Annotated in this window: 42 protein-coding genes and 1 pseudogene; 21 read left to right on the forward strand and 22 right to left on the reverse strand. The window is 75.3% G+C overall.

Annotated features, from left to right (window positions below; translation table 11 throughout):
* From F593_RS26930 to F593_RS0119740, 5 genes and pseudogenes are all read right to left on the reverse strand, one after another.
* Positions 1-228 (reverse strand): annotated as a pseudogene (locus F593_RS26930) (hypothetical protein); the annotation flags it as partial.
* A 138-nt stretch (positions 229-366) separates the two neighbouring features.
* Entirely contained in the window at positions 367-1,023 is a 657-nt protein-coding gene (locus F593_RS0119725; protein WP_028721828.1) for a GntR family transcriptional regulator, read from the reverse strand.
* A gap of 41 nt (positions 1,024-1,064) precedes the next feature.
* The gene (locus F593_RS0119730) at positions 1,065-1,946 is read right to left on the reverse strand and encodes a 3-hydroxybutyryl-CoA dehydrogenase (protein WP_022930468.1); all 882 of its coding nucleotides are present in this window, start codon (positions 1,944-1,946) and stop codon (positions 1,065-1,067) included.
* Between the two features lie 76 nt (positions 1,947-2,022).
* Entirely contained in the window at positions 2,023-3,216 is a 1,194-nt protein-coding gene (locus tag F593_RS0119735) for an acyl-CoA dehydrogenase family protein (RefSeq protein ID WP_022930469.1), read from the reverse strand.
* A gap of 118 nt (positions 3,217-3,334) precedes the next feature.
* Positions 3,335-4,795 carry an aldehyde dehydrogenase family protein gene (locus F593_RS0119740; protein WP_022930470.1) on the reverse strand — a complete coding sequence of 487 codons (1,461 nt, stop codon included), beginning with the start codon at positions 4,793-4,795 and terminating at the stop codon, positions 3,335-3,337.
* A gap of 123 nt (positions 4,796-4,918) precedes the next feature.
* Between F593_RS0119740 and F593_RS26935 the strand changes: the two genes are divergently transcribed.
* Positions 4,919-6,088 (forward strand): CaiB/BaiF CoA transferase family protein, encoded by a 1,170-nt coding sequence (locus tag F593_RS26935; RefSeq protein ID WP_022930471.1) that lies wholly within the window; start codon positions 4,919-4,921, stop codon positions 6,086-6,088.
* A 31-nt stretch (positions 6,089-6,119) separates the two neighbouring features.
* On the opposite strand, the gene F593_RS0119750 is transcribed toward F593_RS26935, so the two are convergent.
* Positions 6,120-6,788 carry a response regulator gene (locus tag F593_RS0119750; RefSeq protein ID WP_022930472.1) on the reverse strand — a complete coding sequence of 223 codons (669 nt, stop codon included), beginning with the start codon at positions 6,786-6,788 and terminating at the stop codon, positions 6,120-6,122.
* A complete protein-coding gene (locus F593_RS28900) occupies positions 6,785-7,945 on the reverse strand; it encodes a sensor histidine kinase (protein ID WP_022930473.1) in 1,161 nt (386 codons plus the stop codon). The genes F593_RS0119750 and F593_RS28900 overlap by 4 nt, the downstream gene beginning before the upstream one ends.
* A gap of 160 nt (positions 7,946-8,105) precedes the next feature.
* Between F593_RS28900 and F593_RS26945 the strand changes: the two genes are divergently transcribed.
* A complete protein-coding gene (locus F593_RS26945; RefSeq protein ID WP_022930474.1) occupies positions 8,106-10,376 on the forward strand; it encodes an MMPL family transporter in 2,271 nt (756 codons plus the stop codon).
* Positions 10,377-10,405: 29 nt separating this feature from the next.
* On the opposite strand, the gene F593_RS0119765 is transcribed toward F593_RS26945, so the two are convergent.
* Complete coding sequence (locus tag F593_RS0119765) at positions 10,406-11,692, reverse strand: aminotransferase family protein (protein ID WP_022930475.1); 1,287 nt, start codon at positions 11,690-11,692, stop codon at positions 10,406-10,408.
* A gap of 110 nt (positions 11,693-11,802) precedes the next feature.
* Here F593_RS0119765 and F593_RS28905 point away from each other — a divergent pair, with 110 nt between their 5' ends.
* The 4 genes from F593_RS28905 to F593_RS0119785 all read left to right on the forward strand — a co-directional run bounded on the left by F593_RS28905 (position 11,803) and on the right by F593_RS0119785 (position 16,970).
* On the forward strand, positions 11,803-12,246 hold the full coding sequence (locus F593_RS28905) for a response regulator (RefSeq protein ID WP_211216191.1): 444 nt from the start codon (positions 11,803-11,805) through the stop codon (positions 12,244-12,246).
* A gap of 163 nt (positions 12,247-12,409) precedes the next feature.
* Positions 12,410-13,909, forward strand: coding sequence for a DUF7933 domain-containing protein (locus F593_RS28910; protein WP_169449230.1), 1,500 nt, complete (start codon positions 12,410-12,412; stop codon positions 13,907-13,909).
* Positions 13,906-15,570, forward strand: coding sequence for a hypothetical protein (locus F593_RS28915; RefSeq protein ID WP_022930478.1), 1,665 nt, complete (start codon positions 13,906-13,908; stop codon positions 15,568-15,570). Before F593_RS28910 ends, F593_RS28915 begins: the two co-directional genes overlap by 4 nt.
* A complete protein-coding gene (locus F593_RS0119785) occupies positions 15,567-16,970 on the forward strand; it encodes a sigma-70 family RNA polymerase sigma factor (protein WP_022930479.1) in 1,404 nt (467 codons plus the stop codon). Before F593_RS28915 ends, F593_RS0119785 begins: the two co-directional genes overlap by 4 nt.
* Here F593_RS0119785 and F593_RS0119790 read toward each other — a convergent pair.
* On the reverse strand, positions 16,967-17,590 hold the full coding sequence (locus tag F593_RS0119790; RefSeq protein ID WP_022930480.1) for a hypothetical protein: 624 nt from the start codon (positions 17,588-17,590) through the stop codon (positions 16,967-16,969). The genes F593_RS0119785 and F593_RS0119790 overlap by 4 nt on opposite strands.
* 225 nt (positions 17,591-17,815) lie before the next feature.
* On the opposite strand from F593_RS0119790, the gene F593_RS30470 reads away from it, so the two are divergent.
* The 4 genes from F593_RS30470 (at position 17,816) to F593_RS0119810 (ending at position 21,133) form a co-directional block, all read left to right on the forward strand.
* A complete protein-coding gene (locus tag F593_RS30470) occupies positions 17,816-18,016 on the forward strand; it encodes a hypothetical protein (protein ID WP_022930481.1) in 201 nt (66 codons plus the stop codon).
* Positions 18,016-18,396 carry a LysR family transcriptional regulator gene (locus F593_RS31265; RefSeq protein ID WP_022930482.1) on the forward strand — a complete coding sequence of 127 codons (381 nt, stop codon included), beginning with the start codon at positions 18,016-18,018 and terminating at the stop codon, positions 18,394-18,396. Before F593_RS30470 ends, F593_RS31265 begins: the two co-directional genes overlap by 1 nt.
* Before the next feature lie 66 nt (positions 18,397-18,462).
* Positions 18,463-18,885, forward strand: a complete 423-nt coding sequence (locus F593_RS31145) for a LysR family transcriptional regulator (protein ID WP_022930483.1) — start codon at positions 18,463-18,465, stop codon at positions 18,883-18,885.
* A 433-nt stretch (positions 18,886-19,318) separates the two neighbouring features.
* Positions 19,319-21,133: a hypothetical protein gene (locus F593_RS0119810; protein ID WP_022930484.1), complete on the forward strand. Its 1,815-nt coding sequence runs from the start codon at positions 19,319-19,321 to the stop codon at positions 21,131-21,133.
* Positions 21,134-21,304: 171 nt separating this feature from the next.
* On the opposite strand, the gene F593_RS0119815 is transcribed toward F593_RS0119810, so the two are convergent.
* Both F593_RS0119815 and F593_RS0119820 read right to left on the reverse strand, forming a co-directional pair.
* Complete coding sequence (locus tag F593_RS0119815) at positions 21,305-22,474, reverse strand: site-2 protease family protein (RefSeq protein WP_022930485.1); 1,170 nt, start codon at positions 22,472-22,474, stop codon at positions 21,305-21,307.
* A gap of 2 nt (positions 22,475-22,476) precedes the next feature.
* Entirely contained in the window at positions 22,477-23,562 is a 1,086-nt protein-coding gene (locus F593_RS0119820; RefSeq protein ID WP_033208593.1) for a citrate synthase 2, read from the reverse strand.
* A gap of 197 nt (positions 23,563-23,759) precedes the next feature.
* Here F593_RS0119820 and F593_RS0119825 point away from each other — a divergent pair, with 197 nt between their 5' ends.
* Positions 23,760-24,986, forward strand: coding sequence for a D-alanyl-D-alanine carboxypeptidase (locus tag F593_RS0119825; RefSeq protein ID WP_022930487.1), 1,227 nt, complete (start codon positions 23,760-23,762; stop codon positions 24,984-24,986).
* A gap of 43 nt (positions 24,987-25,029) precedes the next feature.
* Here the strand turns inward: F593_RS0119825 and F593_RS0119830 are convergent, their stop codons facing one another.
* Positions 25,030-25,569: a GNAT family N-acetyltransferase gene (locus tag F593_RS0119830; RefSeq protein ID WP_022930488.1), complete on the reverse strand. Its 540-nt coding sequence runs from the start codon at positions 25,567-25,569 to the stop codon at positions 25,030-25,032.
* 42 nt (positions 25,570-25,611) lie between these two features.
* Between F593_RS0119830 and F593_RS0119835 the strand changes: the two genes are divergently transcribed.
* Together F593_RS0119835 and F593_RS0119840 are read left to right on the forward strand one after the other, a co-directional pair.
* Complete coding sequence (locus F593_RS0119835) at positions 25,612-26,175, forward strand: helix-turn-helix domain-containing protein (protein ID WP_022930489.1); 564 nt, start codon at positions 25,612-25,614, stop codon at positions 26,173-26,175.
* An 89-nt stretch (positions 26,176-26,264) separates the two neighbouring features.
* Positions 26,265-27,731 carry an amidase gene (locus F593_RS0119840; RefSeq protein ID WP_022930490.1) on the forward strand — a complete coding sequence of 489 codons (1,467 nt, stop codon included), beginning with the start codon at positions 26,265-26,267 and terminating at the stop codon, positions 27,729-27,731.
* Between the two features lie 106 nt (positions 27,732-27,837).
* On the opposite strand, the gene F593_RS0119845 is transcribed toward F593_RS0119840, so the two are convergent.
* Entirely contained in the window at positions 27,838-28,725 is an 888-nt protein-coding gene (locus tag F593_RS0119845; RefSeq protein WP_022930491.1) for an NAD(P)H-binding protein, read from the reverse strand.
* Between the two features lie 146 nt (positions 28,726-28,871).
* Between F593_RS0119845 and F593_RS0119850 the strand changes: the two genes are divergently transcribed.
* Positions 28,872-29,135, forward strand: a complete 264-nt coding sequence (locus F593_RS0119850; RefSeq protein WP_022930492.1) for a 4Fe-4S dicluster domain-containing protein — start codon at positions 28,872-28,874, stop codon at positions 29,133-29,135.
* A 110-nt stretch (positions 29,136-29,245) separates the two neighbouring features.
* On the opposite strand, the gene F593_RS0119855 is transcribed toward F593_RS0119850, so the two are convergent.
* Together F593_RS0119855 and F593_RS31150 are read right to left on the reverse strand one after the other, a co-directional pair.
* Entirely contained in the window at positions 29,246-29,761 is a 516-nt protein-coding gene (locus F593_RS0119855) for a beta-class carbonic anhydrase (protein WP_022930493.1), read from the reverse strand.
* Positions 29,762-29,958: 197 nt separating this feature from the next.
* Positions 29,959-31,359 (reverse strand): hypothetical protein, encoded by a 1,401-nt coding sequence (locus F593_RS31150; protein ID WP_022930494.1) that lies wholly within the window; start codon positions 31,357-31,359, stop codon positions 29,959-29,961.
* 389 nt (positions 31,360-31,748) lie between these two features.
* On the opposite strand from F593_RS31150, the gene F593_RS26975 reads away from it, so the two are divergent.
* Complete coding sequence (locus tag F593_RS26975) at positions 31,749-32,666, forward strand: PadR family transcriptional regulator (RefSeq protein WP_022930495.1); 918 nt, start codon at positions 31,749-31,751, stop codon at positions 32,664-32,666.
* Between the two features lie 95 nt (positions 32,667-32,761).
* On the opposite strand, the gene F593_RS0119870 is transcribed toward F593_RS26975, so the two are convergent.
* Positions 32,762-33,907, reverse strand: a complete 1,146-nt coding sequence (locus F593_RS0119870; protein WP_022930496.1) for an Mrp/NBP35 family ATP-binding protein — start codon at positions 33,905-33,907, stop codon at positions 32,762-32,764.
* Positions 33,908-34,102: 195 nt separating this feature from the next.
* On the opposite strand from F593_RS0119870, the gene F593_RS0119880 reads away from it, so the two are divergent.
* Entirely contained in the window at positions 34,103-35,005 is a 903-nt protein-coding gene (locus F593_RS0119880) for an EamA family transporter (protein WP_022930497.1), read from the forward strand.
* A gap of 86 nt (positions 35,006-35,091) precedes the next feature.
* Here F593_RS0119880 and F593_RS26985 read toward each other — a convergent pair whose 3' ends face one another.
* From F593_RS26985 to F593_RS0119895, 3 genes are all read right to left on the reverse strand, one after another.
* On the reverse strand, positions 35,092-36,591 hold the full coding sequence (locus F593_RS26985; protein WP_051160614.1) for an MFS transporter: 1,500 nt from the start codon (positions 36,589-36,591) through the stop codon (positions 35,092-35,094).
* A gap of 300 nt (positions 36,592-36,891) precedes the next feature.
* On the reverse strand, positions 36,892-38,169 hold the full coding sequence (locus F593_RS28920; protein WP_051160615.1) for a hypothetical protein: 1,278 nt from the start codon (positions 38,167-38,169) through the stop codon (positions 36,892-36,894).
* A gap of 141 nt (positions 38,170-38,310) precedes the next feature.
* Complete coding sequence (locus F593_RS0119895; RefSeq protein ID WP_022930500.1) at positions 38,311-39,006, reverse strand: SDR family NAD(P)-dependent oxidoreductase; 696 nt, start codon at positions 39,004-39,006, stop codon at positions 38,311-38,313.
* Between the two features lie 103 nt (positions 39,007-39,109).
* Between F593_RS0119895 and F593_RS0119900 the strand changes: the two genes are divergently transcribed.
* Positions 39,110-39,970 (forward strand): helix-turn-helix transcriptional regulator, encoded by an 861-nt coding sequence (locus F593_RS0119900; protein ID WP_022930501.1) that lies wholly within the window; start codon positions 39,110-39,112, stop codon positions 39,968-39,970.
* A gap of 17 nt (positions 39,971-39,987) precedes the next feature.
* Here the strand turns inward: F593_RS0119900 and F593_RS0119910 are convergent, their stop codons facing one another.
* Positions 39,988-40,854, reverse strand: a complete 867-nt coding sequence (locus F593_RS0119910; protein WP_022930502.1) for an inositol monophosphatase family protein — start codon at positions 40,852-40,854, stop codon at positions 39,988-39,990.
* A 25-nt stretch (positions 40,855-40,879) separates the two neighbouring features.
* Here F593_RS0119910 and F593_RS0119915 point away from each other — a divergent pair, with 25 nt between their 5' ends.
* Entirely contained in the window at positions 40,880-44,167 is a 3,288-nt protein-coding gene (locus F593_RS0119915; protein WP_022930503.1) for an ATP-dependent helicase, read from the forward strand.
* Between the two features lie 191 nt (positions 44,168-44,358).
* On the opposite strand, the gene F593_RS0119920 is transcribed toward F593_RS0119915, so the two are convergent.
* Positions 44,359-45,306 (reverse strand): PAC2 family protein, encoded by a 948-nt coding sequence (locus F593_RS0119920; RefSeq protein ID WP_022930504.1) that lies wholly within the window; start codon positions 45,304-45,306, stop codon positions 44,359-44,361.
* A 17-nt stretch (positions 45,307-45,323) separates the two neighbouring features.
* On the opposite strand from F593_RS0119920, the gene F593_RS0119925 reads away from it, so the two are divergent.
* Both F593_RS0119925 and F593_RS0119930 read left to right on the forward strand, forming a co-directional pair.
* Positions 45,324-46,214 carry an HD domain-containing protein gene (locus F593_RS0119925; RefSeq protein WP_245540834.1) on the forward strand — a complete coding sequence of 297 codons (891 nt, stop codon included), beginning with the start codon at positions 45,324-45,326 and terminating at the stop codon, positions 46,212-46,214.
* A gap of 191 nt (positions 46,215-46,405) precedes the next feature.
* Positions 46,406-46,999 (forward strand): hypothetical protein, encoded by a 594-nt coding sequence (locus tag F593_RS0119930; protein ID WP_022930506.1) that lies wholly within the window; start codon positions 46,406-46,408, stop codon positions 46,997-46,999.
* Positions 47,000-47,168: 169 nt separating this feature from the next.
* On the opposite strand, the gene F593_RS0119935 is transcribed toward F593_RS0119930, so the two are convergent.
* Positions 47,169-49,844, reverse strand: coding sequence for an Ig-like domain-containing protein (locus F593_RS0119935; RefSeq protein ID WP_033208638.1), 2,676 nt, complete (start codon positions 49,842-49,844; stop codon positions 47,169-47,171).
* 333 nt (positions 49,845-50,177) lie between these two features.
* Here F593_RS0119935 and F593_RS26995 point away from each other — a divergent pair, with 333 nt between their 5' ends.
* Positions 50,178-52,172 carry an Ig-like domain-containing protein gene (locus tag F593_RS26995; protein WP_022930508.1) on the forward strand — a complete coding sequence of 665 codons (1,995 nt, stop codon included), beginning with the start codon at positions 50,178-50,180 and terminating at the stop codon, positions 52,170-52,172.
* Positions 52,173-52,940: the final 768 nt, after the last annotated feature.

Below are 52,940 nucleotides of genomic sequence, written 5' to 3' on the forward strand. Positions count from 1 at the left end.
GGCGACGATGGACACGTAGAGCCAGGCCTGGCGGGCGACGAACTCGTCCGTGCCCTCGGTGTCGCCGCCCTTGATGAGCGCGGCGCTCACCAGGATGCCGACGATCACGGCGATCATCGCGAAGAACTCGGTGGTCTTCGTGGCGTGCTTCGTCTCGGTCGTAAGGCGCTGCGTGCGGCCGCGGGCGACGTCGGTGCTGCGGGTGGTGTCGGTGGCGTTGGTGGCCATGATGGGTCTCTCCTCGGGACGTTCCGGGGTGCGGATGTGCTTCCCCGTTCACCGACACCCGTGCCCCCGGATCCACCGGCCATACGCCTGATTTCGAGGGCGCCCGAACGGGTATGAACCCCGGTTCGGCGCCGGTGTTCAGCCCTCGACGAGGATGCCGCGGAGCACCTCGAGCGCCCGCTCGCGGTGGGCGTCGAGCTCGGCCACGAGGCGGTCGGCGTCGCGGGCCTCGACCGCTGCGACGATGCGGTCGTGGGCGTCCGTCGCCTGCTGCCGCTCGCCCGGGTCGTTGTAGTAGAGGGCCCGGTAGGCCTCGGTCGAGTCCCACAGGAGCTGGATGTGGCGCAGCGCGTGGGGATGGTCGGGCGAGGCGAGGATCGCGAAGTGGAAGCGGCGGTTGGCCTCGAGCTCGCCGGCGATGTCGTCCGTGGTGGCGGCGTCGACGCAGTCCTTCGCCGCCTCCTCGATCCGGCGCAGGTCGTCGTCCGTCAGGCCCGGGAGGGCGTCGCGGGCCACGCGGTCCTCGAGCAGGGCGCGCAGCGCGTAGATCTCCTCGAGGTCGGCCATGTGCAGCTCGGTGACGAAGTAGCCCCGCCGCGGCCGGTAGGTCACCTGGCCCTCCTGCTCCAGCACCCGCAGCGCCTCGCGCACGGGGGCGACGCTCACGCCGATCTCCTCCGCCACGGACTCCTGGTTGACGCGCGCCCCCGGGCGCAGCGCGCCGGTGACGATGGCGCGGCGCAGCCACCCGACCGCGTGCTGTCCCGTGGTGCCCGGGAGGGGGGTGGCCAGCATGGCGCCCACCCTAGAGCGCGGCGGGTCCGTGACCGCGGCCCTCACGCATAGTCGTAGAGCCCGCGGCCGGTCTTGCGGCCGAGGCGGCCGGCGGCGACGAGCCGCTGCAGCAGCGCGGGCGGGGCGAAGAGCTGCTCGCGCTGCTCGGCGTAGAGCGTCTCCGCCACGCCGAGCACGGTGTCCAGGCCGATCAGGTCGGTCAGGGCGAGCGGGCCCATCGGGTGCGCGCAGCCCTTGACCATGCCGTCGTCGATGTCCTTCGCCGAGGCCAGGCCCTGCTCCAGCATGCGGATCGCGGAGAGCAGGTAGGGGATGAGCAGCGCGTTGACGGTGAAGCCCGCGCGGTCGGGGGCGCGGATCGGGTCCTTGCCCAGGACGTCGACGACGAAGTGCCGGGCGCGCTCCGTCACGTCCTCGTGGGTCAGCAGCGAGGGGATGATCTCGACGAGGCTGAGGACCGGCACGGGGTTGAAGAAGTGCAGGCCGAGCACGTGGTCGGCCCGGTCGCCGATCGCGGCGCCGAGCTCGACGATGGGGATGGAGGAGGTGTTCGACGCGAGGATGGCGTCGGGGTCTTCCACGACCTCGGCCAGCCGCCGGACCACGTCGAGCTTCGCCTGCTTCTGCTCCACGACGGCCTCGACGACGAGGTCGCGGTCGCGCAGCTCGGTGATGTCGGCCGTGGTGCGCAGGCGCGCCCGGGTGGCGTCGGCGGCGTCCTGGTCGAGCTTGCCGCGCTGCACGCCGCGGTCGAGCGACTTGACGATGCGCTGCATCGCGGCGTCGGCGCGCTCCTGCGTGGCCTCGACGACGATCACGTCGCAGCCGGCGCGGGCGGAGACCTCGGCGATGCCGCCCCCCATCTGCCCGCCGCCGACGACGCCGACGCGCTGGATGGGTGCGGGGGACTCGGTGGTGCTCATGGTTCGATCGTCGCTCATGGGGTCGTGCGGCCCGGCACGTACGGCGGTTGCGTCCGGCCGTCCGGGTGGGGGTGGGTCACCGGAAGGCCGAGATCCCGGTCAACGCCTGGCCGATCACCAGCGCGTGGACGTCTGCCGTGCCTTCGTATGTCACGACCGACTCGAGATTGTTCATGTGGCGGATCACGGGGTACTCCAGCGTGATGCCGTTGCCGCCGAGGACCTGGCGAGCGGTGCGGGCGACGTCGAGCGCGGCGTTGACGTTGCCGAGCTTGCCCATCGACACCTGCTCGGGGTGCAGCAGGCCCTGGTCCTTCAGGCGGCCGAGCTGCAGGGCCAGGAGCGTGCCGCGGTTGACCTCGAGCGCCATCGTGGCCAGCTTCTGCTGCTGGATCTGGAAGGAGGCGATCGGCTTGCCGAACTGGATCCGGGTGCCGGCGTAGTCCAGGGCGGACTCGAAGCACGCGCGGGCCGCGCCGATCGCGCCCCAGACGATGCCGTAGCGCGCCTCGTTCAGGCAGGAGAGGGGGCCCTTGAGCGACTGGACCTCGGGCAGGGCGGCGGACTCCGGCAGGCGGACGTCGTCCAGGACGAGCTCGCTCGTGACGGACGCGCGCAGCGACATCTTCTTGTGGATCTCCGGGGCGGAGAAGCCGGGCGTGGCGGTCGGCACGACGAAGCCGCGGACGCGCTCGTCGTCGGTGCAGCGCGCCCAGACGACGGCCACGTCGGCGATGGAGCCGTTCGTGATCCACATCTTCTGGCCGTTGAGGACCCAGTCGCCGCCGTCGCGGCGAGCGGTGGTCCGCATCGAGCTGGGGTCGGAGCCGGAGTCGGGCTCGGTCAGGCCGAAGCAGCCGATCGCCTCGCCGGCGGCCATCCGCGGCAGCCATTCCTGCTTCTGCTCCTCCGAGCCCCAGCGCCAGATCGCGAACATCGCGAGCGAGCCCTGCACGGAGACCATGGAGCGCACGCCGGAGTCCCCCGCCTCGAGCTCGAGGCACGCCAGGCCGTAGGCCGTGGCGGACGCGCCGGCGCAGCCGTAGCCCTCGAGGTGCATCCCCAGCACGCCCAGGCGACCGAGCTCGGGGAAGAGCTCCTTCGGGGCGGTGGCCTGCTCGAACCAGTCGCCGACGTCGGGCAGCACGCGGTCCCGCACGAAGGAGCGGACGGCGTCGCGCATGGCCCGCTCCTCGTCCGAGAGGAGCGCGTCGACGTTCATGAGGTCGAGCGGCTTGAGCGGCGGGCGGGTGGCGGTGGGGCTGGACATGGGGATCCTCGGGTCGGGCGGGCGTGGCGGGTGCGGTGGTGCGGTGCCGAAGGGGTGCGGGGCGGCGGTGGCGCCGGGGTGGGCGGCGTGCGCCGGGGTGCGGGTTCAGGGGCGCGGCTCAGCGGGGGCGGACGTACACGGTCTTCGTGTGGGTCACGAAGTCGCGTGCGGCCATCCCCTGCTCGCGGTCGGTGGAGCTCGAGTCCTTCAGGCCGCCGAAGGGCAGGTGCGGCTCGACGCCGGCGGTCTCGCGGTTGACGTGCACGAGGCCCGAGCGGGTCCCGGTCGCGAACCGCATCGCCGTGGCGAGGTCGCGGGTGAAGACGGCGGAGGAGAGGCCGAAGGGCGTGTCGTTCGCGCGGCGCAGGGCCTCGTCGAAGCCGGAGACGCGGGCGACGCAGAGCACCGGCCCGAAGATCTCCTTGCGCACGAGTGGGCTGTCGTCGGGCACGTCGGTGAGGACCGTCGGCTCCACCCAGAAGCCGGTGGCGCCGTCCGAGATGCCGCCGCCACAGGCGACGGTGGCGTCGCCGTCCCGGGCGAGGGCCAGGTAGCCGCCGACGGTGTCGCGCTGCTCGGCCGACGCCAGCGGTCCGATGTCGGTGGCCGGGTCGCGGGGGTCGCCGACGGTGAAGGCGCGGACCCGCTCGACCAGCAGCTCCAGGAACTGGTCGTGGACCTCGTCCTGCACGTACACGCGGCTCGTGGCGGTGCAGCGCTGGCCGGCCTGGAGCATCGCGCCGCGGGCGATCTGCTCCGCCGCGTCGGGCAGGTCGGCGTCGGCGAGGACGACGGCGGGGTTCTTGCCGCCGAGCTCCAGACCGAGCTTGGCGGGGTGCTCGCGGCCGGCGACCGCCAAGCGCAGCCGCTGCCCGACGCCGACGGAGCCCGTGAAGGTCAGCGCGTCCAGCTCCGGGGCCTGGGTCAGCGCCTCCGACAGCGCGCGACCCGACCCCGTCACGAGGTTGAGCACGCCGGCGGGCAGGCCCGCGTCGGCGAGCAGGCGCGCGACGAGGACGGCGGAGCCCGACGCGGCCTCGGCCGGCTTCCACACGACCGCGTTGCCGTAGACGAGCGCGGGGGCGATCTTCCACAGCGGGATCGCGACGGGGAAGTTCCACGGGGTGATCGCGCCGACGACGCCGACGGGCTCGGTGATCGACATGAGGAGCGTGGACGGGTCGGCGCCGGAGAACGTGCCGCCGGAGGCCTGCAAGACCGCACCCGCGTGGAAGCGCAGGATCGCCGCGCCGCGCAGCACCTCGCCGCGGGCGTCGCGGTGGGCCTTGCCGACGTCGGCGATCAGGGCCTCCGTCGCCTCGTCGGCCCGCGCCTCGAGCAGGTCGGCCGCCCAGCGAAGCAGCTCGCCGCGCTCCGTGGCGGCCGTCCCGGCCCAGGCGGGCTGGGCGCGGGCGGCGGCGGCGTAGGCGTCGGCCACGTCGGCGGGGGTGGCCGACGCGTAGCGGCCCGTCTCGCGCTCCGGGGCCGTCGGGTCGGTGCGGCGGTAGCTCTCGGCCGCGGCGCGCCAGGTGCCGTCGACGAGGAGGGTCGCGGGGGCGGTGGTCGCGGGCGGGGTCATCGGGCTCCTGGGCGGGTGGCGGCCGGCCCGACCGGGCGGTCGGCGTGGCCTGGCGGGGCGCCGGGGGGGCGGCGTCGCGAGGAACCCTAACCTAAACCTTCGAAGATCGATAGTGTCGGCGCCATGGCCGCTGCGCTCGACGACCTCGTGATCGTGGACTTCTCCCGCGTGCTCGCCGGACCGCTGGCCACGATGGTCCTCGCCGACCTGGGGGCGACCGTCGTAAAGGTCGAGCGGCCGGGCACCGGCGACGACACCCGCGCGTGGGGGCCGCCGCTGGACGACCGCGGCGTCGCGACGTACTTCCTGGGCGTCAACCGCAACAAGCACAGCGTCGTGCTCGACCTGGCCGCGGACGAGGGACGGGCGCAGGCCCGCGCGCTCGCCGCCACGGCCGACGTCGTCGTGGAGAACTTCCGCCCCGGCGTGATGGAGCGGCTCGGCCTGGGCCACGAGGCGCTGGCGGCGGAGAACCCCGGCCTCGTGTCGTGCTCCGTCACGGGCTTCGGGCGCGAGGGCGGGGCGGCGCTGCCCGGCTACGACCTGCTGGTGCAGGCCGTCGGCGGCCTCATGAGCGTCACGGGCCGTCCCGACGGCGAGCCGCAGAAGGTCGGGGTGGCCCTCGTCGACGTCGTCTGCGGCCTGCACGCCGCGGTCGGGATCCTCGCCGCGCTGCGCCACCGCGAGCGCACGGGGGAGGGCCAGCGAGTCGAGGTCGACCTGCTCTCCTCGCTCCTGGCCGGGATGGTCAACCAGTCCTCGGCCTACGTGGCCGGCGGCGTCGTGCCCGGGCGGATGGGCAACGCGCACCCGTCGATCGCCCCGTACGAGCTGTTGCCCGCCGCCGACGGCGAGCTCGTCCTGGCCTGCGGCAACGACCGGCAGTTCCGCGCGCTGTGCGACGAGCTGGGGCGGCCGGAGCTCGCGGACGATCCGCGCTTCGTCACGAACGACGCGCGGGTGGCCCACCGGGAGGCGCTGCGCGCGCTCCTCTGCGCGCGGCTGGCGGACGACGGCGCCGAGGCGTGGGCGACCCGCCTGCTCGCCCGCGGCGTTCCTGCGGGCCGGGTGAACGACCTCGCGGGTGCCGTCGCCCTGGCGGAGCGGCTGGGCCTGCGGCCGACGGTCGACGTGCCCGACGCCGAGGGGCGCCCGGTGCGCACGATCCGCAACCCGATCGGGCTCTCGCGCACGCCGCCGCGCTACGTGTCGGCGCCGCCGGCGCTCGGGGCCACCTCCTTCGCGGACGCGCTGGAGCTCGCCCGGCAGGCCCGGGGCGCCGTCGCGGGCTAGGACGCCGCGAGGTCTCGGGCGGCGTCGTCCGTCAGCCCGCCCGCGGCCCGTCGCCCGGCGCGACGAGCCCGGTCTCGTAGGCGAAGATCACGGCCTGCACGCGGCTGGCGAGCCCGAGCTTGGCCAGCATCCGCACGACGTACTTCTTGACGGTGCTCTCCTCGAGGTCGAGGGTGGCGGCGATCGCGGCGTTGCTGCGGCCGGCGGCGATGCCGAGCAGCACGTCGCGCTCGCGGGGCGTGAGCTCGTCCAGGGCCGGATCGCCCGCGCGGGCGGGCGCGGCGGCCGTGAACTGCGCGAGCAGCCGCCGCGTGACCTCCGGGGCGATGAGCGCGTCGCCGCGGTGCACCACCCGCACGGCGTCGATGATCAGCTCGGGCGTCGAGTCCTTCACGAGGAACCCGACGGCCCCGGCCCGCAGGGCCTCCAGCACGTACTCGTCGAGGTCGAACGTCGTGATGACGATGACCTGTACGGCGGGATCGTCGCGCAGCCGTCGGGTCGCCTCGAGCCCGTCCATCCGCGGCATCCGGATGTCCATGAGGACCACGTCGGGCCGCTTGCGCTCGACCTGCCCGAGCGCGTCGAGGCCGTCGATCGCCTCGCCGATCACCTCGATGTCGGGCTGACTGCCCAGGATCATCCGCAGGCCCTGACGGGAGACCGCCTGGTCGTCGGCGATGAGGACGCGGATGCTCATGCGCGCAGTGTGGCCGGGAGGCGGGCGGTCACGGTCCATCCGCCGCCGGGTGCCGGGCCCGCGGAGAGGGTGCCGCCGAGCAGGCCGACGCGCTCCCGCATCCCCTCGAGGCCCACGCCGTCGGGGCTCGGCTCCACCCCGGCGCCGCGTCCATCGTCGGTCACCCGCAGCTCCAGCTCCTGGGGCCCATGGGTCAGGACGACCTCGACCCGCGACGCCGCCGCGTGCCGGACGACGTTGGTCAGCGACTCCTGCAGCACCCGGTAGGCGCACACCTCGACCTCGTCCGGGAGCTCCCGCGGGTCCCCCTGGACGCGCAGGTCGACCGCCAGGCCGCTCTCGCGGGCCGGGCCGAGCAGGCCCGCCACGTCGGCGAGCCGCGGTGCGGGCACGCGCTCGGCGTCGTCGGCACGCAGCACGCCCAGCGCCCGCCGCGTCTGCCCGAGCGCCGCGGTGGCGATCCCGTGGATCCGCTGCAGCGCCGCCTTCGTCTCCGGCTCGGCGGTCGTCAGGCTCAGGCCCGCCGCCTGCAGGGCCAGCGCGCTGAGGTGGTGGCCGGTGATGTCGTGCATGTCGCGCGCGATCCGCAGGCGCTCCTCGGCGACGGCCCGCCCGACGTCGCGGTCCCGCAGCTGCTCGATCCGCCGGGCCGACTCGCGCGCGTCGGCGGCCTCGCGGCGGGCGCTGCCGACGACGTCGCCGAACAGCACGGGCACCACGCCGAAGGCGAACGCGCCGACCATGGGCGCGAACACCGGGTCGTCGAGCGAGTCGGCGACGAGCAACGCGACGGCCGTGCCCGCCACGGCACCGACCACCGCCGTGGTCCGGCGGGGCCCCCGGACCCCGGCGTAGCCCGCGAGCAGCAGCGCGACGAGCATCGGCAGCGCGAGGGAGTAGCCGACGCCGAGGCCGAGCGACGTCACGACGACCGCGGCGCACGCCGCGGGCGCGGGCCACCGCCGGGCGACGAGGACCGGCAGGCACGAGAGCGTGGCGAACGCGATCCCGAGGGCGTCGGGGTCGCGGGCGTCGGCGCGGATCGTCCGGTCGATGTCGGCCAGCACCAGCACGATCGAGGCCGCGACGAGCACCACGACGACGGCGACGTCCCGGGCGGCCGGGGCACGACGGCCGCTGAGGACGCGCAGGGTCACCCCTGCACTGTGGCGTGCCCGGGCCTGCGGCGATGCCACCGAAAGGACCACGGCCACGCCCTCCGAGGGCGCCTCGAGGGTGGTCCCCGCGGGGGGCGACGGGACGGGCCCGGCCGCCGAGCATGGAGGAGCACCCGATCCACGACCTTCCGGAACCCGCATGTCACGACTTCTCCAGCGCCTCGGGCGCTTCTCCTTCCGCCGACGGCGCGCCGTCCTGGCGGTCTGGGTCGCCCTCCTCCTCGCCGGTGGCGCCGCCGCCGCGCTGGCCGGGGGATCGTTCTCCGGCAGCTTCTCCATCCCGGGCACCGAGTCGCAGAAGGCCAACGAGCTGCTGGGCGCCCGCGCACCGGCGACGAAGGGGGCGAGCGGCCGGATCGTCTTCGGGGCCCCGGCCGGCGAGCGCCTGACGGGCGAGGCGCGGGCCGCGGTCCGCGACGCGCTGGACGAGATCGACGAGGCGCCCGGGATCGCGTCCGTCAGCGACCCGTTCGCGACCGGCACGGTCTCGGAGGACGGCCGCGTGGCCTACGCCGAGATCCGCTTCGACCGCGAGAAGGCGGCGTTGACCGACGGCGACCTGGCCGCCGTCTCGACGGCCGCCGACGGCGCGGAGTCGCGGGGGTTGCAGATCGGGCTCACCGGCGACGCGGCCCCGGAGACGGCGGGCGGCGGGGCCACCGAGGGCATCGGCATCGTGGTCGCCTTCGTCGTCCTGCTGATCACGTTCGGGTCGATCGTCGCCGCCGGCATGCCGCTCCTCACCGCGGTGATCGGGGTGGGCATCGGCCTGACGGGGATCATGGCCGCGAGCGCGGTCTTCGACCTCAGCTCGGCCGTGATCAGCCTCGCGGCGATGCTCGGGCTGGCGGTCGGCATCGACTACGCCCTCCTCATCACCTCCCGCTACCGGGCGCTCGCGCAGGGCGGCCTGCCCCTCGAGGTCGCCGCCGGGCAGGCGGTCGGCACCGCCGGCACCGCCGTGGTCTTCGCCGGCTCGACCGTCGTCGTCGCCCTCGTCGCCCTCGTGGTGAGCGGCGTCCCGTTCATGGCGGCGATGGGCATCGCGGCCGCGGCGACCGTCGCGCTCGCCGTCGTCATCGCCGTCACGCTCGTCCCCGCGCTGCTCGGGTTCGCCGGCGCCCGGGTGCTGCGCGGCAAGCGTGCGGACCAGGGTGCCGCCGGCACCTCCACCCTCGGTCTGCGCTGGGTGGACGCCGTGGTGCGCCACCGCGGCATCGCCATCGGCCTGGTCGTCGTCGTGACGCTCGCGCTGGCCGCGCCGCTCACGCACCTGCGCCTGGGGCTGCCGGACGACGCGTCCAAGCCGGTCGGCACCCCGCAGCGCACCGCCGGCGACCTCACCACGAAGGCCTTCGGCGCGGGGTTCAACGGCCCGCTGACGATCGTCGCCGAGGTGCCGCGGGGCACGGACGCGAAGGCCGCCGCGACCACGGTCGGGGAGCGGATGGCGCAGCTCGACGACGTGGCGAGCGTGTCGCCCCCGCAGGTCGCGGACGCCGGCCTGGCGATCCTCCAGGTGACCCCGGAGAGCGGGCCGTCGAGCGTGGCGACCAAGGACCTCGTGCGCGAGATCCGCGACGGCCAGGCGGCGCTCACGGCCGGCACGCGCGCCGACCTGTCCGTGACCGGGTCGACCGCCGTGAACATCGACGTCGCCGACAGGATGGGCAGCGCGCTGATCCCGTACCTCGCGGTGATCATCGTGCTGGCGTTCGTCCTGTTGACGATCGCGTTCCGCTCGATCCTCGTGCCGCTCACCGCCGTCGGCGGGTTCCTGCTTTCGATCGGGGCGGCGCTCGGCGCGATGGTCGGCGTGTTCCAGGACGGCTTCGGGGCCGAGCTGATCGGCGTGGGCGAGACCGCCCCGATCGTCAGCCTGATCCCGATCCTGACCGTCGGCATCCTGTTCGGCCTGGCGATGGACTACCAGGTGTTCCTGGTCTCCGGCATGCGCGAGGCCCACGTCCACGGCGCCGGGCCGCAGGACGCCGTGCGCGAGGGCTTCCGGCGCTCGGCGCGGGTCGTGACGGCCGCCGGGCTCATCATGGTCAGCGTCTTCGCCGGCTTCATCCTGCCCGACGACGCGATCATCAAGTCCATCGGGTTCGCGCTCACCGTCGGGGTGCTGATCGACACGTTCCTGGTGCGGATGACGCTGATCCCGGCGCTCATGAGCCTCCTCGGCGAGCGCGCGTGGTGGCTGCCGCGCTGGCTGGACCGGCTGCTCCCCGACGTCGACATCGAGGGCGCGAACCTCGAGCGGGCCGAGGAGGGCGACGGCCCCGTGGCGATGGGCAACGGCGCGGGCGCGCGGGCCGACGCGGACGGTGGGCAGGGCGGGCCCGATCCGGCCGCGGAACGGACGGCGGGGCCGGGACCGCGTACCGCGGGACACTCCTCGGCCTGATCCGTGCGCGTCCCGGGCCCCGCGATCCCTCAGGCCGTGGCCTGCGCCGCCCGGTCGACGGCCTGCAGGCCCTCGGCCAGCGCGGCGCCGATGCGCTCCACGTCGGACTCGTCCACGATCAGCGGCGGCGAGACCGCCAGGCCGCGGCCGAGCGGACGCGCGAGGACGCCGACCTCGCGGACGGCGAGCTGCCACGTCGCCACGGCGCCCGGCACCCGCTGCAGGACGTCGTCGGCGAGCTCGACGCCGGCCAGGAAGCCGGTGCCCGAGCGCACCTCGGCGATCAGCGGGCTGTCGGCCAGGGGTGCGAGGGCGCGGGTCAGCGGCACCTCGAGCAGCCGGCCGCGGCCGAGGGTGTCGTCCTGCTCGTAGAGGTCGAGCGCGGCGAGCGCCGCGGCGGCGGCCGCGGGGTGGCCCGCGTACGTCGCGCCGTGGCGCAGGACCGGGGCACCCGGCTCGCCCGTGAAGAACGGCGCGGCGACCCCCTCGCGGACGAAGAGCGCGCCGAGCGGCTGCACGCCGCCCGTGATGCCCTTCGCCGTCGTGACCATGTCGGGGACGACGTCCCAGCGGTCGATGCCCAGCCAGGTGCCGAGCCGCCCGAAGCCGCTGATCACGGAGTCGGCGACGAACAGCACGCCGTGGCGGCGGCAGATCGCCACGGCCTCCTCGATGTAGCCCGCCGGCGGCGGGTAGACGCCGCCCGCGCCGATCACGGGCTCGCAGAAGAACGCGGCGACCCGCTCCGGGCCGACCCGCAGGATCTCCGCCTCGAGCGCCGCGGCGTCGTCGTAGGGGACGACGGACGTGTCGCGCGCCTCGACGGCGAAGTGCGTCGTGTTCGCCGGGATGCCCGCGATCGCGGTGCCGAAGCCGTGGGTGCCGTGGTAGCCGTGGTTGCGGCTGATGAGGTGCACCCGCTCGGGCTGCCCCTGCAGCGCGAACGAGGCGCGGGCGATCTTCGCCGCCGAGTCGATCATGTCGCCGCCGCCGGACCCGAAGAAGATCTTCGCCCCCGGCTCGGGGAAGAGGGCGGCGAGGCGTTCCGCCAGGTCCATCGCCGGCCGGTTGGAGTAGTCCCCGAAGGTGGAGTAGGCGTCGAGCTTGCGCAGCTGCGCCGTGATCGCGTCGACGATCTCGTGCCGGCCGTGGCCGAGGTTGGCGTACCAGAGCGCGGCGGTGCCGTCGAGGTAGGCGCGCCCGTCCTCGTCCCAGACCGTGGCCCCCTCGGCGCGGTCGATGACGAACGGCGCGCCGGCGACGGCGCCCATGTCGGCGAAGGGGTGCCAGAAGGCGGAGGCGCGGGGGTCGCTCATGGACGGAGCATCGCGGACGCGCAACGGGAGGGGGGGGGGGAAGGCGGGCTCCGGCCACGACATCCGGGTGTCACCCCTGCGACCCCGAGTCCCGCATGCCTGCCGCCGTCATGACCCGTCCCCGTCCGCGCCCCTCCGTCCCCTGCCCGCCCAACGAGGTGCAGACCCCGACCGGGCCGGTGCGCGTGGTGCTCGCGGACGACAGCCCGTTCTACTCCGCGCCCCTCGTCCGGCGCATGGCAGCCGACCCGTGCTGGACCGTGCTGCGCGTCGTCGAGAACGGCGGAGATGCGGTCCTCGCCGCCCGGGAGCTGCGTCCCGATCTCGTCGTCCTCGACGTTCGCATGCCGGGCATGGGCGGCATCGAGGCGGCGCGGGTGCTGCGCGAGGACGAAGCCCTCGAGGGCGTGCGGATCGCCCTGATGACCGGCGACCCGGGGCGGGATGGCGTCGGTTCGGCGAGCGGCGTCGACGGGGTTGTGGACAAGGCCGCGTCGCGTCGGGAGATCCTGCGCCGCCTGCGGGAGATCGGCCGCCGCCGACGGCCCGCATGACACGCCGTCAGGAAAACACCAGCACATACCCTTCGCGGGCGGACGGGAAACAACCGTCAGCCGATTGGCGTAGCGAATGACGTCCGGACCTGCCATCGTTTCGGGCTCGGCTGGCCCGTGCCGTCCCGCACGAGCGTCCCTCGTCGTCCCTTCGTCCCGGCGCATGAGCTCTTGTTCGATCCTCCTTCGTCGCGTGTCGGCCGCCGTGGCGGTCGCCGCCGTAGGCGGGATGGGCATGGCCCCCGCGGCGGCCGGGATGACCGGGACGAACCTCGTCGTCCACGGCGACGGCGAGGCCGCGCCGGGTCCGGAGTGGGTCGTCAGCGGTGGGCCGCTGCTCGCCCAGCGCTACGGCACCGCGCACTTCCCGGCGGCCGTGCTCGTCGGCGGCGACCCGTTCGACGGAGGGACCTCGCTGCTGCAGGGGTCGGGCGCCACGACCGAGGCCATCCAGGCCCTCGAGCTGACCCCCGCCGACCGGGCCGTGATCGCCACCGGCACGGTGCGCGCGCGGCTGTCGGCGCACGTCGGCGGCTACATCTCCCAGGCCGACCAGGTCGGCGTCACCGCCGTGTGGCGCGACGCCCAGGGAGCGACGGTGCTCGAGCAGACCCTCGCGCCGGTGACCCCGGCGGAGCGCGGCAACGTCTCGTCGTTCCTGGCGCGAGAGGACGTCGACGCGGTGCCCGCCGAAGCGGTCTCCGCCGACGTCGTGCTCTCCGGCCGGCGGTTCGACGGCACCTCCCAGGACGGCTTCGTGGACAACGTCGCCGTGCACCTCGTCGGCATCCCGGGCGTCTCTGTCTCGTTCCCGGGCGAGCCGGTCGTCGCCGGGCGACCCACGCCGGTCACCTGGACGATCGCGAACTCCGAGGACCTCCAGGGCAAGCCGCCGTGGCGGTTCGTCGCGACCCTCCCCGACGGGGTCGCCCTCGGGTCGTCCCGGCCCGTCGCCACGACGTGCGACACCGTGCGAGTGTCCGCCGACCGCACGGCCCTGCGGGTCGAGGGGGCCCTGCCCGCCGGCGCCCCCGCGTGCACGGTGACCGCGGACGTCGTCGCCCCGCAGGGGCGGCACGTGTTCGCTCCGGCGGACGTCCGCCAGGCCGAGGGGCTGCGGCGCCCCGCCGAGGCCGCGGTGCTGCTCGTCCGAGCCGCCGCCGACGATGCCGGGGCCGGTCCCGGCATCGTCGGGCCCGTCCCGCCGCCTGCCCCCACGGTCCTGCCGGCTGCCCCCCGCCCCGCTGCGCCGCCAGTGGCCGTCCCGGTCCCCGCAGCGCCCCCGTCACGGCCCGCCGCACTGCCCCGTGCCGCCGACGCCTTGACCGTCACGACGGCGGCCCCGGCAGCGCACCTGCGCGTCGGTCGCCGGACGTCCGTGCGGGTGCGGGTGCGCAATCGCTCCTCGCGGCCCGTCACCGACGTCGACGTCTGCGTCCGCCTCCCGCGGCTGCTCCTCTACCTGCCCACGCGGTCCGGCGCCCAGCCCGTCGAGGGCCGCCGCTGTTGGGCCGTCGAACGTCTGCCGGCCGGGGCGTTCCGCACGCTGCGCCTCGACGCCAAGGCCGCCCGCCGCGGGCGCGCCACCGTGCGCGTGACGGCCGAGGCCGCCGAGCTCGCCGGCATCGCGACCACCGACCGCCCGACCCGAGTGACCCGATGACCCCCGCCCGCCCGGCCGCCCCGCACCCCGCACGTCCCGCCCGCCGCCGGATCCTTCGCCGCAGCGCCCGGGGTGCGCTGCTCCTGGCGGTCGTGACGCTGGCCGTCGGCGGCGTCGTCCCGGCACCGTCCGCCGAGGCGGCGGGGTACACCGTGTGGTCCTGTCGCGGGCCCGAGGGCGAGCCGCGGTCGACGGCCGGATGGGCCGGCGGCGGCGCCGGAACCCGTTCCGACGACTGCGCCACGGGGGGCAGCCTGCGGGTCCGGCTCGCGGCCTCCGACACCGCCGCGGACGTGACGGGCGGCTACCGGTTCGTGCTGCCGCCCGGGGTCGTCATGGGCGGCTGGCGGGTCTGGATGTCCGCGTCCGTCACGCGGACGACGACGAACTCCCGGTACGACGCCGGGGTCGCCGAGACCGACGGCATCGCCGTCCAGGGCTTCACCGCCGGTTGCGTCGCCGCGCCGGAGGGATGCGCCTGGGGGGATCCCCGGGACCCGCTTGCCGCGGGCAACCTCGTCGAGGCCTCCGGCCCGGCCGGCGGGCTCGCCGTCGCCGCGCGCTGCGACGGCGAGGCGGACTGCGTCCCCGTGGACGATCCCGCGGCGGAGGTCCAGCTCCACCGCAGCGCGGTGGACATCGTCGACGATGCCGCCCCGACCGTCGGCCCGCTCGGCGGCGACCTCGTGAGCGGTGCCCCCGTCGACCGCCCGGCGACCGTGGTCGCCCCGGTCGCCGACGCCGGGGGCGGGGTCGCACGCGTCGAGCTGCTCGTGGACGGGGCCGTCGCCCAGGTCGCGGTGAGCGGTGGCGGGTGCCGGGTGCCGTACGAGACGGCCTTCCCGTGCCCGTCCGCCACGGATCGCGCCTTCACGGTGGACCCGGCGGGCCTCGCCGCCGGACCGCACGCCCTCGCCGTGCGCGTGACGGACGCGGCGGGCAACGTCGCCGAGGGCGGCGCGGCCACGTTCGTCGTCGGCGAAAGGCCCACGCAGGCGGGGCCCCCGGGGTCGCCGTCCGCGCCGGGGACCACGCCGTCGACGGGCGGTTCCGGCACGTCGCGCGCACTCGTCCTCGACCTGCCCGACCGCGTGTCGCTGCCGGAGCGGCGCCGGACGACCGGCCGCGCGCGCTGGGCCGGCGGGGCGTCGGCCGCCGGGGTGCGGCTCGACGTCCTGGCGGGAGCCGTCGGCGGCTCCGTGGCCCGGATGCACCGCATCGGCCGCGTCACCGTGCGGGCCGACGGCACCTTCAAGCTTCCGCGCACGACGGAGTCGCGCACGCTCCGCGTCGTGCCCACCCAGGACGACCTCGTGGCCCGTCCGGGCGACGTCGACCTCGTGGCGCCGCTGCGCGTCGCGCTGCGTGTGCCCTCCGGGGTCGTCCGCAACGGCCGGACCGCCACGCTGCGCGGCACCGTCGCCGGGGCGGGCGACGCGGCACCCGATCTGCAGGTGCTGATCCAGACGATCGTGCGCGGCCGCTGGGCGACGGTCGACGCGGTCGAGCCCGGTCGGACCGGCAACGTGGTCTGGCGCTACCGCTTCCAGCGCACCGTGAATCGCTCCGCGTACCGGTTCCGTCTCGTCGTGCCGCCCACGAAGGGCCGGCCGTGGAAGCGCACGGTGAGCGCCAAGCGGGTCGTGCGGGTGGACCCGTGAGCCCCGTCTCCGCCCCGCCCTCGGCCCGCACGGGCCGGATCGCCGCCCTGCGGGCCCGCCGCGCCCTCGAGCGCGACTACGCCGCCCTGCGGACCACGACGCTCCAGGCGTTGGCCGCGAAGCTCCGCCGCACCAGCATCCAGATGGATCCCTCGGATCTCGAGGCGGCCTACAACCTGGCCTGGCACGCGCTCTACTCCAAGCTCTCCGCGGGGGAGCACGTCGAGAACCCCGGCGGGTTCCTCGTGCAGGCGGCGTACTTCCGCGTGGTCGACGAGTACCGCGCGCGGCACCCCGACCGCCACCAGGACACGGATCCCGACCGCGTCGGCGCGACGGAGGGCGACCTCGACGCGCGCCTGGACGACGCGCAGCTCCTGCGCGTGTTCTCCCAGGGGCTCAAGGCGCGCCTGAACGAGCGCGAGTGCCGCGCCGCGGTCCTCTGCTACCTCCACGGCTACTCCCGGGGCGAGGCGGCGCAGGCGCTCGACATCGCGCCGGCGCGTATGGAGAAGATCATGGACCGCGTGTCCAAGGTCGTACGCGGACTCGTCGACGACCTGCGCGACGGCTCCTGGTGCGAGGACCAGAAGTCGATGATGACCGCCTACGCGCTCGGGGTGCTCGAGCTCGACGGTCCCCGCCACCGCCTCGCGTCGGAGCATCTGGAGACCTGCTCGGGCTGCCGGGCGTACGTGCGCCGGCTCCGGGGGATCGGCGCGATCGTGCCCCCGATCGCCCTGCCCTGGGGCGCCGTCGGCCTGGGGCCGTTCGACGTGCCCGGCATCGTCGGCCACGGCACCACGGCCCCGCCCGCGGGCTCGACCGGTCCACGGAGCCGCCGACCGAAGCGCTCTCAGCTGGTGGCAGGTGGATCGGCGGCGGTCGTCGCCCTGGTCGTCGCGGCGCTGGCCGCGGGCGGCGATGACGGTGCCCGGCGGGCCGGCGGGACGTCCGCCCCGTCCGCGGCCGCGGGCGACGCGGCGGGCGGGACGGAGGCCGCGGGTGGCGGCGCTTCGGCGTCCGCGGACGCCGCGGCCCGGGCGCGCGCCGAGGCGGCCGCATCCCGGGCTGCGGCCCGCAGGGAGCGCGTTGCGGCGGAGCGCGCCGCGACCCGCGAGCGCGCCCGTGACCGACGGCGCGCCCGCGCCGCGGCCCGGCGGCGGGCCGAGCGCGCCGCCGCGGCCACCGCGCGCGCCGTCCCGGCGGCGACGCCCGCCCCGAGCACGGCGCCGCCGGCGCCCGTGACACCTGCCCCCGCCACCCCAGCCGCGCCGGCCCCGCAGGCGACCCCGCCCGCGCCCCCGCCGGCTGCGAGCCCGTCCCCGGCGCCGGAGCGCGAGCGCGAGCCGGAGCCGCTCGTCACCGACGCCGAGCAGGAGTTCGGCGTCGAGCCCTAGCCCGGCGGTCCTTCCGGCACACCGGCGACGGGGCCGTCCGCGACGGCGCCACCCGTGACGGGGGCGTCCGCGCCGTCGACCAGGACGAACAGCCCCAGGGCGTAGCCCAGCCCGCGGGCCACGTCGGGGACGGCGTCGCGCGGCCGTCCCCCCTGGTGGGCGAGCGCGGCGGCGACCCGCTCCGCCACGAGCCGTGGCAGGGCCTCGAGCGGTCGCGCTCCGCGGGCGGCGCCGCGGCCCGTCGCGTCGGCCGCCGCCAGGAGCGCCTCGGGGCGCCAGTCGTCGGGGTCGGCCCCGGCCGCCCGCAGCACGGTGGCGTGCCGCACCACCACGGCGGCGGCCGCGGTGCGGGCGCGCACCCGCGAGCCGGGAAGCCCCCCGAGCCCGACACCGACGGAGAGCCGGGCGTGGATCCCGAGCACGTGCGTGGCGGCCGTGAGCTCCACGAGGTCCACGACGGAGTCCCGCAGCGCGGGCCATGGGTCGGCGGGACCGTCGTCGGGCGCCCGCGCGCGGGCGACGAGCGGGAGCAGCTCGCCGAGCGCGGAGGTGAGGTGGACGGCGTCCGGGGGCGCCGGGGCGCGCCGGAGCGCGGCGGGAGGGGAGAGCGGATCAGGCATGTGCTGCCCCCTTGTCGGCCGCGCGGGGGCGCGGCCCCTCCATGAGTTGCAGGGGGGGGGGGTGATTCGGCGGTCTGGCCGACAGGGGGATGGTGCCGCTCCTCCGCGGCCCCCGCCCCATCACGTCCAGGAGCCACCCGTGCCGCACCCCGCAGTCCGCAGTCGCGACCTCGTCCGTCGCCCGTCCTCCGTCGTCGCCCGGCCGCGGACCGGGACGCCGTCGTGGTGACGTGGGCGGTCGTCGGCGTCGCCGGGTGGCTGCTGGCCAACGTCGCCTTCGTCCTCGGGAGGGTGCGCTGCCGCGACCGCGCCCGGCGCGCTGCGGGCGACCGGGTGGCGCCCGCGGAGGACCCGGCGATGCGGACGGACGACGCCGGGGGACGACCGTCGCTGCGCCTCGCCGCGCACGGACGGGGCGGCCGCTGATGGTGCGCGGCACCGCGGACCTGCGCCGCCTGCGGTTCTTCGTCGAGCTCGCCCGTGACCTGCACTTCGGCCGCTCGGCCGAGCGGCAGCACGTCTCCCAGCCGACGTTGAGCCAGCAGATCAAGCGGCTGGAGGACGAGCTCGGCGTGGCGCTGTTCGTCCGCCCGGGGGGGACCGTCACGCTCACCCCCGAGGGGGCCCGGTTGCTGCCGCAGGCGGAGGAGCTCCTGCGCCACGCGGCGTCGTTCAACGCTCTCGCCGCCGGCCTCGCCCGGGAGGCGACGGACCCCGGGACGTCTGCGCGCCGACCCGGGGCCGGGGCGTATGCGGGAGACCCCCGCGGGAACGGGAGGGACAGGATGGGAACGGCCGGCGGGTGACGGTAGGGGGCGCGTCCAGCGCGTCGCCGAGACCGGACGGCGCGGAGCGGACCCACCTCCCGACCCATGCTCTCCGACGCCGACCACCACCCCGACCCGGACGCCGCCTCCGACCCCCGCGTCGGCCCCGGTCCCGACCCGGAGGGGTTCGGCGCCCGCGTCGCCGGGACGGCCGACCTCCGCCGCCTGCGGCTCTTCGTCGCCCTGGCGCGCGACCCCCACTTCGGACGCACCGCCCGCCGGGAGCACGTCTCGCAGCCGACGCTCAGCGCGCAGATCAAGCGCTTGGAGCTCGAGCTCGGCGTGCGGCTCTTCGAGCGCGACGGTCGCGGCTCGCGGCTCTCGACGGCCGGCCGGACGCTGCTGCCCTGCGCGATGGAGCTGCTCGACCACGCCGACCGCTTCAACGCGTTCGCCGCGCGCCAGGCGGAGAGCCCCGGGCTGCGGGGCCGCCGCGCGGCGCTACGCCTGCAGGGCGGACCGCGCTGACGGCCGACCTCCCACCCACGGGTGGGGGCGAGTATGCGGTGGTCGGGCGGGCCGCGGCCGTCTTTCCGGGGTCAGCCTGGATGGGTCCTCCGCCACCCGGCGGGGACAGCGGTCGGGAATCCGAATCGCAGCGATTGGACATCCGAATCGCGCACCGCGTGCCTGAACGCCCTCCCGGTCGCGCGCGAGCGGCATTCCGTGTCCGTCACGGGTGGCGCGCTGCGGCTACGGATGGGTAGACTGCCGCCGCTACTCCCGGTAGACCCGCGGTCGGAGAGGCGTCGTCCTTGAGTGGATCGGCGATGAATCCGAACGTTGTCCATCTCGTCCGATGTCACAGACGTCGTACTACAGTGCTCGCCAGCAACACCACCTCCCCCACCCGGCTTCGGCCGGCATACCCGGTGGCCCCAACCGCCAAATGAGGAATCCCATGACAGCATCACGGCGCCGCACGCGCGCCCAAGGCCTGGCCGTCGCCACGGCGATCGGCATCACCGCGGTGGCCGCGCTGCCGAGCGCGGCGAGCGCCGCCGAATCACCGCGGTGCGACGCCACGACGTTGCAGCTGCAGCTCCTCGGGGGTGACGTGATCGCCCCGATCCGCGCGAACCCGAAGTTCACGCCGTGCGCGGACGACACGAAGGCCGTCGCCAACGTCCCCTCCCTCCTCGGCATCGTCGGGGTCCAGGCCGTCTCGGCGTCGACGAAGGTCGACACCACGAAGCAGGCGACGTCCGAGTCGCGCATCGCGGGCGCGAAGATCGGCATCACCGGCCCGCTCTCCGACGCGCTCACGGGCCCGCTCCTGAACGGCCCGAACAGCATCGTCGGCCAGGTCGACGGGGCGCTCAACGGCATCCTGGGCCAGCTCAACGGCGCCGGCGGACCGCTCTCGGGCCTGCTCTCCGCGCTGTTCCCGACCACCGCGAACGGCGCACCGCTCACGGCCGGCCTGACGTCGAACCTCGCGGGGGCGCTGCAGGCCGCGCTCCCGGACGTGCTCAACGCCGACGTCATCAACGCCACCGCCCAGGCGAAGTGCGTGAACGGCCGCGGCCAGCTCTCCGGGGCCTCCCAGATCGCGGGCCTCCGGATCCTCGGCACCACGGTCGACGTCAACGACGCGACCAACCGGGTCCTGTCCATCGACACGGCGGCGCTGAACCTCGGCAAGCTCGTGTCGGTCGACGACGTGCTCCGGGGGATCCAGCTCTCCGGCGGCGGCCTCGCGGACATCCTGAGCCCGATCCTGGGGCGGCAGACGAACCTCTACGACATCCTCCACACGACGGATCCGTCGGTGCTCGGCAGCCTGAACACGGTGCTGCTCCTGGCTTCGGGCGGCCAGCTCTCGGTCGGCAAGCTGCTCGACCAGGTCACGGCGGTCATCCAGCCGATCCTGAACCAGGTCAACATCAACCTGCCCCCGGGCCTGCTGCGCGCGCAGATCGTGCCGAAGACGCAGACGACGACCGGCGAGCTGCTCACGCAGCAGACGGTCGGGCTCTCCGTCTCCGTCCTCGGTCAGCCCGTCGTGGGCGGCACGCTCGCCCAGGCGCGCGTGTCGACCGCGGCCGCCGGCTGCAACGGCGACGGCAACGACGACGTCGCCGGTGCGGGCGCCATCAAGGACCCGGACAAGTTCTCGTCGCCCGAGGCCGAGGCCGTGCTGCAGTGCAGCAACCGCCCCGCGCAGCTCATCGACGTCTACGGGTCCCGGGGCCGCACGTACGTGCAGGGCGTGGCGGTCCGCAAGTTCGTCGGCAAGACCGCGGCGATCTACACGCGTGACGGCAACAAGCGCGTCGGCTCGGCGAAGATCCGCAAGACGGGCCTCTTCTCCACCCGCGTGCCGCTCCCGCGCGCCAGCGTCCGCAACACGAACACGGCCCGCTACTACGCGGTCGTGGGCGGCAAGAAGACCCGCGCCCTCAAGTTCGCGCGGCGCATGAACGTCCTGAGCCTGACCACCCGCAAGGGCAAGGTCACGATGAAGGGCCAGGTCGTGGCGCCGCGGTTCAGCTCGCAGCCCACCGTGCTGATCAAGCAGCGCGTCACCTGCAAGCGCTACAAGAAGGTCGCCCGGGTCAACCCGGACGCTCGCGGCAACTTCACCGTGACGTTCAAGGCCCCGAGCAAGAAGCTCGGCGCCGCGATCTACCGCGCGGAGACCTCGGTGCCCGCCAACGAGGTGTCGACGAAGTCGTTCCGCACCTACACGCTGCCGCGTCCCGTCGGCCTGTAGGACGCCACGCGGCCGGCCGGGGCAGCACGCCCCGGCCGGCCACGTCGACCGGTCCGTCGCGATGGCGGGCCGTACCGGTTCCCCGCGGGGAACCTGATGACCACGGGGGTCGCGGGCACGTCGCCCGCGGCCCCCGTCTCGTTGCGGGGCGGGCGGGGGTCGCCCCCCGGGCTACCCGCGCAGGCCGCCCTCGACCACCAGCGCCTGCCGCGCGGCCTCCCGCGACACGACGCCGACGACCACGCCGCGGCCGTCGAGCACCGGCAGGGCACCCAGCCGCTCGAGGTCCTTGTCCTTCATGAGCCGGTCCAGGCGCACGTCGTCCGAGGTCGATGGCGTGCGGCCGCGGGGAAGGAGCGCCGCGGCGGGGGTATCCGGGCGCCCCGCGTCGAGCTCCTCGCGCACCCGGGTGCCGTGCAGGATGCCGCGCAGGCGGCCGTCCGGACCCAGGACCACGGCCCAGTCGACGCCGTGGGGGCCGAACGCCTGCTCCTGCGCCTCGGCGGCGGTGTCATCCGCGGCCACCCACACGGGCTCGCGGTCCATGACGGTGCCCGTGGCGATGAGGCTCGGGCCGCGGCGCCGGCGCTCCGTCGGGATGACGGCGGCCGAGGCGTTCTGCCAGATGAACCAGGCGAGGAAGAACGCCCAGAAGGCGGTGTAGAGGCTACTGCCGCGGATGTAGAGGTAGGCCCCGAACAGGCCGATCCCGATCCCCAGCGCCTTTCCCGCCTGGGCGGTGAACGCGGTGCCCTTCAGCGGGCTGCCGGTGACCCGCCACACGGCGGAGCGGGCGATCCGTCCGCCGTCGAGGGGCAGGGCGGGCAGCAGGTTGAACAGCAGCGCGATCGCCTCGACGAACAGCACGAGCCCCGCGACCTGCGAGACGGTGGTGCTGCCGGCGTACTGCCGGCTGCCGACCTCCCAGATCGCGGTGAGCGACCAGCCCTCCTGGGAGCCCACCACGGCCGCGGCGATCGCGGCCGCCACGAACGTCACGGCCGGGCCGGCCGCGGCGACGAGGAACTCCTCCCGTGGCGTGCGCGACGGGCGCGACAGGTGCGCCAGGCCGCCGAGCATCCACAGCTCGACGCCCTCGGTCTCGATGCCCAGCCGTCGGCCCATCAGGGCGTGACCGAACTCGTGGCCGAGCAGCGCGACGACGTAGACCACGACCACGATCAGGGACAGGCCGAACGCGCGGCCGTCCGGCGGCCCGCCGCCGACGGGGCCGAAGTACCCCGACAGCAGGAACACCATGAGGAACAGCCACAGGAACCACGAGATCCCGGCGACGATCGGGATGCCGAAGAGGCGCCCCAGACTGACCTGTCCTCCCACGGTCAGCCGACGTCCGCGACGGCGCGCGGCGCCTCGCCGACGTACTTCGCCGTCGGGCGGATCAGGCGGCCCTCGCGCTTCTGCTCGAGGATGTGGGCCGACCAGCCCGCCACGCGCGCGGCGGTGAACATCGGCGTGAAGAGGTTCGCGGGCACGCTGGCGCTGTCGAGGATCACGGCGGACCAGAACTCGACGTTCGTGGCCAGCACGCGGTCGGGCTTGCGGGCGTGCAGCTCGGCCAGCGCGGCCTTCTCGAGGGCCTCGGCGGCCTCGAAGCGCGGCGCGCCGATCTCCTTCGCCGTGCGGCGCAGCACGCGGGCGCGGGGGTCCTCGGCGCGGTAGACGCGGTGGCCGAAGCCCATGAGCCGCTCGCCCTGGTCCAGCGCGTTCTTCACCCACGCCTCGGCGTCGCCGGACCGCTCGACGCCGTCGAGCATCGCGAGCACGCGCGAGGGCGCGCCGCCGTGCAGCGGGCCCGAGAGCGCACCGACGGCGGAGGACAGCGCCGCCGCGGCATCCGCGCCCGTCGACGCGACGACGCGCGCGGTGAAGGTGGACGCGTTCATGCCGTGCTCGGCGGCCGAGATCCAGTAGGCGTCGATGGCCTTGGCGTGGTTCGGATCGAGCTCGCCGCGCCAGCGGATGAGGAACCGCTCCGCGACCGTGCGCCCCTCCCGCACCTGCGCCTGGGGCACCGGGGGCTTGCCCCCGCCGCGCGCGGACTGGGCGACGAAGGAGAGCGCCATGACGGACGCGCGGGCGAGCTCCTCGCGGGCCTCCTCGTCCGTCGTGTCGATGAGCGGGCGGAAGCCCCACTCCGGGGCGAGCATCGCCAGGGCGGCCTGCACGTCGACGCGCGGGTCGCCGGAGCGGACGGTCAGCGGGTGCGGCTCCGCGAACGGCAGGCCGGGCTCGAAGCTGCCGTCGACGAGCAGCCCCCACACGCCCTCGTACGGCACGTGCCCGACGAGGTCCTCGATGTCGACCCCGCGGTAGCGAAGCGCGCCGCCCTCCTTGTCGGGCTCGGCGATCGTGGTGGCGAACGCGACGACGCCCTCGAGACCCGACTGCACTTCCGGCTGTTGCATACGCACGACGCTATCGCGCCCCGGTGCCGGTGTCGTCACCCGCTCGTGTCCGGCGGCGGGCGTCCCCGTGGAGGCGCGCGCGGGGCGCGGCCCGTCCCGTGCCGCGAGGAGACCGCGGCCGTCCGCCCGGGGTGGCGCGGGCGTGGGCCTCGGCGCGATATGAAGGACGGCGCGATGTGTGAGAACGGGGTACACCGATGAGCCGGACGAGCCGATGGGCGGTCGCCGCGATGGCGGGCGCGGCACTGGGCGGGACGGCGCTGCCGGGCGCCGCGACGGCGGCCGGGAGTCGGTCGGCCGACGCCGAGCTGCAGCGGGAACTGCGGCGGATCGTCCGCCCCGCCGGGAGCCGGGTGAGCGTCGTCGTCCGCGACACCCGGGGGCGGCGGGTCGCCGACGTCCGCGGCGGCAAGGTGCGGCCCCTCGGGTCGACCGCGAAGCTCTTCACGGCCACCGCCGCCCTGCGCCGACGGCTCGTGCTCACGACGGACGTGCTCGCCGCCGGCCCGATCGCCTCGGGCGTCCTCGACGGCGACCTCGTGCTGCGCGGCGGGGGCGACCCCTCCCTGGGGACGCCCGCCTTCACGCGGGCCCGGGGCGCGGCCGGCACGAACGGCGCCGCGTTGACGGAGCGGCTCGTCGCCCTCGGGCTGCGCGAGGTCCGCGGCTCCGTCGTCGGCGACGAGTCCCGGTTCGACGCGGTGCGGGGGCCGGTCGACGAGTACGACGGCGTGCTGGGCGGCCTGACGTGGAACCGCGGCCGGGCGGGCGACGCGGGCGGGCCGCTCACGGACCCCGCCCGGGGCGCGGCCGCGGCGTTCGACGACCAGCTCGAGGCGCGCGGGGTCGTGATCCGCGGCGTGCCGCGGGCCGGTGCGACGCCGCCCGGCGCGACCCCCGTGGCGGCGATCACCGCCGACGCGCCGGGGCTCGTCACCCCGATGCTCAAGGTCTCGGACGACCTCTACGCCGACGCGCTCGCGAAGGCGCTGGCGGCGGCTCCCGGCGCGCCGGGCACCACGGTCGCCGGGGCCGCGGCGGTGAGGGCGGCCGTGCGTCCGCTGGGCCTCCGGCCGCGGCTGGCCGACGGATCGGGGCTCTCCGCCCGCTCCCGCGGCACCGCCCGCGACCTCGTCGCCCTCCTGCTGCGCGCTCGGAAGGGGTCCTGGGGGTCGACGCTGCAGGAGGCCCTGCCCATGGCCGGTACGGACGGCACGCTCGAGAACCGGCTGCGCTCCGTGCGCGGCCGGTGCCAGGCCAAGACGGGCAACCTCGGCAGGGCGCTCTCCGCGCTGGCGGGCCAGTGCCGGTCGCGCGCGGGACGGACCCTCGTCTTCGCCGTGCTCGTCGAGGGGCAGTCGCGGGCCCGGGGCAGCGCGATGGTCGACCGGGTCGCCACGGCGCTGGTGCGCAAGGGGCGCTGACGCCGGCGCGGCGCTCGCGGTCGGACGGCGGCGCCTCCCCCGCTCAGCGCGGTTCGGCGGGCGGATCGTCCGTCGGGCCGATGTCGCGCTGGGTCCAGCCGACGTCGTGCCAGGCGCCGTGCTTGTAGCCGATGCGGCGGTGGACGCCCGTGGGCTCGAAGCCGAGGGACCGGTGCAGGGCCTCGCTGGCGGGGTTGGGGAGCGTCATGCCGCCGAGCACCGTCCGGTAGCCGCGGGCGGCCAGGCGGTCGAGCAGCGCGACGTAGAGCGCGCGCCCGCGACCGGCGCCCGTCCGCGTCTCGCCCAGATACACGCTGGTCTCGCACGCCCAGCGGTACGCCGCGCGGGGCGCGAACGGGCCGCCGTAGGCGTAGCCCGCGACGGTGCCGTCGGCCTCCACGAGCACGAGCCAGGCGTGGGTGGCCGACGCCTTGGCGATCCGGGCGGCCATCTCCTCCGCGGTGGGCGGCTCGAGCTCGAAGGTGACCGCCGTGTCGGTGACGTACGGGGCGTAGATCGCGGCGCAGGCGTCCCCGTCGTCCCCCGTCGCGTCGCGGATCTTCCACGTCGTTGCGCCCGTCATGGCGACGATGGTAGCGCTGAATGTCGCTTATAGTGTCGCCCCATGAGCGACGACCTCTCCGCCGCCCTGGCCGCCGCGCTGCTGGACGCCCGCAGGGCGCAGGGCCTGTCCGCCGGCGCGCTGGCGGAGCGCTCGGGCGTGTCCCGGGCGATGATCGGCAAGGTCGAGCGCGGCGAGGCGCAGCCCACGGCGGTGCTGCTCTCGCGGCTCGCCGGCGCGCTGGGCATCACCCTCTCCGCGCTGATGGCGCGGGCCGAGGCCGACGGCCGCCGGCTGCTCCGGGCCGCGGATCAGCCCGTGTGGACGGACCCGGCGACGGGCTACCGCCGCCGCGCCGTCTCGCCGCCCACGGGCGGGCCGCTCGAGCTCGTCGAGGTCAGCCTGCCCGCCGGCACCGAGCTCGCCTACCCCGCCGACGCGTCGACCTTCGTGCACCAGCAGTTGTGGATGCTCGACGGGCGCCTCCGCCTGACGGAGGGCGAGGCGGAGCACGAGCTGGGGCCGGGCGACTGCCTCGCGTTCGGCCCGCCGGCGCCCACCGCGTTCCGCGTGCCCGCCGACGCGCCCTGTCGCTACCTCGTTGCCCTGACGAACCGGGCGGGGTAGGGCCGGGGCCGTGCGGCACCGCGTGGCCGGGCCGTCGCCGGGCCGTCGCGTCGCCGGGTCGGCGATCCGCGTCGGCTAGCGTCCGCGCCATGACCGTCGAGCCCGCGCTGCTCCGCCGTCCCGCGACGGAGCTCGCGGCGCTGATCCGCTCCGGGGAGCTCTCTGCCGTCGAGCTGACGCAGGCCGCGCTCGACCGCATCGCCGCGGTTGACGGGCGGGTGGGCGCCTTCGTCGACGTGTGGGCGGACGACGCGCTGGCGGCCGCCGCCCAGGTCCGATCCGGCGACGCCCGGCCCTTCGCCGGGGTCCCGACGGCGGTGAAGAACAACCGCGCCGTCGCGGGCCGGCGGCTCACGTCCGGGTCGGAGTTCGCGGGCGAGCACCGCCCGGCGCACGACCACAACGTCGTGCGGCGCATGCGCGAGGCGGGCTTCGTCCTGCTCGGCGCGACCAACCTGCCCGAGTGGGGCGTCACGCCGGTCACGCACCCCCGGCGCTTCGGTCCCACGCGCAACCCGTGGGACCTGGGTCGGACGGCGGGCGGCTCCTCGGGCGGCGCCGCCGCGGCGGTCGCGGCCGGGATGCTGCCCGTCGCGCACGGCAACGACGGCGGCGGGTCCATCCGCATCCCCGCGGCGGCGTGCGGGCTCGTGGGCCTGAAGCCGCAGCGCGGACGCGTCTCGCTCGCCCCGGACCTGGGCTGGCACCTGCTCGTCCAGGACGGCATGCTCACGCGCACGGTCGGCGACGCCGCCGCGACCCTCGACGCGCTGGCCGGACCCGAGCCGGGCGACCTGGCCCCGCCGCCCCCGCCGACCGAGCCGTTCGCCGCCGCGGCGGCCCGCGGTGCCCGGGGCGACGTGCCGCGCCTGCGCGTTGCGCTCGTCCTCGACCCGCCGCTGGACCACGACGCCTCGCCGGCCGACGCCGCCGCGGCCCGCGACGCCGCCGGGCTGCTGGCGCGACTGGGCCACGAGGTCGAGGAGGTGTCGGCCCCGTGGCGGATCCCGGGCCTGCTCGACCTCTTCACGGCGTCGTTCGGACCGGGCATCGCCTCGTCGATCCGGGCGACGGAGCTGCGGGTGGGCCGGGCGGTCACCCCGGACGACGTCGAGGCGCTGTCCTGGGCGCTCTGGGAGCGCGCGCAGGCGACGACGGCGGTCGACCACCTGATCTTCGACGCGCGGCTCCAGGCGGTGGCGCGCACCGTCCTCGCGTGGTCGGCGCGGTTCGACCTCATCGTCACCCCGACGCTCGCCACCGCGCCCGTGCCGGTCGGCGCGTTGGACCCGGACGGCCGCCCGGATCCGATGGGCGGGTTCGCCGACGGCGCGCGCTTCAGCCCCTACGCAGCGATCTGCAACGTCACGGGCGTCCCGGCGATCACCCTGCCGCTCGGTGTGCGGCCCCCGGGCGACGAGGCGGCGGGGATGCCCGTCGGCGTGCACCTGATCGGCGCCCCGGCGGGCGAGGCGGGGCTCCTGGCCGTCGCGGCGCAGGTCGAGGCCGCGGCCCCGTGGGACGACCGCGTGGCCCCGCTCGCGCTGGCCGACTGAGCGTCGGGGCCCGGACCGACCGCGGTGCGTCCCGCGGCCGTCCGACACCGGCGGTCTCCGGGCGCCGCGGCCTTCCGGGGCCGCTCGCGGCCGCCGCGGCCCCGCGTCAGCCCGCGAGGGACTCGACGAGCCCGCCCGGGTGGATCCCCAGCGCCTCGAGGTCGCGGGTGCCGTGGCGACCCGCGGTGTCGCAGCCGAGCACGGCGAGGGCCTCGCGGTCCGCGGCGCCCGGCCGTTCCAGGGCCGCGACGGCGGCACGCAGGACGGGGACGGGCAGCGAGACGGTGCGGCGGGGGCGACCGACGACCTCCTGCAGCGCCGGCAGCAGCTCCCGCACGCCGTACTCCTGGGGGCCGGCGATCTCGTGCCGCGCGGGCGTCTCGACCGGAGGCCGCGCGCCTTCCGTCACCGCCAGCAGCGCGTCGGCGAGGTCGCGCGCCGCCACGGGCCGGGAGCGGCCGGGCGTGCCGCGCACGGGCACCGGGGCGATCGGCAGCAGGGAGAGCGCCTGCGCCCACGACGCCCAGCGCTGGCCGCGGGCGAGGACGAGGGACGGGGCGACGACCGAGACGGCCATCCCGCCCGTCGTGCCGGCACCGCGGACGACCCGCTCGCCGGTGCCCTTCGCACGCAGGAACCGACAGCCCGCCGCCTCGCCCGCGCCGAGCGCGGACACGTGCACGAAGTGCCCGACCCCGGCGGCCGCCGCGGCGTCCGCCAACCGCCAGCTCGCGGTGACGTTGAGCTCCTCGAGGTGCCCGATCGGCTGGTCGCCCAGGGGGCCCGCCAGGTGGATCACCGTCTCGACGCCGCGCAGGGCGCCACCCGGCAGGCGGGTGTCCGTCAGGTTCCACAGCGCGAGCTGCACGTCGACCCGCCGGGTGCCCAGGCGGGCGGGGTTGCGGACGAGGCACCGCACCCGGTGGCCCCGCAGGAGGAGCCGATCGAGCACCCGCCGGCCCGTCGCTCCCGTCGCCCCGGTCAGCAGGATCATGGGGCAGAGCCTACGGTGCGCCCCAAACCACCGGTGGCAGTTAGGGATACCGACAGTCGCGACCGCCCCCAGGGGCGTCGCTCCGCGGGTATCCGGCGTTATGCTTCGCCTCCGCTCCCGCCCCTACGACCCCGCGAGGACAGGCCATGGCCTATGTGATCGCCGAGCCCTGCGTCGGCACGAAGGACAACTCGTGCACCGAGGTCTGCCCGGTCGACTGCATCCATCCGACTCCTGACGAGCCGGATTACGACACCGTCGAGCAGCTCTACATCGACCCGGAGGAGTGCATCGACTGCGACGCCTGCGTCGAGGCGTGCCCGGTCGACGCGATCTTCGCGGAGGACCAGATCCCGGACGAGTGGACCTCGTTCGTGGACAAGAACATCAAGTACTTCGAGAACGCCTAGCGTCCCCGTCCCGCCCTCGCGGCGGGACGACGGCAGGACGCCCCGGTGGTCCGGGGCGACGCAGCACCCGCGCCCCGGTCGACCGGGGCGCGGTGCGTTGCGGTCGGGCGTCAGTCCTCGAGGAAGACCTCGCGCAGGACGCCGTCCTCGACCTGGAAGACGAAGCCGCGCACGTCGTCCTTGTGGGGGAGGAACGGGCTGGCGGCCACGCGCCGCAGCGACTGCCGGACGTCCTCCTCGAGGTCGGCGAACGACTCGGGCGACCACGTGGGCTTGTAGCCCGTCTCCTCGAGCAGCTCGTTGCGCAGCTCGTCGTCCGTGAAGGTCTGCATGCCGCAGCCCGTGTGGTGCACGAGCACGACGGACCGCGTGCCGAGCTTGCGCTGCGAGATCGCGAGGGAGCGGATGACGTCCTCCGTGACGATGCCGCCCGCGTTGCGGATCAGGTGGGCGTCGCCCGTGTTCAGGCCGAACAGGCCGAACAGGTCCAGGCGAGCGTCCATGCAGGCGACGACGGCGACGTGGCGCACCGGCGCGGCCGAGTCGTACGGCGTGTAGCGCGCCGGGAAGGCCTCGGCGGCCTGCAGCATCTCGGGGGTCGGCGGGGCTGGCGTCTCGTCCGTCATGGCTCACCGGGTGAAGTCGGGGGTCGGGACGCGGATCCTATGGGGCACGGCATCGTCAGGCGCGCGCCGCGGCGTGCGGGCCCACGTCGGTGGCTCGCGATGGTCCACGGATCGCGATCGCCGCGGAGCAGCGGGGGTCCGCGGGCGCAGCGGGCCGCGCGCGCAGCGTTCGCCGCGGGAGCAGCGGGCGCCCGGCTCTACCGCCGCCGCAGGGTCACCGTCCGCGCGCGGGTCGCCCCTGCGCCCTTGGGGTCCGCGGAGACCCGCACGCGGACGGTGCGGGTCCGGCGCAGCAGGGCCCGTCCCCGCGAGGTCGGGCGGGCGCGGACGGTCGCCGACTTGCCCGCCGCGACGGAGTAGCGGGCCTGCACGATCGTGACGGTCGAGCGCTTGCGGCCGACGCGGACCTTCTTGGCGGTCCGGACGCGCAGCGTGCCGGTGCACCGCGGTCCACCGGCGCGGCACGAGACGGAGACGGCGACCCGACCCTTGCGGTAGGCCAGGGAGCGCGAGCGGATGGCGGGGACGGCCTTCGGGGTCGGAGCGCTCTTGCCACCGTCCACGGGCGGTGCGGCGGCACGGTCGACGGCCTCGCAGATCGACCCGCCGTCGGCCGGGACGATGTCGGCGGCGTCGATGATCGCCGTGTCGGCGCCGATGCCGCAGTTGATCGACTCCGCGATCCCGTCCCGGGCCTCGATGCGGTCGTTGCCGGGGTAGAGCGTGTCGCCGTCGCCGTCCAGCGCGTCGACGCCGGGACCGCCGATCAGGGTGTCGTTGAACGCGCCCCCCACGAGGGTGTCGTTGCCGTCCCCGCCGTCGAGCGCGTCGTCGCCGCTGCTCCCCAGCAGCCGGTCGTCCCCGCCGCCGCCGATCAGCGCGTTCGGGGTCCGGTCGTCGCTGATCATCTGGATCGTGTTCGGTCCGGGCGTGCCGATCAGGGTGTTCGACGCGCCGCGCGCCCCCTGGATGTCCTCGATGTCGGGCAGGTAGTTGTCGCCCTCGCCGGGGCCACCGTCGTCCGCGATCCCGTCGAGGGAGGCCCGCAGCGTGTCCTGGGGCGAGTCCACGAGCTGCAGCTTGTCCTGGCCCGGACCGCCCGCGACGGTGTCGCCCGGGCTGGCCTGGCCGCCCGAGTCCATGTCGTCGGGCTGCAGCTCGTCGTTGCCTTCGCCCCCGTCGAGCAGGTCCGAGCCCTCCTGGCTCAGCAGGACGTCGTTGCCCGCCTCGCCGTAGAGCTCGTGGCGCTTCCCGCGGGCATTGTCGGTGAACGCGCCGACGACCTGCGCGCGGTCGTCGCCGTCGCCGAGGCGCACCACGACCGTCGCGGTCGGTGACGCGCCCTCGCACTGAACGATCACGCGGCTGCCGTTCTCGTTGCACCCGGGGCCGAAGGTCATGTTGTCCTCGACCTCGGTCACGTCGTCGAACGACGGGCGCCCGGTGCCCCAGTTGACCGTGACCCGGTTCGTCTCGCCCGGGCCCGCCTGGTAGGTGATCACGTCGCCGGTCGTCGTGAGCGACGCCGCTGACGCGGACTCCGCGGCGGCACCGGCCGTCAGCGTCGTCAGGAGGACCGCCACCGCTCGCGCGCGCATGGCCGCAGGGTAGCCCGGGAGCGGGGATCTGGCCAGCGGAATTCGGGTCCGTGGGCGCAAGGGTGGCGGGGCGGGAAGAGGCGGGCGAGCGCGGCGGGCCGGAAGGCGGGGAGGGAGAGGGGACGACGATGTACGTCTCGGCGGTGTCGTCGTGCCCGAAACCTCCATCGACCGCGTCAGGGGCCGTCGATGTACGTCTCGCCCCCGGAAGGGCGCTCGAGACGTACATCCCCGTTGCGCCTGCCTATCTCCCCGCCTCCGCCCGCCTCCGCCGTTGAGCCGGATCGCCTCCCCGCCTCTGCTCGTCGCCGTCGCCCCACCCGGCCTTGACGCCAGGGCAGTCGCGATATATCGTGATGGCACACCGATACAGCAACACGAGGAACTCCATGCAGAGCTTCACCTTCTCCACCCCCTGGGACCGCGGTCCCGACACGCGCGGCCGCGGCCGCCGTCATCACCACCACCTCCACGCCGACGACGCGGGGCACGGCCCCACCCCCGACCGCGGTAGCGGCTCGGGTCACCACCGGCACGGTCCCCACGTCCACGCCGGATGCGGCCCCGACGCCGCTCCCGGGTCCGAGGACGCACACGGCCCGCGGTTCGGCCGCGGCCCCCGGGCCGAGTTCGGGCCCGGCCGCGGCCCCGGCGGCGGGGAGCGCGGCCCCGGCCGCGGCTCCCGCGGGCCGGGCCGCCACGGACGCGGCGGCCCGCGCGGCCGCGGGCCCGGCGGACCCTTCGGCCCCGGGGGCCGCGGCGGCGACCCCGAGCTTCCTGGGTTCCTGCCCGGCGGGGCGCGGGTCGGCCGTGGCGACATCCGGGCCGGCATCCTCGTCCTGCTGCTCGAGGGCCCGATGCACGGCTACCAGCTGCTGCACGAGCTGCACGAGCGCAGCGGCGGCGTGTGGCGCCCGAGCCCCGGCTCCGTCTACCCGACGCTCAAGCGGCTCGCGGCCGAGGGGCTCGTCACGAGCACCGAGTCCGAGGGTCGCGGCGGACGCCGCGCCCACACCCTCACCGACGAGGGTCGCGCCGAGGCCGAGCGCGTGGCGGCCGAGTCCACCCCGTGGGAGGACCTCGGCGGCACCGACGACCAGGACGCCGTCGAGCTGCGCGACCTGATGGTCAGCGTCGTCGACGCCGCCCGCCAGGTCGTGCGGGTCGCCGGCCCGGGCCAGATCGCGGACGCCAAGACCACGCTGGTCGAGGCACGCCGCCGGTTGTACGGCATCCTGGCCGCGGATCCGGCCGAGACCGGTGACCCGTCGGATCCGGCCGGCGACGACGAAGCCCCCGGCGCCTGACACCCCGGGCCCGGGGTGTCGTCCCGGAGAACGCGAACGGCCGCCCCTCGGGCGGCCGTTCGTCGTTCCGGGCGCGGGCCTCGAAGGCCCGCGGCTCAGGCCATCGGGAGCGAGGCGCCCTTGGGCTCGTTCTGCATCACGGGCAGCATGGGCGGGAGCTCCTGCAGCATCGGGGGCAGCTCCGGCGTGGCGGCGATGAGGCCGCGCGCGATCTGCGTGACGGACTGCGCGGCCGCGTCGTCGGGCTCGGCGACGACGACGGGGACGCCGGCGTCGGCCTGCTCGCGCAGGCGCATCGTCAGCGGGACCTTGCCGAAGAGCGGGACGTCGAGCTCCGTGGCGAGCGCCTGGCCGCCGCCCTCACCGAAGATGGCGAAGCGCTGGCCGTCGGGGGACGTGAACCCGGACATGTTCTCCACGACGCCCATCAGGCCGAGCTGCACCTTCGTGGCCATCTCGGCCGCGCGGCGGGCGACCTTCTGCGCCGCGTCCTGCGGGGTCGTGACGAGCAGGAACTGCGCCTGCGGCAAGAGCTGCGCGAGCGTCATCGAGACGTCGCCGGTGCCCGGCGGCAGGTCGATCAGCAGGTAGTCCAGCTCGCCCCACTCGACGTCGTCGAGGAACTGGTTCAGCGCCTTGTGCAGCATCGGGCCGCGCCACACGACGGCGGAGTCCTCCGGCACGAAGAAGCCGATCGACATGACCTTCACGCCCTGCGACTCCAGGGGGATGATCTTGCGGTCGGACGACACCGGCGGTCGCTCGGCGCCCAGGCCGAACATGCGCGGGATGGAGTAGCCCCAGACGTCGGCGTCGAGCACGCCGACCGTCTTGCCCTCGGCCGCGAGCGCAGCGGCGAGGTTGACGGTGAGGCTCGACTTGCCGACGCCGCCCTTGCCGGAGCCGACGCAGATCACGTTCTTGATCAGCGAGACGTTCTCCCCGGCGGGCAGCGAGCCCTGGATGCCGAGCTTCTTCTGCAGCGCGGCCTTCTCCTCCGGGGAGAGGACGTCGAACTCCACGCCCGACTCCTGCACGCCGAGGCCGCGCAGCGCCTTGCGGACCGCGACGACGAAGTGGTTGCGCAGCGGGCAGCCGTTCGTGGTCAGGGAGATCATCACGTCGACGCGGCCGTCGCCGATCGTGATCTCGCGCACCATGCCGAGCTCGACCACGTCCTTCTTCAGCTCGGGGTCGATCACCGACTTCAGGGCTTCGAGGATGTCCTCGCGCGTAGGCATCGATCGATTGTGGCACGCGGCGTGGTTCGGCTCGGTGCGTAGGCGCACCCGCCCGCCACGGACGGGGCGGGAGAGCGGGGTGGCGACGGGACGCCGTCAACCTCGCGGGGCGCCGGCGCCCCGCGCGGGCACGGCCGGCTCGCGCCTGCCGTCACCCACACGGCGTCGCCGGGCCCCACCCGGGACCCTGTCGGGGTGCCTCGTCGTCATGTCGCCCTCGCCGTGCTGGTCGCCGTGGCGTGGGGCCTGAACTTCGTCGTCATCGACATCGGGCTCGAGTCGTTCCCGCCGCTGCTGTTCGCGGCGCTGCGGTTCACGGTCGTCGCGCTGCCCGCCGTGTTCCTCGTCGGGTCGCCGCGGACGAGCTGGCGCACGGTCGTGGGCGTCGGGCTGTTCACCTCCACCGGCCAGTTCGCGCTGCTGTTCGTCGGGATGGACCAGGGCCTGCCGGCGGGGCTCGCCTCGCTCCTGCTGCAGGTCCAGGCGGTCTTCACGATCCTGCTCGCGATGGCCGTGCTCGGCGAACGCCTGACGCGGGCCCGGGCCGCCGGCGTCGCGCTGGCCGTCGTCGGCATCGCCATCATCGCCCTCGGTCGCGACGGCGACGTGCCCCTGCTGGCGCTCGCGCTCTGCGTGGGCGCCGCGGCGTCCTGGGGTGTGGGCAACGTCATCATGCGCGCCGCCCAGCCGCCGGCGCCGCTCGCGCTCATCGTCTGGTCGAGCCTCGTGCCGCCGCTCCCGCTCGCCGGGCTCTCCCTGGCGTTCGAGGGCGGGGGCTCGTGGGGCGACGCGTTCTCCGGCCTCGGCGTCGCGGGCCTGCTCGCGCTCGCCTACGTGGTCGTGATCGCCACGTTCTTCGGCTACGGCACGTGGACGTGGCTCATGGCCCGCCACCCCGCCTCGACCGTCGCGCCCTTCACGCTGCTCGTACCGGTGGTCGGCATCGCGACCGCGTGGCTCGTGCGCGACGAGACGCCGGGGCCGGCGGAGCTGGCGGGGGCCGTCGTCGTGCTGGCCGCGGTGGCGCTCGCGACGGGGCTGGTGGGATCGCGGTCGCAGTCCGCAGCTCCCGCTCCGCCACCGCTGCCGCCGGGCTGACCCGGGCCCCCGAGGCGCCGCCCGGCTGGCCCGGGCCCACGGGCGGCGACGGGCCGCCCGGCTGGCCCGGGCGGCGGGCCGATCCCTCAGACCAGCTCGGGCACCGCGGGCGTCACGGCGTGGTCCTCGGCGGGCTCGTCCGCGTGACCGACGGCCGCGGCGTCACCGGCGGGCGCCGACTCGTTGCGCAGCACGAAGACGGCCACGGCGATGGCGAGCACCACGATGCCGGCGGCGATGAGGTACGCCACGTGGAAGCCGGCGTTGAGCGCCTCGAGCGCGTTCTCGCCGTCGGCGAGCTTCGCCGTCGTGCGCTCGGCGGCGAACGTCGCCAGGACGGAGAGCGCGACGGCGCCGCCGACCTGCATCGAGGTGTTCACGAGGCCCGAGGCGATGCCGGAGTCCTCGGGGGTGGCGGAGGACATCGCCAGGCCCATGATCGACGTGAAGCTCAACCCGGCGCCCAGGCCGAGCAGCAGCATCGAGGGCAGGACGTTCACGAAGTAGTTCCCGTCGACCGGGGTCTGCGTGAACAGGAGCACGGCGGCGACGATCGACGTCAGGCCCGCGATGAGGACGTTCTTGGGGCCGAAGCGCTCCGTCACCGGCTGCGCGACCCGCGTCGACACGAGGCCGATGAGCAGGGTCAGGGGCAGGAACGCGAACCCGATCTGGATCGGGCTGTAGCCGAGGATCTCGCCGGCGTAGCGCGCGCCGAAGAAGAACACGCTGAACATGCCCGCGAGCACCCCGAGCAGCACGAGGTTGGCGCCCGTCACGTTGCGCGAACGGAAGATGCGCAGCGGCAGCAGCGGGTGCGCGATCCGGGCCTGGCGGACGACGAAGCCGACGAGCAGCACGAGGGAGACCGCGGCGAGGCCGAGGGTCTGCGTCGAGCCCCAGCCTTCCTTCTCGACGCCGACGATGGCGTAGACGGCGATCATCAGGCCACCCGTGAGCATGAGCGCGCCGGCGACGTCGACCTTGTTGTCCTTGAAGCCCAGGCCGGGGCGGTGCGGCACCAGGCGGTTGGCGAGGACGACCGTCGCGATGCCGATCGGCAGGTTGACGAAGAAGATCCAGTGCCAGGAGAGGATGTCCGTCAGCACGCCGCCGAGGAGCAGGCCTACGGAGCCGCCTGCCGACGCGACGAAGGAGTAGATCCCGATGGCCTTGCCCTGCGCGCGGGGCTCGCGGAACATCGTGATGATCATCCCGAGGATCACGGAGGAGCCGAGCGCGCCGCCCACGCCCTGCAGGAAGCGGGCGCCGATCAGCATCTCCTGGCTCTCCGCGAGGCCGCAGAGGAGCGAGGCGAGGGTGAAGAGCGACATCCCCCAGAGGAACATCCGGCGCTGGCCGATGAGGTCGCCGATGCGGCCCGACAGCATCAGCAGGCCCCCGAACGGGATCAGGTACGCGTTCAGCACCCAGGTCAGGTTGCCGTCGGAGAAGTCCAGGCTCTCCTTCAGGACGGGCAGCGCGGTGTTCACGATCGTGCCGTCGAGGACGATCATGAGCATGCCCAGGCAGAGCACGTAGAGCGCGATCATGTCGCGCCGGTGGGTTGATGGGTCGGTGGTCATGCGGAGGACTCCTACGGATGTGCGGCCCGGGGCGATTCCCCGGGCGGACGGGCGTCACGGTCGCTCGAACAAGCGGAGCACGTGATCCGGTTGAGACCGTAGCAGTCCGGAGTGGCCGCTCCGTTTCGGCCCGGTGATCGGGCCCGCGGGGGCGGTGCGGCCGGATCGACGTGGCCGCGGCCGCGATGGGCCCCACCGCGCGGCGACCCCGGCGCGGGGGCCGGGGTCGCGGGCGCTGCGTCACGATCGTGGTGCCCCGGAGCCTCCCGCTCCGGAACACCACGTACTCCGTACTACGCGCTAGACGAGCGAGAGGACGCGGGTGCGGGCCTGGCCCGCGACCTCGGCGGCGCGGGTCTGCGCCTTGCCGACGCGCGTCTCGACCTCGCCGCGGAGCTTCGGCAGCTCCGTGCGCAGCTCGGCCGCGGACGGGAGGCCGTTGATGCGGGCCTCGGCGGCGGCGCGACGCTCGCGCAGCTCGCGCTCGAGCTGGGTGCGGGTGCGGGTCAGGTCGCGCTCGAGGCCGGTGCGCGCCTGCGCGCCGCGCTTCTCGAACGTGCCGAGCTGCGCGCGCAGCTGCTGGCGACGGACCTGCGCCTGCTTCTGGGCGGCGTCGCGACGGTCCAGGAACATCTTGGCCGTGGCCTCGCGGCGCTCCACGAGCTCCTTCGTGGCGGCGTCGCGCGCCTCGAGGGCGGCGCCCACGGGGATCAGGACGGCCTTCTCGCCGGCGACCTGCACGCGACCGGCGACCTGGGTGGCCTGGGCCTGCGCACGCTGGCGGGCCTGGACGGCCTGGGCGGCGGCGAGCTGGCGGACCTGGACGGCCTGCTTCTGCGCGTCCTCGAGGTTCTTCGGGGCGACGGCGACGGCCTGCGCGTAGACGTCGCGGGCCACGCGGGTGGCGACGGCGACGCGGGACTCGATGGCCCGGGCGGCCTCGGTCGAGTCGGCCTGGGCGGCGGCCTTGCGGGCCTTGGCCTGCGTCTTCGTGGCGGTGGCCTTGGCCTGCGCCTTCGTCGTCTTGGCGGTGTCGCGCGCGGCGGTCTTCGCGGCGCCGGTGGCCTGCGTCTTCGTGGCCTTCGCCGAGGACTTGGCGGAGGACGCCTTCGGGGCGGCGGACTTCGCGGCCGTCTTCGCGGCGCCCTTGGCCTGCGTGGCGGTGGTCTTCGCCGCGGCCTTGGCGCCCGCGGCCTGCGTGCCGGCGGTGCGGGTCGTCGACTTGCGCGCGGCCGGCTTGGACGCGGCGGCGGTCTTGGCGGTCGCGGCCTTCGCGACGGCCGGCTTGGCCGTCGAGCGCTTCGCCGTGGCGGTGGCGGACGTGCCGGAGCCGCGCGTCGCCGTGGCGCGGCTCGCCGCCGGCTTGGCCGACGTCGTGCGCTTCGCGGACGTCTTCTTCGCCGCGGGCTTCGACGCGGACGTCGAGCTCTTCGCGGTCGTGCTCTTCGTCGCGGCCGGCTTGGCGGCGGACGTCGTGCTGGACGCGGCGGTCGCGGGCTTCACCGTCGCGGTCGGGGAGGCGGCCGGGGACGTGGCCGGCGTGGTCGGGGACTTCGGGCTGTTCGGCGTGTCGGCCATGTCGAGGTTCCTTCGGCTGCTTAGTTCTAAGTTCACCCGGAATGTAGCGGCGAACACCTGTTCTTACAACCGTTCGATGTGTGCGTTACACCGTGCGCCCGACGGAACCGTTCGGGGCACGCGCCCCGACCGTGGGCGACGTCACCAGCCGGCGGGACCCTCCACGCTCTCGAACGTCCCCGTCGGGCCGTCGGTCCCGACGAGTGCCATGCGCACGATCGGCGCGGCGCCCTCCTCGACGGTCTGGTGGCCCTGGTGGCCGTTGAAGTCCGTCGCGGTGTAACCGGGGTCGACGGCGTTGACGCGGATCTCGGGGAGCGCCGTGGCCCACTGGGTGGTGACCATGTTCAGCGCGGCCTTCGACGAGGTGTAGATCGGCATGACGGCGCCCGACTCGACCCGCGAGGGGTCCGTGGTCGCCGCGATCGAGCCCATGCCGCTCGAGACGTTGACGATCACGGGGGCCTGCGAGGCGCGCAGGAGCGGGAGGAACGCTTGGGTCACGCGGACGACGCCGAAGACGTTCGCGGCGTAGACGCCCTCGTAGTCCGCGACGGTCAGGGCGAGCGGGTCCGCGAAGGGTCCGGGGACGCCGGCGTTGTTGACGAGGACGTCGAGGCCGGTCCCCGCCGCGGTGATGGTCTCGACGGCGGCGGCGACGGAGGCGTCGTCCGTCACGTCGAGCTGGACGAAGCGGCCGCCGAGGGCGTCAGCGGCCTCCTGGCCCCGCTCGGCGTTGCGGGCGCCGATCCAGACGTCGTGGCCCTCCGCGATCAGGCGGCGGGCGGTCTCGCGGCCCAGGCTCTTGTTGGCGCCGGTGATGAGGGTGGTGGTCATGGGATCCAGCCTGGGCCACGGGACGGGGGTCTGTGAAGAGGACCCCGCACCCTGGGACTGGCAGGGCCACGATGCGCCGGGCCCGGTACGCCATCATCGATACATGGCGGATGCCCAGACCACGCAGCGCACGACGGACGAGCTGGCCGGCTGCCTGCGTGCGTGGCGCGACCGGCTCACGCCCGAGGCCGTCGGACTGCCCGCCGGCGGCTCGCGCCGGGCGCCCGGTCTGCGCCGCGAGGAGGTGGCCTCGTTGGCCGGCCTCTCCGTCGACTACCTCAGCCGGCTGGAGCAGGGCCGGGCCACGAACCCGTCGCCGTCCGTCCTCGGACCGCTGGCCCGCGCGCTGCGCCTGACGGACGAGGAGCGGATCCACCTCTTCCGCGTCGCCGGCCAGGCCGACACCTCCTGCGGCTGCATCGACCGCCACCTCACGCCCGGCGTCCAGCGGATGCTCGACCGGCTGGCCGACGTGCCCGTGCTCGTCCGTGACGCCGCCTGGTCGATCGTGGCCCAGAACCCGCTGTCCGTCGCGCTCATGGGCGACATGCGGGGCGAGGGGCGCGACGGCAACGTCGCCTGGCGGCACTTCCACCACGAGGCCCCCTCCCGCGCGGTGCTCACGCACGAGGACGTCGCCCGTTGGGAGTCCGGGATCGTGGCCGACCTGCGCGGCGCGCTCGGCACCTTCCCCAACGACGCGTTCCTCCACGCCCTCTGGCGCGACCTGCTCGCCACGAGCCCCCGCTTCGCCGCGCTGGCCGAGCAGCGCTGCGTCGGCTCGCACCGCGAGAGCCGCAAGACGATCGACCACCCGCAGGTCGGGCGGATCACCGTCGACTGCGACGTGCTCGAGGTTCGCGACGGCCACCTGCAGATGGTCATCAACACCGTCCAGCCCGGCTCCCCCGACGCGACGGCGCTGGCGCTGCTCGGAGCCGTGGGCACGCAGACCTTCGCGTAGGGCGGCGGTCCGCCCCCTCAGGAGTGCGGCAGCTCCGCGACCCGCGCCAGCCCGGCCGCGGTGCGCGCCGCCACCACGGGGGAGTGGGGCTCGAGGTCCAGCGGGTTGTTCAGCGGGTCGGCGAGGTCGCCGAAGGCCACGAGCCCACCGGACTCCGTGACCACGAGCTGGCCCGCGGCGGCGTCGACCGCGCGGCAGCGCCACAGCGAGGCCATGCCGTCGACGCGGCCGCCCGCCACGGCGCAGAGCGAGATGGCGATCGCGCCGATCGCGCGGATGCGGTGGACGTGCTCGACGAGCGCCTCGCCCGAGGCCATGACGTGGATCGGGTTGGCGGACTCGATCGCGACGAGCTCGAGCTTGCCGTCGCCGTTCAGGCGCTCCTTCGCCGGGCCCTTGAGCGCGACGCCGTCGAGCCAGGCGCCGCGGCCCTTGATCGCGGTCCAGCGCTCGTCCGGGCCGAGGTCGGCGACGAGGCCGCAGACGACGTCGGCCATGGTTCCGGTCGTGGCGACGTCCTCGCCGGTGGCCACGGCGATCGACACGGCGTGGTGGGGCATGCCGCGCTTGGCGTTCATCGAGCCGTCGATGGGGTCGATGACGACGAGGACGTCACGGGCGCCGAAGTCGACGGTGCCGCGCTCCTCGGACAGCGCGGTGAAGCGGGCGCCGGCGTCGTGCAGTCGCTCGAGCTCGGCGAAGATGACGTCCTCCGCGTCGCGGTCCATCACGAGGGTCCGGTCGCCGCCCTCGCCCGTGGTGCCCGTCTCCTCCAGCCGGTCGGCGCCGGGCTTCACGGCCGCGAGGAGGTCGCGGACCGCGTCGGCGGCCCGGTTGAACGCGGTCAGCCAGGTCTCGGGATCAGGGTGGGAGGACGGCGTCATGAGCCACCTATCCTAGAGAGCAGCGATGGAGCCCCTCGACGCACTCTCGGACGCGCAGGTCCGCGCGGCCACGCATCCGGCGGCCGGCGCGCCCCTGCTCGTGCGCGGCACGGCCGGCACGGGCAAGAGCGTCGCCCTCGCCGCACGCGCCGCGTGGCTCGTCACCGCGGCCGGCGTGGACCCGACCCGCGTGGCGCTGCTCGTCGCGACGCCCGCCGCGGCCGCGCGCACCCGGCGCCGGCTCGACGCGCGCCTCGGCTCGCCCGCGGCCGACGTCGTCGTCACCACGCTGCCCGACCTCTGCCACCGGCTGCTGCGCGACGTGGCCGCCGAGGCCGGCGTCGACCCGTTCGTCGTCCCCGCGACCCGCACGGAGCGCGTGGCGCTGCTGCTCGAGCACCGCGAGGAGCTCGGCCTCCGCCACCACGACGGGGGTCCGGCGCCGATCCCGCTGCTCGCCGGCGCCGTTGCGCGCATCGACCGGCTGAAGGAGTCGCTCGTCGACGCCGACGCGCTCTCGGCGTGGGCCGGCGCGCTCGCCGACACCGATCCCCGGGCGCTCCGCGAGCGCGAGTTCGCCGCGCTGCTGCGGCTCCACGACCGCGTGCTCCGCGAGCGCGGGCTCATCGACCACGGGGATCTCGTCCTGCGGCTGCTGCGCGTGCTCGAGGACGAGACGCCGGGCGGCGTCGGCGCGACCGTCCGCGGCCGCGTCTCCTCCGCGCTGGCCGCGCTGCTCGTCGACGACATCCAGGACCTGCCGACCGCCGCGATGCGCGTGCTGCGCGCCCTCGTGGCCGCCGGCACCGGTCTGACCGCCGCGGGCGACGACGACCAGGCCACCCGCCGCGTCCGCGCCGCCGCGAGCAAGAACCTGCGCGAGCTCGCCGCCGCGCACCCGGGCCTGACGACGGTGAGCCTCGAGCGCTCCTGGCGCTGCCCCGACCGGGTCCTGAGCGCCGCCGAGGCCGTCGTCGCCCCCGCCGCCGACCGGCTCCCGCACGCCTGGCACGCGCCGAGCGGCGGCCGCGTGCGGTTCTGGCGCGCGACGAACGAGCGGGCCCAGGCCCAGGCCGTCGCGGGCGAGGTCGAGCGGCTCGTGCGCGACGGCACCCGGCCGGACCGGATCGCCGTGCTCGTCTCGTCCGTCCGCCGCGAGGGCGGTCCCGTGGCCGCGGCGCTCGAGGAGCGGGCGATCCCCACGCGGCTCGGCGGCGCCGGCGCGTTCCTCGAGCGGGTCGAGGTCCGCGACGTCCTCGCGTGGCTGCGGCTGCTCATCGACCCCTCCGACGCGCCCGCCGTCTCCCGCGCGCTGGCCCGACCGCCGATCGGCCTGCGCCCCGCCGACCTCGCCCGCTGCCTGCAGCTCGCCCGCCGGCGCCGGATGGACCTCGTCGGCGCGCTCGCCGCGTCCATGGAGTCCCCGCAGATGGCTCCCGAGGCCCGCGACCGCGTCGCCGCGTTCCTGCGCCTCTACCGCGGGGCCGTCCGCGCGCTCGACGTCACCCCGCCGGACCAGTTCGTGCACCGGCTCGTGGAACACCTGGGCCTGCGCGGCCAGCAGCTCTTCGGGGCCGACGGCGACGTCGTCGAGCGCCTGCGCGACCTCGCGCGCGTCGGCCAGCTCGCCGAGCGTCACGTGCGCATCGCGCCCCAGTCCACCGCGCGCGACTTCGCCCGCTGGATGGTCACCCTGGCCGAGGCCGGCGGCGACCCGGACGGCAAGGTCGAGGCCGTCCCGTTCGCCGCCGGGATGGACGGCGAGCCGGACGACGCCGGGGCGGACGCGGGCTTCGCGAGTGCCGCCGGGGACCCCGACGCGGGCGGCCCCGGCCCGGCCTCCGTGCGCGTCCTGCCCCTCGAGGCCGCGGCGGAGCTCGAGCTCGACCACGTCTTCGTCCTCGGCCTGCAGTCCAGCCGCCTGGGCGCGGTCGGCGCGTTCGCCGGCCGGCGGCTCGTCGACCCGCTCCCGGACGAGCTGCTCGGCGACGACCGCGTCGTGCCCGGCGCGGAGGACCCGGCGGCGGCCGAGGCCGACCGCGAGCGGCGGATCGCGATGGACGAGGCGCGGCGCGCCCTGCACGTCGCGATGACCCGGGCCCGCGAGGGCGTCGTCCTCGCCTACCCCGCGCACGCCACGAGCGGCGCGGCGCGCGAGCCCTCGCCGATCGTGGAGGACGCCCGCCGCGCCGTCGACGGGGAGTGGGAGGAGCTCGAGGAGCGGCTCTTCGGCCCCGACGACACGCTGCACGCCACCTTCCGCACGCTCCGCGACGGGCTGCTGCGCGACGTCGCGACGATCGGCGCGCGCCTCGGCGACCTGCGGATGGACACCGACCTCGACGTCGCGCACGGGGTCACCCGCTACCTCGAGCTGATGAAGGTCGCGGCGCTCATCAACCGCCCCGACGGCCAGAAGGTCGCGGCGGCGATGCCCGCGATCGACGCGGCGATCCGCCAGGCGGCGACGGCGCAGCAGAAGGAGATCCTGCTCTCGAGCACGCTGGACGAGGAGATCCTGGCCGCGGCCGACCAGACCGCGGAGCGCCGGGCCAAGCGCGGCGAGCCCTCCCTCGAGCCGTTTCTCCCCCTGCGCGGCGACGGCGTCGTCCTCTCGGCGGGCGACCTGTTCCTCTACGGCGCCTGCCCCCTGCGCTACAAGTTCAACCGCGTCCTGCGGATCCCGCAGCAGCCGACGGTGGCGCAGCGGTTCGGCATCGTCGTCCACCAGGTGCTCGAGCGCTGGCACGGCCGCGGCGGCACCCAGCTGGGCGAGCTGCAGGAGCTGCTCTCCGCGAGCTGGCGGCGCTCCGGCCTGACGGGCGTGGCCGACGAGGCGCGGCTGTGGGCGCGCGCCCAGGACGCGATGGCGCGGTACCACGCCCGCACGATGTCGGAGGACTCCGAGACGGTCTGGCTCGAGCGCGGCTTCGAGTTCCGCCTGGGCGACCACACGCTCCGGGGCCGCGTGGACCGGGTCGACCGCCACCCCGACGGCGCCTACGAGCTCGTCGACTACAAGACGGGCCGTCCGCGCACCCCGGAGCAGCTGCGCGACGACGTGCAGCTGCAGCTCTACGCGGTCGCCGCCGTCGACGCGTGGGGCCTGGAGGCGCCCCGCCAGGCCTACCACTACGTCCTGGACGACGTGAAGACCCCGCTCGAGGCCGAGGGCGGCGAGCGCGCCCGGATCACCGAGACCGTTCAGCGGGTGGGCGGCGCGATCCTCACCCAGGACTTCGAGCCGACCCCGTCCTACGAGACGTGCTCGATGTGCGACTACCAGCTGACCTGCCCGGCAGCCGAGACGTAGGCGGGTTCAGCGGTAGCTCCAGTCAGCGCGGTCCCCGACCCGCAGTGGCGACATCCGCGGCGTCGGGCCCGTCGCCGATCAGCACAGCCGGCTCGGGGAGGCGAGGCCGGCGACCGCTCCAGCGGATGCCGCGGGCAGCCAAGGCGCGCCGGAGCACGTCGTCGACCTCGGCGTCAGCCACTGCTCAGGCCTCAGTCCTCGTCGTCCTCGTCGCCCTCGGTGTGGTCCTGCTCGCGCAGGAACTCGAGGAAATCGTCGGCGATGACGTCGCCCGAGGGGAGCTCGCCGAGGTTGAGCTGGATCTGGCTCTCGGCGGCCTCGGCCAGGTCCTCGTCGGACTCCTCGTCGCCGATGACCTCGCGCAGGTCGGCCATCTGCTCCAGGCGCTCGAGCAGCTCGCGCCGCTCCGGGTCGCGCTCCACGGCCTCGGAGACCTGCTGCTCGTAGCGCTCGGACGCGGCGCGCAGGCGGGCCGTCGGCACGGGCACGTTCGTCAGGGCCTCGACGGCCTCGACGAGGGCGAGCGTCGCCTTCGGGCTCGGCACCCCGGCGACGTAGTGGGGCACGTGGGCCAGCAGCGTGGCGGCCTGCAGCCCCTGCCGGGCGGCCTCGAAGTGGACGACGCCCGTCAGGCCGGTCGGGCCCTCGTAGTCCGGGAGCATCGCGCCGATCGGGGCGATGATGTCCGGATCCGTCGCGATGCCGGTGATCGGCACGGGGCGGGTGTGGGGGACGTCGGAAAGCAGGCCGCCGAGGGTCACGACGAACGTGGCGCCCAGGCTCTTGGCCGTCTCGATCAGCGTCTCGCTCAGCGACTGCCAGCGCATGGCGGGCTCGGGGCCGGTCACGAGGATCAGGTCGCGGCCGGCGGTCGGCACCACGGCGGCGCGCAGCTCGACCGTCGGCCACTCCACGTCGGAGGCCACGCCGTCGCGCACGGTGATGTGCGGCCGGTAGGACTGCATCGTGTACAGCAGCTCGGGGTCGACGGTGGCGCAGCGTTGTGCGCCCAGACGGCGCGAGATGACGCCGACGGCAGAGCTCGCGGAATCCCCCGCATCCGTCCAGCCGGTGAACGCGCAGACCAGGGCGGGGTCGCGCAGACCGACGGGGCGGTCGTCCCAACGGAGGGGAATCATCCGGCTGACGGTACAAGATGTCTCACGTGTCACCCGCGATCGAGTCCACCGTCGCTGCTCTGGGACCGGGCGATCGCATGGCCGGGGCGTACGCGTGCGTCCGCAAGGACCGGTCGAATGGGCGCTCCGGGGCGTACCTCTCGCTCGACCTCCGCGATCGCACGGGCACGATGCCGGCGCGCATCTTCAAGGACGTCGACCGCTGGGACGGCGTGTTCGAGCGCGGCGACGTCGTGCAGGTCACGGGCACGGTGGACCGCTACCGCGACGACCTGGTGGCCGAGCTCACCGCCGTGCGCCGGCTCGACCCCGCCGAGGTCGACCCCACGCAGTTCCTGCCGACGGCCTACCGCGACCTCGACGAGCTCGACGGGTTCCTCGAGGGGCTGGCGGGCGAGGTCGGCGACACGGGCTTCGGCAGCCTGCTGCGCGAGCTGATCGACGACGAGGCGCTGCGGCGCGCGTGGCGGCTGGCGCCGTGCACGCAGAACGGGCACCACGCCTACCTCGGCGGGCTGCTCGAGCACACCGTCGCCGTCGGGGCCCTCGCGCAGGAGACGTGCGTGCACCACCCGGGCCTCAACCGCGACCTGCTGCTGACGGCCTGCCTGGTCCACGACCTCGGCCGCACGCGCGAGTTCACCTACGGGGCCGAGATCGGACGGACCGAGGTCGGTGAGCTCCTGGGCCACGTCGAGCTCGGCCTGCGCGTCATCGCCGAGCCCGCCCGCCGCGCCGGCCTGGACGAGACCCGCTGGTCGCACCTCGCCCACTGCGTGCTCACCCACCACGGGCCCGAGCGCGCGGGCGGGCGATTCCGCTCGGCGGAGGCCGTCACGCTGCACCGCCTCAACGCGGTCGACGCGAGCGTGAAGGACGCACTCGAGCACGGACTCGGCCACGGCTGAGGGCCTGGTCCGCGCGGCCGCGGCGCCCGCCACCGGACTGCGGCGGGCGTGCCGGTTTCCCGCACGCTTCGGCCCGGACTACGCACGAGGGACGAGGGGCGACCCCGACGGCAGGGGCGGGCGCCGGTCGTAGGTTGGAAGTGCGCCGTGAAGCCATCCGGCGCACGAGCCCCCACCACCCGGAAGTCGTCATGTCCAGCCTGCTCGATCCCCCCACCGCCGCACCGGTCCCCGACCGGACCATCGACCGGGCCGAGCCCGCCACCGAACGCGCCGCGACCGACCGCACCGCCGAGAACGCCCCGCATCGCGCTCCGCTCGCCCTCGGCCTGGCCCGCATGGGCCTGGGCTTCCTCTTCCTCTGGGCCTTCGTCGACAAGATGATCGGCCTGGGCTTCTCGACCCCGTCGAACATGGGCTGGCTCGACGGCGGCAACCCGACGCAGGGCTACCTCGCCAGCGCCGAGGGCCCGTTCGCCGGCTTCTACCAGTCGCTCGCGGGCGGAGCGGTGACCAACGTCCTCTTCATGGCCGGCCTGCTCGCCCTGGGCGTCGCCCTCATGGCCGGCGTCGCGTCGCGCCTGGCGACGATCGGCGGCGTGCTCATGTTCGTCTCGATGTGGACCACCCACATGTTGCCGGAGACCAACCCCTTCCTCGACGAGCACCTGATCTACGCGCTCGTGCTGGTCGGCCTGCTCGGCGTCGGCGCCGACCGCACCCTGGGCCTGGGCGCCCGTTGGGCCGAGCTGCCCTTGGTGCGGCGGTTCCCGATCTTGCGCTGAGGCCCCCGGCACCCGCTCCGCGGCGCCAGCAGCGCCGCGGAGCACGTGACGAAGACCGGCGACGTGCCGGAACGAGCGAAGGCCCGGCACGCGCGCCGGGCCTTCGCTCGTTCCGGGTCCCACGCGTCCCGGGAGCGCCGCGCACGGCGGCCCCCCGGGGAGCGGTCGTCTAGCGGACGACGACCGTTCCGCGCTTCGTCGTGGAGACGTTGCCCGCGGCGTCGTAGGCCTCGATCGTCAGGGCGTAGCGCCCGGCGGCGAGCTTTCCGCCCGGCTTGAGCGTCCAGGAGGAGGTGCCCTTCGCGACCAGCGCCACGCCGCTGTCCTTCGGCATCGGCTTGCTCAGCTTGCCGTTGCCGCGGACGAACCGCGCGCGCTTGCCGACGGTCTTCGCGAGGGTGACCTGCACCGACTTCACCGTGCCCGCGGCCTTTGCGCGGGTCTTCGCGGCGGAGCACGTCACGTCCGTTGCCTTGCCCGTGATCGTGAGCCGGCGGGCCTTCACGGCGACCTTCACGCCGCTCGTGCGCGGGGCGGTCGTGTCGACGCAGGCGGCCCTCCGCGTGACCGTCGTGTCGCCGCCCAGCCCGATCACGTCGGGGTTCTGGGCCGACGCCGCGCTGCGCGAGACCGCGGCGAGGACCGCGGCGGGGTCGGGGCCGCTCGTGACGGGGCCCGTGGCCGGACCGTCGGCCGTCGCGTCGTCGAGGAGGACACCCGTGCCGGCCGTCGCCTCCTGGAACCGCACGTCGGCCAGCTGCACCGAACCCTGGGCCGGCTTCCCGGCCTCGCCGAAGCGGAACTCGACCTTGCGGACGGTCTTGAGGTCGACCCCCTGGGCGGCGAAGTCCGCCAGCGGCACGCGTACCTGGCTCAGCAGGACGTGGAGCTTCGGCGTCGTCGAGCCGACCGAGGGGTGCAGCGCGTTGCCGTACCGCTGGTCCCCGGCGGAGACCGTGCCCTCGTGGCCGGCCGCGTCCGTCACCGCGATCGTGAAGTCCTGCGACCACGCGGCCGGGTCGTACTCCGCCGCGGAGCCGACGCGATTCGTCGCCGACGGTGCCGACCGGTCCGGGTTGGTCGGGTCGAAGTTCCGCGGGTCCAGCACGTTGACCGCCGCGCCGAGGGCGAGGGCCTTCTTGTCGCTGACGTCGCCCTTCGCCGCCGGGATGCGGGTCGCGAGCTTCGCCGGCCCGTCCCAGGCCGCCGCGAGCTGCAGCCCGTAGGACTGGTTCAGCGGGCTCTGCTCGCGCATGCCGATCTGGCCCCCCAGGCCGCTGATGTTCGGCAGCGGACAGGCCTTCGCGGCCTTCGGGAAGTCCGGCTTGCCGATCGTGGACTCCTCGAAGTGGTCCGGCTCGGGGTTGCACCAGTCCAGGCCGCTCGGCGTCGTCGCCGGGCGCGGCAGCACGCCGCCGTCCTCGAGGTAGGGGTTCGAGAAGCCCGACGCCTCGATCGCCGTGCCGACGGCGCTCGTGCTCAGCGGGGTGTCGGTCTCGGGCCGCAGGACGTCCATGCGCTCGTCCGCCGCGGCGAAGTAGCTCGTCATCGTCCGCTCGGCGCACCCGATCCGGGGGCCGAACGTCCCGGTCGTGACGGGCGGGGTCGCGGTGCTCGTGAACGACTGGGTCTGCGACGGGCAGGCCGTGGCCGGCAGCTCCGTCTCACCGTCCGCGTTGCGCTCGCCCGTCATGTAGCGGTCGAAGCCGCCCTCGCCGCCGACGTAGCGCCGGAAGAAGGACGACATGAGCGCCAGGCCGACCTTCTCCTGGTCCCCCATGAGCACAGGATCGCCCGAGCCGCGGTTGGCGCGCGTGTAGGTGCCGCCCGGGCTCGTCCCGATCGTGGGGCTGGCCGGGTTGCTCGTGGCGGGGCCCGTGCTGATGCCGCCCGAGAGGCGCAGGTTGCTCGGCATGTTCACGCCGCAGGCCTGGTCGCCGTTGGACCCGTCCTCGCCGTCGGCGGACCACACGCTGTTGAACCAGTTGTGGTTCGTGCCGTGGACTCCCACCTGGACGAGCGGGAACGGGGTGGCCTCGCGGTACTGGCCGCGCTCGAAGAAGCGGGCGCCCTGGATGTTGGAGACGTCGCCGTCGCACATCGGCAGCACGGAGAGGAACGGCGTGCCGGAGGGCGCGCGCCGCTCGTAATCCGTCGCCGCGAGCGCGATCACGCCGCGCAGCGGGTAGCGGCGACCCGGGGCCGGGCGGGTCCGGTTGTAGTCGATGAAGCTCGTCACGGCGTCGCCGCCGCGGGAGTGGCCCATGAGGCCGATGCGGGAGAGATCGAGCCTGCCGACGAGCGAGCTGCCCAGGTTCTGGTCGGGGCCCGTGAGGCCCTCCGCGTTGGCCTTGTACAGCGCGTCGAGCGTGGCGGCGATGAGCAGGCGGCGCTGGTGCATGCCCTTCGCCATCGGGTTGTCCTGGTAGTACATGAGCTGGTCCTGGTCGATCGAGACGACCGTGTAGCCCCAGCTCGCCAGGTTCTCGCCGAGGTAGGCGTAGCCCCGGTCGTTGCGCTTGAAGACGGTGCAGTTCGGCGCCGCCCCGGCGTCGCACGAGCCGTGGTTGCCGTGGACGAGGACGATCACCGGCGACGGCGTCGTGCGTCCGACCGGCTGGTACATCGAGCCCCGGATCTGCAGCGTGGCCGCCGCGGCCGGACCGATGGTCCCGCCGCCGCCGGCCGCGGGCTCCTGCAGGTTCACGGTGCCGGCGAGGAACCGACCGGGAGCGGTCGCCGGGTCTGATCCCTCCGTCGTCTGGACGGCGTAGGAGCCGCGGGCCATCGGGTCCGGGTCGGCGGCGCGGGCCCCGGCCGGGAGGACCGCCAGCAGGACGGCCACGAGGGCGAGGGCCGCGGCTGGGAGGGCCCGAAAGGGGGCGCGGACGATGTGCACAGTTCTCCGAGGAATGGGTGTCGAGACCGTCGCCGGGCAGAGCCGCGGGACCGGGGAAAAGCGTATGGACGGTGCCGGCATACGCCCTTGTCCCGTTGGCGCTCCGCGGGGCCTGCGTACAGGACATCCGGGCCGGAAGAGGGCGACGGATCCCGACCTAGACTCCGGGCTCGCCGTCGGCAGACGTGTGCTGCGCTCACGTCTCGACCTCCGGGCCGTCGCCCCGCGGCGCGGCCGACGCCGATCCCGCCGACCACGCACCGAGGTGCCTTGCATCCCATGACGTCCACGCCCCTACGTCGAGCCCTGCGCGTCGCGCTCGTGCTGGCGGCCCTCCCCGCCGTCGCGCCCGCCGTCGCCGGCGCGTCGACCTGGACGGTCGACGACGACCGCACCCAGTGCCCATCCGCCGGCTTCACGTCGATCCAGGCCGCGGTGGACCAGGCCGCGCCGTGGGACACGGTGGTGGTCTGCGACGGCGTCTACCGCGAGGGGTCCACGCCCTACACCAACGCGAACAGCCCGGCCCAGGCCGGCTCGCGCAACGGGTTGACGATCACGAAGCCGCTGACGATCCGCGGCGCGGGCGCCGACAAGGTCACGATCATGCCGGCGACGGCGCTGGGCGACTCCCTGGCCGGCACGGAGCCGTACCTGCGCGACGGCGGCGGCAACGTCATCACCGTCTCGCGCCAGTCCCTCGGCTCCTCGGACGACAACGAGAACTTCTTCGACCTCTCGGGCGTCACGGTGAGCTCACCGGGGGCGTACGCCGAGGCCGGCATCGCGTTCTTCAACACCTCGGGTCGCGTCCGCCGGAGCGTCGTCGGGCCGCTGCGCCGCGCCGCGGCCGCCTCGGCCGCGAGCCAGCCGCACGGCTGGGGCATCGTCATGACGAACTCGCTGCAGAGCGACGTCGCAGGCGGCATCCGCCGCGAGGTCACGGTGGAGGACAGCCTCGTCACGGGCTTCGGCGCCGGCGGGGTCCTGTTCGACGCCTCCGTCGGCGGGGTCGACAACCCCACCGTCGTGGCCCCGGCCGTCAGCCCGCTGCAGACGCGGTCCAACGTCAACGCCTACGGCAACGTGCTCCGCAGCCGCATCGTCGGCGAGCGGGGCGGCGCGTCCGTCCCGCAGACCGGCGTGCGGTACCAGTCCGGGCAGCGGGGACGGGTGACCGACAGCGAGATCGTCGACACCTGGAACGGGCAGGCGGGCACCGCCCGCTCCTCCGTCGGCGTCCTGCTCGCCGACGCCGACACGGGCATGGATCCGAAGGTCCCGGGTGCCCGCGCCCTCGCGGTCTCGGGCACGACCTTCGGCGCGAACGGCTACGCCGTCTTCAACGCGGACGCGGCCAACGCGGCGGTCCGCAACGGCGCGCCGGTGCTCGCCCAGGAGAACTACTGGGGCTGCCCGGCCGGCCCGACGGCGGGCGTCAGCAGCGCGACGACCGGCTGCCAGGGCCGGTCCGGCAACGACGCGGGCGCCCCCGGGGCGGTACCGCCCGTCCTCGCCGCGGCGAGCGTCGACACCGGCGCGTTCCGCACGACGCCGATCGCCGCGCTTGCCGCTCCCGCCGCGACCCCGGACGCGGCTCCCACGGCCGAGATCCTCGAGCCGACCGCCGGCCTCGTCGTGCCGGTCGGCACCGAGGTCCGCCCGGTGGTCGCCGCGAGTGACGACTTCGGCGTGCGCTCCGTCCGGCTCTCCGCCGGCGGCGCAGAGGTGGCGACCCGGTCGACGCGTCCCTACGAGTTCTCCTGGACCCCGACGGCCGCCCAGGCCGGGACCACGGTGGAGCTGACCGCGACGGTGACGGACTCCGCCGGGCAGACCACGACGGCGTCCGTCCCGGTCGCGGTGCCTGCGCTGGCGGCCGGCCCCGGAACGCCCACGACCCCGGCCCCGCCCACGACCCCGGCCCCGCCGGCGAGCCCCGCCCCGAAGGCACAGGTCCGCCTGCTCACGCGCTCCGTCCGGCTCGACGGTGAGGGCCGGTTCGCGATCCGGGTCTCCTGCGGCACGGGCCGGGGCCGCTGCCGCACCCGCGTGGTGGTCCGCCGCGGCAGCACCACGGTCGGTACCCGCACGTTGACGATCGCCGCGGGGAAGACCGTGACGGTCCGCATGCGGCCCACCGCGGCGATGCGCCGCTCGCTTCTACGGGGTCGGACCGTCGTCGTGAGAGTGGCCTTCGACGGCTTGGGCGTCACGCTGGTCCCGAAGGCGGCGACGGTGAAGATCGCCCCGAAGGCGAACGCCAAGCGCTGAGCCCGGCGGTCCGTTCGTGGCCGCCGGACGCCGCAGGCGGCATCGCGGGCGTCGGCGCTTGGCCGGGTGACACACGCGTGGCGGCGGTATGTCCTGGAGACATGTTCTATGTCTCCAGGACATACCCCTGCCCGGTGCGTGTCGATCCGGGACGCGGTTCCGGATCGCGAGCCGACCGCCGGCCGGCGCGGCGACCCGGAACGGGGAGACCGGCGGACCGGGAACGGTTGACCCACCGGGGCAGGAGGGTCGGGTGACCCAACGGCGGGCCGGGGTCGGGTGGCCCACCGGCGGGCCGAGACCGGGTGACGACGGATGCCCAGGCGCGGCGGGCGCGGCGGCCGTTCATCCCCCGATCGGATGACGGCGGATGGCGGACGGGCCCGGGGGCATTCCCCGTTCACATTTCGTAACACCGAGGAAGGTGTACGTCGCTGACCCGCTTTCAAGCCCCGAAACCCAATGGATAACGGTGTATTCGGTATCAGTCCAGGGTCAGTACGGTGAACGTATGGGTCGAACGGCCAGACGGTGTTGAGGGGGAGGCGAGATCCCCCGATGGGTGAACATCAGCAGCGAAGAGGACGGTGTCCTCTCCCCGCAGCGCCCTCTTCATCCTCTCCCCGGAACCGCCGCCATGACCGCCACCCGCACCCGCACCTCCCGCCGCCTCACCTCCGAGCAGCTGCTCGCCATGTGGGAGCGCTACCAGGCCTCGGGTGACCGGTCGGTCCGCGACGAGCTCGTGTTCCTCCTCACCCCGCTGGT

The sequence above is a fragment of the Patulibacter americanus DSM 16676 genome, from assembly GCF_000420025.1.
Classification (GTDB): Bacteria; Actinomycetota; Thermoleophilia; order Solirubrobacterales; family Solirubrobacteraceae; genus Patulibacter; species Patulibacter americanus.

Bases quoted from the DNA above. Each gene is read 5' to 3' on its own strand.
- F593_RS0119825 (WP_022930487.1), top strand. From the start codon at position 23,760: ATGAGCCGGACGAGCCGATGGGCGGTCGCCGCGATGGCGGGCGCGGCA.
- F593_RS26995 (WP_022930508.1), top strand. From the start codon at position 50,178: ATGACGTCCACGCCCCTACGTCGAGCCCTGCGCGTCGCGCTCGTGCTG.
- F593_RS28910 (WP_169449230.1), top strand. From the start codon at position 12,410: ATGAGCTCTTGTTCGATCCTCCTTCGTCGCGTGTCGGCCGCCGTGGCG.
- F593_RS0119730 (WP_022930468.1), bottom strand. From the start codon at position 1,946: ATGAGCACCACCGAGTCCCCCGCACCCATCCAGCGCGTCGGCGTCGTC.
- F593_RS0119870 (WP_022930496.1), bottom strand. From the start codon at position 33,907: ATGCCTACGCGCGAGGACATCCTCGAAGCCCTGAAGTCGGTGATCGAC.
- F593_RS0119790 (WP_022930480.1), bottom strand. From the start codon at position 17,590: ATGCCTGATCCGCTCTCCCCTCCCGCCGCGCTCCGGCGCGCCCCGGCG.
- F593_RS0119855 (WP_022930493.1), bottom strand. From the start codon at position 29,761: ATGACGGACGAGACGCCAGCCCCGCCGACCCCCGAGATGCTGCAGGCC.
- F593_RS0119850 (WP_022930492.1), top strand. From the start codon at position 28,872: ATGGCCTATGTGATCGCCGAGCCCTGCGTCGGCACGAAGGACAACTCG.
- F593_RS26935 (WP_022930471.1), top strand. From the start codon at position 4,919: ATGGCCGCTGCGCTCGACGACCTCGTGATCGTGGACTTCTCCCGCGTG.
- F593_RS0119725 (WP_028721828.1), bottom strand. From the start codon at position 1,023: ATGCTGGCCACCCCCCTCCCGGGCACCACGGGACAGCACGCGGTCGGG.
- F593_RS26975 (WP_022930495.1), top strand. From the start codon at position 31,749: ATGCAGAGCTTCACCTTCTCCACCCCCTGGGACCGCGGTCCCGACACG.
- F593_RS31145 (WP_022930483.1), top strand. From the start codon at position 18,463: ATGCTCTCCGACGCCGACCACCACCCCGACCCGGACGCCGCCTCCGAC.
- F593_RS0119735 (WP_022930469.1), bottom strand. From the start codon at position 3,216: ATGTCCAGCCCCACCGCCACCCGCCCGCCGCTCAAGCCGCTCGACCTC.
- F593_RS0119820 (WP_033208593.1), bottom strand. From the start codon at position 23,562: ATGCAACAGCCGGAAGTGCAGTCGGGTCTCGAGGGCGTCGTCGCGTTC.
- F593_RS0119840 (WP_022930490.1), top strand. From the start codon at position 26,265: ATGACCGTCGAGCCCGCGCTGCTCCGCCGTCCCGCGACGGAGCTCGCG.
- F593_RS0119920 (WP_022930504.1), bottom strand. From the start codon at position 45,306: ATGATTCCCCTCCGTTGGGACGACCGCCCCGTCGGTCTGCGCGACCCC.
- F593_RS28920 (WP_051160615.1), bottom strand. From the start codon at position 38,169: ATGGCCGACACGCCGAACAGCCCGAAGTCCCCGACCACGCCGGCCACG.
- F593_RS0119810 (WP_022930484.1), top strand. From the start codon at position 19,319: ATGACAGCATCACGGCGCCGCACGCGCGCCCAAGGCCTGGCCGTCGCC.
- F593_RS31265 (WP_022930482.1), top strand. From the start codon at position 18,016: ATGGTGCGCGGCACCGCGGACCTGCGCCGCCTGCGGTTCTTCGTCGAG.
- F593_RS26945 (WP_022930474.1), top strand. From the start codon at position 8,106: ATGTCACGACTTCTCCAGCGCCTCGGGCGCTTCTCCTTCCGCCGACGG.
- F593_RS0119845 (WP_022930491.1), bottom strand. From the start codon at position 28,725: ATGATCCTGCTGACCGGGGCGACGGGAGCGACGGGCCGGCGGGTGCTC.
- F593_RS0119895 (WP_022930500.1), bottom strand. From the start codon at position 39,006: ATGACCACCACCCTCATCACCGGCGCCAACAAGAGCCTGGGCCGCGAG.
- F593_RS28905 (WP_211216191.1), top strand. From the start codon at position 11,803: ATGACCCGTCCCCGTCCGCGCCCCTCCGTCCCCTGCCCGCCCAACGAG.
- F593_RS31150 (WP_022930494.1), bottom strand. From the start codon at position 31,359: ATGCGCGCGCGAGCGGTGGCGGTCCTCCTGACGACGCTGACGGCCGGT.
- F593_RS26985 (WP_051160614.1), bottom strand. From the start codon at position 36,591: ATGACCACCGACCCATCAACCCACCGGCGCGACATGATCGCGCTCTAC.
- F593_RS0119930 (WP_022930506.1), top strand. From the start codon at position 46,406: ATGTCCAGCCTGCTCGATCCCCCCACCGCCGCACCGGTCCCCGACCGG.
- F593_RS0119750 (WP_022930472.1), bottom strand. From the start codon at position 6,788: ATGAGCATCCGCGTCCTCATCGCCGACGACCAGGCGGTCTCCCGTCAG.
- F593_RS0119835 (WP_022930489.1), top strand. From the start codon at position 25,612: ATGAGCGACGACCTCTCCGCCGCCCTGGCCGCCGCGCTGCTGGACGCC.
- F593_RS0119910 (WP_022930502.1), bottom strand. From the start codon at position 40,854: ATGACGCCGTCCTCCCACCCTGATCCCGAGACCTGGCTGACCGCGTTC.
- F593_RS0119900 (WP_022930501.1), top strand. From the start codon at position 39,110: ATGGCGGATGCCCAGACCACGCAGCGCACGACGGACGAGCTGGCCGGC.
- F593_RS0119925 (WP_245540834.1), top strand. From the start codon at position 45,324: ATGTCTCACGTGTCACCCGCGATCGAGTCCACCGTCGCTGCTCTGGGA.
- F593_RS28915 (WP_022930478.1), top strand. From the start codon at position 13,906: ATGACCCCCGCCCGCCCGGCCGCCCCGCACCCCGCACGTCCCGCCCGC.
- F593_RS0119765 (WP_022930475.1), bottom strand. From the start codon at position 11,692: ATGAGCGACCCCCGCGCCTCCGCCTTCTGGCACCCCTTCGCCGACATG.
- F593_RS0119915 (WP_022930503.1), top strand. From the start codon at position 40,880: ATGGAGCCCCTCGACGCACTCTCGGACGCGCAGGTCCGCGCGGCCACG.
- F593_RS0119740 (WP_022930470.1), bottom strand. From the start codon at position 4,795: ATGACCCCGCCCGCGACCACCGCCCCCGCGACCCTCCTCGTCGACGGC.
- F593_RS0119830 (WP_022930488.1), bottom strand. From the start codon at position 25,569: ATGACGGGCGCAACGACGTGGAAGATCCGCGACGCGACGGGGGACGAC.